General features: G+C 70.0%; 61 protein-coding genes and 1 riboswitch (2 of these 62 only partly in view). Of the genes, 39 read left to right on the top strand and 22 right to left on the bottom strand.

The genetic code is table 11. The features are described from left to right. Positions 1–64: the end of a peroxiredoxin-like family protein gene (locus ACX80L_RS03285; protein WP_208740246.1), read on the top strand. Its footprint begins 608 nt before the window's first position; only the last 64 of its 672 coding nucleotides appear in the window; its start codon lies beyond the left edge, outside the window; the stop codon is at positions 62–64. Between the two features lie 111 nt (positions 65–175). Beyond that, on the top strand, positions 176–634 hold the full coding sequence (locus ACX80L_RS03280; protein ID WP_208740245.1) for a GNAT family N-acetyltransferase: 459 nt from the start codon (positions 176–178) through the stop codon (positions 632–634). 12 nt (positions 635–646) lie between these two features. Here the strand turns inward: ACX80L_RS03280 and ACX80L_RS03275 are convergent, their stop codons facing one another. Together ACX80L_RS03275 and ACX80L_RS03270 are read right to left on the bottom strand one after the other, a co-directional pair. Next, positions 647–1135, bottom strand: coding sequence for an aminoacyl-tRNA deacylase (locus ACX80L_RS03275; protein ID WP_459287631.1), 489 nt, complete (start codon positions 1133–1135; stop codon positions 647–649). Between the two features lie 23 nt (positions 1136–1158). Further along, positions 1159–2193, bottom strand: coding sequence for a LacI family DNA-binding transcriptional regulator (locus ACX80L_RS03270; RefSeq protein WP_459287629.1), 1035 nt, complete (start codon positions 2191–2193; stop codon positions 1159–1161). A 111-nt stretch (positions 2194–2304) separates the two neighbouring features. On the opposite strand from ACX80L_RS03270, the gene ACX80L_RS03265 reads away from it, so the two are divergent. The 3 genes from ACX80L_RS03265 (at position 2305) to ACX80L_RS03255 (ending at position 4882) form a co-directional block, all read left to right on the top strand. Continuing rightward, on the top strand, positions 2305–3039 hold the full coding sequence (locus ACX80L_RS03265) for a sugar phosphate isomerase/epimerase family protein (protein ID WP_459287627.1): 735 nt from the start codon (positions 2305–2307) through the stop codon (positions 3037–3039). Then, positions 3036–4142 (top strand): Gfo/Idh/MocA family protein, encoded by a 1107-nt coding sequence (locus tag ACX80L_RS03260; protein WP_459287625.1) that lies wholly within the window; start codon positions 3036–3038, stop codon positions 4140–4142. The genes ACX80L_RS03265 and ACX80L_RS03260 overlap by 4 nt, the downstream gene beginning before the upstream one ends. A gap of 107 nt (positions 4143–4249) precedes the next feature. Then, positions 4250–4882, top strand: coding sequence for a uracil-DNA glycosylase family protein (locus ACX80L_RS03255; RefSeq protein WP_133081378.1), 633 nt, complete (start codon positions 4250–4252; stop codon positions 4880–4882). A gap of 58 nt (positions 4883–4940) precedes the next feature. On the opposite strand, the gene ACX80L_RS03250 is transcribed toward ACX80L_RS03255, so the two are convergent. From ACX80L_RS03250 to ACX80L_RS03235, 4 genes are all read right to left on the bottom strand, one after another. Further along, positions 4941–5297 (bottom strand): hypothetical protein, encoded by a 357-nt coding sequence (locus ACX80L_RS03250; protein ID WP_459287623.1) that lies wholly within the window; start codon positions 5295–5297, stop codon positions 4941–4943. A 212-nt stretch (positions 5298–5509) separates the two neighbouring features. Beyond that, positions 5510–5722: a hypothetical protein gene (locus ACX80L_RS03245; protein WP_133081376.1), complete on the bottom strand. Its 213-nt coding sequence runs from the start codon at positions 5720–5722 to the stop codon at positions 5510–5512. A 43-nt stretch (positions 5723–5765) separates the two neighbouring features. Then, positions 5766–6236, bottom strand: coding sequence for a MarR family winged helix-turn-helix transcriptional regulator (locus ACX80L_RS03240; protein ID WP_459287621.1), 471 nt, complete (start codon positions 6234–6236; stop codon positions 5766–5768). A gap of 52 nt (positions 6237–6288) precedes the next feature. After that, positions 6289–6849 carry a DUF1801 domain-containing protein gene (locus ACX80L_RS03235; protein ID WP_459287619.1) on the bottom strand — a complete coding sequence of 187 codons (561 nt, stop codon included), beginning with the start codon at positions 6847–6849 and terminating at the stop codon, positions 6289–6291. A 129-nt stretch (positions 6850–6978) separates the two neighbouring features. Between ACX80L_RS03235 and ACX80L_RS03230 the strand changes: the two genes are divergently transcribed. The 3 genes from ACX80L_RS03230 to ACX80L_RS03220 all read left to right on the top strand — a co-directional run bounded on the left by ACX80L_RS03230 (position 6979) and on the right by ACX80L_RS03220 (position 9998). Continuing rightward, positions 6979–8043: a spore photoproduct lyase family protein gene (locus ACX80L_RS03230; RefSeq protein WP_133081598.1), complete on the top strand. Its 1065-nt coding sequence runs from the start codon at positions 6979–6981 to the stop codon at positions 8041–8043. Between the two features lie 75 nt (positions 8044–8118). Then, entirely contained in the window at positions 8119–9261 is a 1143-nt protein-coding gene (locus ACX80L_RS03225) for a glycoside hydrolase family 26 protein (protein WP_459287617.1), read from the top strand. A 59-nt stretch (positions 9262–9320) separates the two neighbouring features. Beyond that, entirely contained in the window at positions 9321–9998 is a 678-nt protein-coding gene (locus tag ACX80L_RS03220) for a YqjF family protein (RefSeq protein ID WP_459288080.1), read from the top strand. A gap of 52 nt (positions 9999–10050) precedes the next feature. Here the strand turns inward: ACX80L_RS03220 and ACX80L_RS03215 are convergent, their stop codons facing one another. Then, positions 10051–10749, bottom strand: coding sequence for an SDR family oxidoreductase (locus ACX80L_RS03215; protein WP_208740057.1), 699 nt, complete (start codon positions 10747–10749; stop codon positions 10051–10053). 159 nt (positions 10750–10908) lie between these two features. Here ACX80L_RS03215 and ACX80L_RS03210 point away from each other — a divergent pair, with 159 nt between their 5' ends. Genes ACX80L_RS03210 through ACX80L_RS03200 form a run of 3 tightly spaced genes read left to right on the top strand, consistent with a single transcriptional unit; the run spans position 10909 to position 13394 of the window. Then, positions 10909–11319: a YybH family protein gene (locus ACX80L_RS03210; protein WP_459287615.1), complete on the top strand. Its 411-nt coding sequence runs from the start codon at positions 10909–10911 to the stop codon at positions 11317–11319. 7 nt (positions 11320–11326) lie between these two features. Continuing rightward, complete coding sequence (locus tag ACX80L_RS03205; protein WP_459287613.1) at positions 11327–12745, top strand: purine-cytosine permease family protein; 1419 nt, start codon at positions 11327–11329, stop codon at positions 12743–12745. Beyond that, entirely contained in the window at positions 12732–13394 is a 663-nt protein-coding gene (locus ACX80L_RS03200) for a cyclase family protein (protein ID WP_459287611.1), read from the top strand. Before ACX80L_RS03205 ends, ACX80L_RS03200 begins: the two co-directional genes overlap by 14 nt. A gap of 136 nt (positions 13395–13530) precedes the next feature. Here ACX80L_RS03200 and ACX80L_RS03195 read toward each other — a convergent pair whose 3' ends face one another. Further along, positions 13531–14394 (bottom strand): aldo/keto reductase, encoded by an 864-nt coding sequence (locus tag ACX80L_RS03195; RefSeq protein ID WP_459287609.1) that lies wholly within the window; start codon positions 14392–14394, stop codon positions 13531–13533. 74 nt (positions 14395–14468) lie between these two features. After that, entirely contained in the window at positions 14469–15590 is a 1122-nt protein-coding gene (locus ACX80L_RS03190) for an alcohol dehydrogenase catalytic domain-containing protein (protein ID WP_133081596.1), read from the bottom strand. A gap of 136 nt (positions 15591–15726) precedes the next feature. On the opposite strand from ACX80L_RS03190, the gene ACX80L_RS03185 reads away from it, so the two are divergent. After that, entirely contained in the window at positions 15727–16920 is a 1194-nt protein-coding gene (locus ACX80L_RS03185) for a TerC/Alx family metal homeostasis membrane protein (RefSeq protein WP_133081368.1), read from the top strand. A gap of 2 nt (positions 16921–16922) precedes the next feature. Here ACX80L_RS03185 and ACX80L_RS03180 read toward each other — a convergent pair whose 3' ends face one another. The 4 genes from ACX80L_RS03180 to ACX80L_RS03165 form a co-directional block, all read right to left on the bottom strand. Beyond that, positions 16923–17420 carry a hypothetical protein gene (locus ACX80L_RS03180; protein ID WP_459287607.1) on the bottom strand — a complete coding sequence of 166 codons (498 nt, stop codon included), beginning with the start codon at positions 17418–17420 and terminating at the stop codon, positions 16923–16925. Positions 17421–17623: 203 nt separating this feature from the next. Continuing rightward, entirely contained in the window at positions 17624–17938 is a 315-nt protein-coding gene (locus ACX80L_RS03175; RefSeq protein ID WP_133081366.1) for an SMR family transporter, read from the bottom strand. Between the two features lie 9 nt (positions 17939–17947). Continuing rightward, positions 17948–18015: riboswitch (guanidine-III (ykkC-III) riboswitch) on the bottom strand. A 128-nt stretch (positions 18016–18143) separates the two neighbouring features. Further along, entirely contained in the window at positions 18144–19781 is a 1638-nt protein-coding gene (locus tag ACX80L_RS03170) for an ABC-F family ATP-binding cassette domain-containing protein (protein WP_459287605.1), read from the bottom strand. 34 nt (positions 19782–19815) lie between these two features. Further along, positions 19816–20037: a hypothetical protein gene (locus ACX80L_RS03165; RefSeq protein WP_133081364.1), complete on the bottom strand. Its 222-nt coding sequence runs from the start codon at positions 20035–20037 to the stop codon at positions 19816–19818. A gap of 183 nt (positions 20038–20220) precedes the next feature. On the opposite strand from ACX80L_RS03165, the gene ACX80L_RS03160 reads away from it, so the two are divergent. From ACX80L_RS03160 to ACX80L_RS03145, 4 genes are all read left to right on the top strand, one after another. Beyond that, positions 20221–21540: a M20 family metallopeptidase gene (locus ACX80L_RS03160; RefSeq protein ID WP_459287603.1), complete on the top strand. Its 1320-nt coding sequence runs from the start codon at positions 20221–20223 to the stop codon at positions 21538–21540. Between the two features lie 109 nt (positions 21541–21649). Next, positions 21650–23221 carry an AbgT family transporter gene (locus ACX80L_RS03155; protein WP_459267981.1) on the top strand — a complete coding sequence of 524 codons (1572 nt, stop codon included), beginning with the start codon at positions 21650–21652 and terminating at the stop codon, positions 23219–23221. A gap of 117 nt (positions 23222–23338) precedes the next feature. Further along, the gene (locus ACX80L_RS03150; protein WP_133081361.1) at positions 23339–24286 is read left to right on the top strand and encodes an ATP-grasp domain-containing protein; all 948 of its coding nucleotides are present in this window, start codon (positions 23339–23341) and stop codon (positions 24284–24286) included. 114 nt (positions 24287–24400) lie between these two features. Further along, positions 24401–25249 carry a phosphatidylinositol-specific phospholipase C/glycerophosphodiester phosphodiesterase family protein gene (locus ACX80L_RS03145; protein WP_459287601.1) on the top strand — a complete coding sequence of 283 codons (849 nt, stop codon included), beginning with the start codon at positions 24401–24403 and terminating at the stop codon, positions 25247–25249. 112 nt (positions 25250–25361) lie between these two features. Here the strand turns inward: ACX80L_RS03145 and ACX80L_RS03140 are convergent, their stop codons facing one another. Further along, positions 25362–26555 (bottom strand): M14 family zinc carboxypeptidase, encoded by a 1194-nt coding sequence (locus ACX80L_RS03140; protein ID WP_459267983.1) that lies wholly within the window; start codon positions 26553–26555, stop codon positions 25362–25364. 228 nt (positions 26556–26783) lie between these two features. Between ACX80L_RS03140 and ACX80L_RS03135 the strand changes: the two genes are divergently transcribed. The 3 genes from ACX80L_RS03135 to ACX80L_RS03125 all read left to right on the top strand — a co-directional run bounded on the left by ACX80L_RS03135 (position 26784) and on the right by ACX80L_RS03125 (position 28767). Further along, positions 26784–27206: a ChaB family protein gene (locus tag ACX80L_RS03135; protein ID WP_133081359.1), complete on the top strand. Its 423-nt coding sequence runs from the start codon at positions 26784–26786 to the stop codon at positions 27204–27206. Positions 27207–27310: 104 nt separating this feature from the next. After that, positions 27311–28366 (top strand): ABC transporter substrate-binding protein, encoded by a 1056-nt coding sequence (locus tag ACX80L_RS03130; protein WP_459287599.1) that lies wholly within the window; start codon positions 27311–27313, stop codon positions 28364–28366. A gap of 74 nt (positions 28367–28440) precedes the next feature. Next, positions 28441–28767 (top strand): PRC-barrel domain-containing protein, encoded by a 327-nt coding sequence (locus ACX80L_RS03125; RefSeq protein WP_133081357.1) that lies wholly within the window; start codon positions 28441–28443, stop codon positions 28765–28767. Between the two features lie 63 nt (positions 28768–28830). Here ACX80L_RS03125 and ACX80L_RS03120 read toward each other — a convergent pair whose 3' ends face one another. Then, positions 28831–29097: a DUF6480 family protein gene (locus ACX80L_RS03120; protein ID WP_459287597.1), complete on the bottom strand. Its 267-nt coding sequence runs from the start codon at positions 29095–29097 to the stop codon at positions 28831–28833. A gap of 98 nt (positions 29098–29195) precedes the next feature. After that, on the bottom strand, positions 29196–29558 hold the full coding sequence (locus ACX80L_RS03115) for a hypothetical protein (protein ID WP_459287595.1): 363 nt from the start codon (positions 29556–29558) through the stop codon (positions 29196–29198). A 102-nt stretch (positions 29559–29660) separates the two neighbouring features. Here ACX80L_RS03115 and ACX80L_RS03110 point away from each other — a divergent pair, with 102 nt between their 5' ends. Then, the gene (locus tag ACX80L_RS03110) at positions 29661–30644 is read left to right on the top strand and encodes a bile acid:sodium symporter family protein (protein ID WP_459287593.1); all 984 of its coding nucleotides are present in this window, start codon (positions 29661–29663) and stop codon (positions 30642–30644) included. Between the two features lie 21 nt (positions 30645–30665). Here the strand turns inward: ACX80L_RS03110 and ACX80L_RS03105 are convergent, their stop codons facing one another. Beyond that, positions 30666–30998 carry a hypothetical protein gene (locus ACX80L_RS03105; RefSeq protein ID WP_208740565.1) on the bottom strand — a complete coding sequence of 111 codons (333 nt, stop codon included), beginning with the start codon at positions 30996–30998 and terminating at the stop codon, positions 30666–30668. 181 nt (positions 30999–31179) lie between these two features. Here ACX80L_RS03105 and ACX80L_RS03100 point away from each other — a divergent pair, with 181 nt between their 5' ends. After that, positions 31180–31827, top strand: coding sequence for a GNAT family N-acetyltransferase (locus tag ACX80L_RS03100; RefSeq protein WP_459287591.1), 648 nt, complete (start codon positions 31180–31182; stop codon positions 31825–31827). Positions 31828–31929: 102 nt separating this feature from the next. Continuing rightward, positions 31930–32526, top strand: a complete 597-nt coding sequence (locus ACX80L_RS03095) for a nitroreductase family protein (RefSeq protein ID WP_133081352.1) — start codon at positions 31930–31932, stop codon at positions 32524–32526. 36 nt (positions 32527–32562) lie between these two features. Here ACX80L_RS03095 and ACX80L_RS03090 read toward each other — a convergent pair whose 3' ends face one another. Then, positions 32563–33933 (bottom strand): dihydrolipoyl dehydrogenase family protein, encoded by a 1371-nt coding sequence (locus ACX80L_RS03090; RefSeq protein WP_459287589.1) that lies wholly within the window; start codon positions 33931–33933, stop codon positions 32563–32565. A 151-nt stretch (positions 33934–34084) separates the two neighbouring features. On the opposite strand from ACX80L_RS03090, the gene ACX80L_RS03085 reads away from it, so the two are divergent. Then, on the top strand, positions 34085–34468 hold the full coding sequence (locus ACX80L_RS03085) for a hypothetical protein (RefSeq protein WP_133081350.1): 384 nt from the start codon (positions 34085–34087) through the stop codon (positions 34466–34468). Between the two features lie 243 nt (positions 34469–34711). Continuing rightward, entirely contained in the window at positions 34712–36778 is a 2067-nt protein-coding gene (locus ACX80L_RS03080; RefSeq protein WP_459287587.1) for a sensor histidine kinase, read from the top strand. A 16-nt stretch (positions 36779–36794) separates the two neighbouring features. Here the strand turns inward: ACX80L_RS03080 and ACX80L_RS03075 are convergent, their stop codons facing one another. Beyond that, positions 36795–37874, bottom strand: coding sequence for an NAD-dependent epimerase/dehydratase family protein (locus ACX80L_RS03075; protein ID WP_459287585.1), 1080 nt, complete (start codon positions 37872–37874; stop codon positions 36795–36797). A 148-nt stretch (positions 37875–38022) separates the two neighbouring features. Here ACX80L_RS03075 and ACX80L_RS03070 point away from each other — a divergent pair, with 148 nt between their 5' ends. The 7 genes from ACX80L_RS03070 (at position 38023) to ACX80L_RS03040 (ending at position 45911) form a co-directional block, all read left to right on the top strand. Further along, positions 38023–39114 (top strand): YhjD/YihY/BrkB family envelope integrity protein, encoded by a 1092-nt coding sequence (locus ACX80L_RS03070; protein ID WP_133081347.1) that lies wholly within the window; start codon positions 38023–38025, stop codon positions 39112–39114. A gap of 80 nt (positions 39115–39194) precedes the next feature. Continuing rightward, positions 39195–40205: a glutathione S-transferase C-terminal domain-containing protein gene (locus ACX80L_RS03065; RefSeq protein WP_133081346.1), complete on the top strand. Its 1011-nt coding sequence runs from the start codon at positions 39195–39197 to the stop codon at positions 40203–40205. Positions 40206–40339: 134 nt separating this feature from the next. After that, complete coding sequence (locus tag ACX80L_RS03060; protein ID WP_459287583.1) at positions 40340–41404, top strand: FecCD family ABC transporter permease; 1065 nt, start codon at positions 40340–40342, stop codon at positions 41402–41404. A gap of 62 nt (positions 41405–41466) precedes the next feature. After that, positions 41467–42477, top strand: coding sequence for a FecCD family ABC transporter permease (locus ACX80L_RS03055; protein ID WP_459288078.1), 1011 nt, complete (start codon positions 41467–41469; stop codon positions 42475–42477). Positions 42478–42479: 2 nt separating this feature from the next. Next, positions 42480–43403 (top strand): ABC transporter ATP-binding protein, encoded by a 924-nt coding sequence (locus ACX80L_RS03050; RefSeq protein ID WP_459287581.1) that lies wholly within the window; start codon positions 42480–42482, stop codon positions 43401–43403. Next, a complete protein-coding gene (locus ACX80L_RS03045) occupies positions 43400–44452 on the top strand; it encodes a siderophore-interacting protein (protein WP_459287579.1) in 1053 nt (350 codons plus the stop codon). The genes ACX80L_RS03050 and ACX80L_RS03045 overlap by 4 nt, the downstream gene beginning before the upstream one ends. Before the next feature lie 391 nt (positions 44453–44843). Beyond that, a complete protein-coding gene (locus ACX80L_RS03040) occupies positions 44844–45911 on the top strand; it encodes a M23 family metallopeptidase (RefSeq protein WP_459287577.1) in 1068 nt (355 codons plus the stop codon). 90 nt (positions 45912–46001) lie between these two features. Here the strand turns inward: ACX80L_RS03040 and ACX80L_RS03035 are convergent, their stop codons facing one another. Further along, on the bottom strand, positions 46002–47006 hold the full coding sequence (locus ACX80L_RS03035; RefSeq protein WP_208739392.1) for a diacylglycerol/lipid kinase family protein: 1005 nt from the start codon (positions 47004–47006) through the stop codon (positions 46002–46004). Between the two features lie 81 nt (positions 47007–47087). Between ACX80L_RS03035 and ACX80L_RS03030 the strand changes: the two genes are divergently transcribed. Further along, positions 47088–47870, top strand: a complete 783-nt coding sequence (locus tag ACX80L_RS03030) for an SGNH/GDSL hydrolase family protein (protein WP_133081343.1) — start codon at positions 47088–47090, stop codon at positions 47868–47870. A gap of 101 nt (positions 47871–47971) precedes the next feature. Here ACX80L_RS03030 and ACX80L_RS03025 read toward each other — a convergent pair whose 3' ends face one another. Beyond that, positions 47972–48610: a DUF3060 domain-containing protein gene (locus tag ACX80L_RS03025; RefSeq protein ID WP_459267993.1), complete on the bottom strand. Its 639-nt coding sequence runs from the start codon at positions 48608–48610 to the stop codon at positions 47972–47974. Between the two features lie 228 nt (positions 48611–48838). Between ACX80L_RS03025 and ACX80L_RS03020 the strand changes: the two genes are divergently transcribed. Both ACX80L_RS03020 and ACX80L_RS03015 read left to right on the top strand, forming a co-directional pair. Further along, positions 48839–49405 (top strand): MarR family winged helix-turn-helix transcriptional regulator, encoded by a 567-nt coding sequence (locus ACX80L_RS03020; RefSeq protein ID WP_133081341.1) that lies wholly within the window; start codon positions 48839–48841, stop codon positions 49403–49405. Positions 49406–49427: 22 nt separating this feature from the next. Beyond that, entirely contained in the window at positions 49428–50570 is a 1143-nt protein-coding gene (locus ACX80L_RS03015) for a glucose-1-phosphate adenylyltransferase family protein (RefSeq protein WP_459287575.1), read from the top strand. Between the two features lie 106 nt (positions 50571–50676). Here the strand turns inward: ACX80L_RS03015 and ACX80L_RS03010 are convergent, their stop codons facing one another. Beyond that, on the bottom strand, positions 50677–50850 hold the full coding sequence (locus ACX80L_RS03010; protein WP_208739395.1) for a hypothetical protein: 174 nt from the start codon (positions 50848–50850) through the stop codon (positions 50677–50679). A gap of 24 nt (positions 50851–50874) precedes the next feature. On the opposite strand from ACX80L_RS03010, the gene rpmB reads away from it, so the two are divergent. From rpmB to ACX80L_RS02985, 5 genes are all read left to right on the top strand, one after another. Continuing rightward, complete coding sequence (gene rpmB / locus ACX80L_RS03005) at positions 50875–51111, top strand: 50S ribosomal protein L28 (RefSeq protein ID WP_043441573.1); 237 nt, start codon at positions 50875–50877, stop codon at positions 51109–51111. Continuing rightward, positions 51111–51278: a 50S ribosomal protein L33 gene (gene rpmG / locus ACX80L_RS03000; RefSeq protein ID WP_019481734.1), complete on the top strand. Its 168-nt coding sequence runs from the start codon at positions 51111–51113 to the stop codon at positions 51276–51278. The genes rpmB and rpmG overlap by 1 nt, the downstream gene beginning before the upstream one ends. Before the next feature lie 3 nt (positions 51279–51281). Then, entirely contained in the window at positions 51282–51587 is a 306-nt protein-coding gene (gene rpsN / locus ACX80L_RS02995; protein WP_133081339.1) for a 30S ribosomal protein S14, read from the top strand. A gap of 266 nt (positions 51588–51853) precedes the next feature. Then, positions 51854–52132 (top strand): HU family DNA-binding protein, encoded by a 279-nt coding sequence (locus tag ACX80L_RS02990; RefSeq protein ID WP_087074140.1) that lies wholly within the window; start codon positions 51854–51856, stop codon positions 52130–52132. A 105-nt stretch (positions 52133–52237) separates the two neighbouring features. Further along, positions 52238–53329, top strand: partial view of a cytochrome c oxidase assembly protein gene (locus ACX80L_RS02985; protein ID WP_459287573.1) — the 5' portion only. It continues 1041 nt past the right edge of the window; only the first 1092 of its 2133 coding nucleotides appear in the window; the start codon lies at positions 52238–52240; the stop codon falls past the right edge of the window.

Below are 53329 nucleotides of genomic sequence, written 5' to 3'. Positions count from 1 at the left end.
CCGGGTGGACTACACGACGCGCACGGAGACGTACGACATCATTGAAGCCCTGATCGCCCTGTAGCCCGCACCCCCCGAGGCAGGCGCCGGTAGGATCACGGCGTGCCGTGCCGGAACACACCCGTCCCGGTCGACGGTGCCGCCGCGCCCACAACACCGAGAGGACAGGCCCCGCATGGAGCTGACGATCGAACGCGTGCCCTTCGACGCCCCCGACGCCGAGGCGCTGCGCAACGCCCAGCAGGCCGAACTGCACGTGCGCTACGGCAGCGAGGACCACGAGCCCGGAGAGCCCCCTACCGCGGACAACGTGCCCTTCTTCGTCGTCGCCCGGGCAGCGGATGGAACGGCCGTCGGCTGCGGGGGTCTGCGCCCGCTCGGCGACGGAGGTCTCGAGGTGAAGCGGATGTATGTGCTTCCCGAGCGCAGGGGCCAGGGCGTCGCGACGGCGATCCTCCGACGGATCGAGGAGCAGGCGCTCGCCATGGGCAGCAGGACCCTGCTGCTCGAGACGGGCACGGAGCAGCCCGACGCCATGCGGTTCTACGAGCGTGAGGGGTACCACCGTATTCCCGCCTTCGGCCTGTACGCGGGCGAGGCACACTCGGTCTGCTACGCCAGGCTCCTCGACTGAGAAGGCCCGCGGTCAGGTTCCCGGGATCTTTGTGGTGATGTCACCGAGGGTTGCCGAGAGGGATGCCAGGAGTGCATCCGCGTCCGTGAACAGCAGGAAGTCCCGGGATCCCGATCCCATGCCGATCCGCCGTCCCCGGATCCGCTCGTCGGCATAGACGGGAAGGACGCTCCCGCTGCCCAGTGGCGTGATGGTCCCGGACTCGTAGCCGGTGAGTTCGAGGGCGGTCGCGGGCGGCACGAGCGAGGCCTTGTTCACGGCCGGCAGCGCGCGGAGCCTGGACCAGTCGAGGCGTCTCGTCCCCGGGATCAGGACGAAGGCGGTCGTCCCGCCGCTGACCTTGACCACCAGGGTCTTCACTCCGTCCTCCCTCGTGAGGCCCTGGACCGCCGCCGCGTCGTCGAAGGTGCCGTCCTCGTCCCGGGGCACCAGGGATACCCCGAGTCCTCGGGCTGCTGCATCGAGCTCGGCGGGAAGGGGGCGGGCATCGGCGGTGTCCATCGCCCCATCGTAGGTGCCGCCCGTCAGGCCCGGCCGGCTGGGAGCACGGCCGTGCTGGCCCGCACCACGAGGTCGCTCCCCGGCATCGAGCGGGTCCGGGCCTCCCCGGAGTCGAGCAACGCGAGCAGCAGTTCGGCGGCGATCCGGCCCTGCTGCCCCGGGTTGCGCGCCAGGGCCGTGACCGCGGGCGAGGCCAGCCGGCAGTGCAGGGAGTCGTCCCAGCTCACGATCGCGACGTCCCCCGGGCAGCGCAGCCCGAGCTCGCCGAGTGCCAGCAGGCCGCCCATCGACATGAGGTCGTTGCCGAACACGACCGCGGTCGGCCGGTCCCCGGGCGCGTGCAGGAGCGACGCGACGGCGTCGCGCCCGGCGTCGAGCGCGTAGGTGGCCTCGTGCAGCACCACCTGCATCCCGTACCCGGCCGCACGTTCCCGCACCCCCCGGATCCGCTCCTCCTCGTGCAGGAAGGTGTGCGGCCCGGTGACATGGGCGATCCTCCGATGGCCGCCCTCGTGGAGGTGGTCGACGATGGTCGCGGCGTCGACGGAGTGGTCCGTCGTCGTGCCTGCGAACCTGTGCGGTGCGCCGGTCCCGGGCGCGCCGTGCAGCACGAAGGGCAGCCCGAGCCGGGTCAGCAGGGCGGGGCGCGGGTCGTCGTGCAGGTGGTCGAAGACCACGACGCCATCGACCTTCCGCTCACCGGCCCACCGCTCGTAGATGAGCTGCTCCTGTGCCGGGTCCTTGCCCACCATCCGCAGCATCAGGGCCATGTCCGCCTGCGCGAGTGCCGCTTCGATCCCGGTGAGCAGGCCCATGTAGTAGGGCTCGGTCCCGATGAGCAGGGGATCCGCCGAGAGCACCATCCCGACCGCGCCGGCCCGCGAGCGTGACAGGGCGCGGGCGGAGGAACTCGGGTACCACTCGAGCTCCTCCGCGAGGTCCAGGACGCGGCGCCGGGTCAGCTCGCTGACACCCGGCTGGCCGTTGAGGGCGTAGGAGACGGATGCCTTCGAAATGCCCAGCCTCTTCGCCAGGCCGGCGATGGTTTCCTTGGCCATGGCCTACACGATAGCGCCACCCATCCCTTGACCCGCTCCGGGTGATCACCTAGGTTCGACCTAGGATCTGAACCGGTTCAGTACACCCTGTTCTCAGCGAGGAGAATCTCCGTGACGTATTCACTCCAGCTCTACACCCTGCGGGCGGCGATGGGGGAGGACCTGCCGGGCACCATCCGGCGCGTCGCCGAGCTGGGCTACACCGCCGTCGAGCCGTACAACTTCGTCGCCACGGCGGACGAGCTGTCCGAAGCGTTGTCGGCCAACGGACTCACCGCGCCGTCCGGCCATGCGCCCCTGCTCCGTGCCGACCAGGACGAGATCTTCGACGCCGCATGCACGCTCGGCATCGGAACGGTGATCGACCCGCACGTCGAGCGTTCCCACTGGACCACGGCCGCCGACATCGAGGCCACCGCCCAGGCGCTGAACGCCGCGGCGAAGAAGGGCGCGGAGTACGGCATCACCGTGGGCTACCACAACCACGAGTTCGAGCTCGAGGAGCGTATCGACGGCGTCTCCGGGCTCGAGGTCCTCGCCGGCCACCTCGATCCCGAGGTGGTCCTCGAGGTGGACACCTACTGGGCCGCGGTCGGGGGCGAGGATCCCGTCGAGCTGCTCCGGCGCCTCGGCAGCCGCGTGCGCTTCGTCCACATCAAGGACGGCCCGCTGACCAAGGACGACAAGGAGCAGGTCGCCGTCGGCTCGGGCAGCATGCGCGTCTGGGACGTACTCGACGCCGTCCCCGGCCTCGAGGCGGCCGTCGTGGAACTCGACGACTTCGACGGCGACATCTTCACCGCCGTCGCCGACAGCCTGGCCTACCTGAGCGAGGGGAAGAAATGAGTACCGGCCCGGTCGGCGTCGCCGTCATCGGCGCAGGCGTCATCAGCAAGGAGTACCTGACCAACCTCACGGGCTTCCCCGACGTGACGGTGCACATCGTCGCCGACATGGTCGAGGAGGTCGCGGCCGCCCGGGCCGCGGAGTTCGGGGTCCCGTCATCCGGTGGCGTGCAGGACGCGCTGAGCCATCCCGACGTCGAGATCGTCGTCAACCTGACGATCCCCGCGGCCCATGTCGAGGTGGCCACGGCGGCAGTGCAGGCCGGCAAGCACGTGTGGAGCGAGAAACCCTTCTCACTGGACCGCGAGAGCGGTCTCGGCCTGCTGAAGACGGCGGACGCCGCCGGCCTCCGTCTCGGCTGTGCTCCCGACACATTCCTCGGTGCAGGACTCCAGACCGCGCTGCGCATGGTGGCGCGCGGCGACATCGGCGTCCCCCTGACGGCGCTGACCCTCATGCAGTCGCCCGGTCCCGAGTCCTGGCACCCGAACCCGGCATTCCTCTTCCAGGAGGGCGCCGGGCCGCTGTTCGACATGGGGCCCTACTACCTGACCACACTCGTCCAGACGTTCGGTGCCATCACCAGGGTGGCGGGCCTCGGCTCGAGATCCCGGGACACCCGGACCATCGGATCGGGGCCGAAGGCCGGCGAGGTCTTCGACGTCACGGTCCCGTCGCACGTCAGCGCGATCGCGCAGTTCGCGAACGGGGAGTCCTCGCAGAGCATCTTCAGCTTCGACTCACCCCTCAAGCGCGCGGGCTTCGTGGAGGTCACGGGGACCGAGGGCACGCTCGCGTTCCCCGACCCGAACTTCTTCACCGGCGACCTGATGCTGACCCGACCCGGAGCCGAGGAGCCGGAGACCATCGCGGCGGTCGGTGCGTCCTCGACCCGCGGCAGCGGCGTGCTGGAGATGGCTCGTGCCCTCCGCGAGGGCCGTCCGCACCGCGCCCAGGGCGAGACGGCGTACCACGTGCTCGACGCCATGGTCTCGATCTCGGAGAGCATCGCGACCGGCGAGTTCGTCCCGCTCTCGAGCACGGCGACCGCGGCCGAGCCGCTGCCCGAGGACTGGGATCCGTACGCCTCCACCCTGTCCTGATCCCGGGGGCCGGGGTGTCGGCGGAGCACTGGCGTAGGCTGGAATCCTGCGGACACGTTAGCGCCACCTCTGGCGCCGTTCGCGAGGAGGCGGAATTGGTACAGCGCATGGCAGACCCCACGTATCGGGCCCAGCAATGGGAACAACGCTACGATCCCCAGATCGAGGACGTGAACCGCCTGTGCGACACGCTGGCCGAGTCGAAACCGGGGTCGGCCGTGCCGTACATCGACCCCGTCCACGATGTCGACGGATGCAAGATCGTCAGTCTCTTCTCGAGCCCGGGCTCCTCGTTGCCGTCGGGATTCGTCTCCTTCGAGAACGACGACCCGAGTTCCATCCGCATGGCCGGGATCTACGAGGCCGTCGGGCTGCCGCCCGAGGCGGTCATGCCCTGGAACGCCTACCCCTGGTACCTGCCCGAGGGCAAGGAGCGTGCGCTCACCATGGACCAGATCTCCGACGGGGTCAAGCCGCTCCTGACATTCCTCCAGCAGGTTCCGCGGGCCTCGGCGCTCGTCGCCCACGGGGCGGACGCGCACAAAGCTGCACGGCGCCTGATGAAGCTCGAGAACCGCGCCATCATGAAGCGCGGCTTCAAGATCTACGAGGTACGCTCGCCGGGCGAGCGGGCGTTCAAGGGCACCCCCGCGAACCAGGAGCTGTGGCTGAAGGACATCCAGTCGGCCTACGCCGACGCGATGGGCCGGGCCGGGCTGCGTTCCCGCCAGTCCATCTAGGATCTTCCGAGTCGACGCAGAAAGGCGGGGCCCATCGGGCCCCGCCTTTTTATGTGCCTCAGGCCGATCCGCACATCGCGTGCAGCCCGGCCTCGACGGGAGCGCCGTCCTCCGTGTGTCCGAGGGTCAGGCCGCGGAGGGTCGCCGAGATGTCCTCGAGGGACTGCAGGACCCATGCGAAAGCTTCCTCGTCCATGACCTGCCCCTCCTTGCCGGGCGTCGACGAGCGGTGCGCCAGGGCGAGGCGGGCCACGGTCCCCTCGAGGGTCTCCAGCTCTGCATGCGTCTGTGCGGCGAGGTGGTCGGCCGTGGCGGCGGTGGCGGGCCCGCGGCCGCCGGACACCATGCGGAGGGCGGTTCTGGGCAGCCCGGAGGCGTGGGAAGGCGTGCTGGCAGACGGGCGCTGTGCGCTCATGGATCGAGACCTCTTCTAAGTCAAGACGGCGCCCTTGAATCCCCCGGGCAGAAAAAGATTGACTACGACAGTCTGCCACCCGCCGAACCGGTTCCCTATGGATTCGGGCTCAGGAATTCCACAAAATTACCGGTCGGTAGCATCAAGGCCCGCACGACGGCGGCGACAGGAGCTGCGCCGCTGCTGCCGCCACCGCGCAGGAGAGGCCCTGCCTACTCCTCCCGGCGCGTGGTGAGGTAGGTGGAGCCGTCCGGATTGCGCACCACGGTCCACTGCTGCAGTTCCTCCTGACGCAGCCGCTGCGCCTCGTCGTCGCGGTAGACGATCGGTCCCTCGGTGGTGCCGCGCTGGGCGGGACCGAAGAACATCCGCAGCTTGCCCGTGGCGGTCATGAAGCGGGCGGACAACGGTTGCTTCTCGGTCATCGGAGATCCTTTCGAGGGTGTCGGTCCACGGGGGCGGGGGAGGTCACGGAGTGCTCCGCCCGCTGGCCGAGGCCGGCAGGTGGGTGCCGGTGGCCCGGATGATCCCGTGCATGGCGTCGTTGAGGGTGTCCACCTGCTCGCGCGTCAGGCCGAGCCGCTCCATCATGGTCGCCGGCACGTCGAGGGCATCGGCGCGGAGGTCCCGGCCCGCAGTGGTGAGCTCCACCGCCAGCGCCCGCTCGTTGCCCGGGACGCGTGTCCGGGTGAGCAGGCCGAGGGCCTCCAGCCGCTTGAGCATCGGCGAGAGCGTGGCGGACTCCATGGCGAGGGCCTGTCCGATGCTGCGGACGGTGCGGGGGCTCTCCTCCCACAGCGCGAGCATCACGAGGTACTGCGGATGCGTGAGGTTGAGCTTCTCGAGGACCGGCCGATAGGCGCCCACCACGCTCCGGGACGCGACGGACAGCGCGAAGCACAGTTGGCGCTCGAGCAGGAGGTCGTCGTCGGTGGTCAAGAATCCTCCGGATTGGACGGTGACGAACAGGTGCGTACTGATAATTAGTGTACTACTGTTCCTCGACGGCGGGGACCGCGTGGCGCCGGGATCCCCGCGGTCCCGTGATCAGGGGTGTGCGGATCCTGGGCGTCGTCGCGGGGCCGACCGTGCCGGCGGTTGAGCCCATCGATGCCGCCGGGGACGGGTCCGACGAGGCGGAGTCCCCGGTCACCAGGAATTCGTGCCCACGCAGCACGAGCTCCTCGAGAACGTCCAGGTCGATCCCGGCGAGGGACGTCACGTACAGGCAGCCCGCACCACGCCGGTGTCTGCCGAGGCGCGGCAGCAGCGCCTCCGCTCCGGGAGCGGCGAGCAGCCCGTACAGGGATTGCGCCGACGCCCGCGGGGAGAATCCCACGGCCAGGGCATCCCCCTCGTGGCCGGAGGCGTACCTGTAGTGGTAGCTCCCGAAACCGATCATGGTCGGTCCCCACATCACGGCGGGTTCCCGGGTCGCACGGCCCATCAGGTCGAGGAGCACGACGGCGTCGGCCCGCCGGACCGGGTGCGCGATCGCGTCGACGAAGGCCCGGGGATCCTCCTCCGTCGGTTGCGTGAGGAGCTGCGCCATGACCATTCCCTTCCCTCGGGTGCGCCGGCGGCGCCGATCCTGCCACTCTAGGGGCGCGCGGCTCCCGCCCGGAAGTGTCGGTGGCGGCCGATACTCTGGCCGCACACCACCGACACGAAGGGTTGCATGCTGCAGGCCAACAAGCTGCTCCAGATCAGCAGGATCTATGTCGAGCCGGCCGCTGCCGCGCTGCCCCGGGGCCAGGAGATTCTCGCGCGCTGGCCGGAGGCGGACGTCGTCGAGGTGGCGAGCCACTGGCGCATCCCCGAACTCAGCGGGGACGAGGCGAACGTGCGTCGCTGGGTCCGCATCAAGACCGAGGCGCTCATCATCGGCGTCAAGAAGACCCTCACCGCCAAGCCCAACGGCAGATCCGCCGACTTCATCGCCCCCTCCACCGCGAACGGCTGCGCCATGGCCTGCGCGTACTGCTACGTGCCGCGCCACAAGGGGTACAGCAACCCGATCACCGTCTTCGCCAACATCGACCAGATCGGCGGCTACCTCGAACGACACGTCGCGCGGCAGGGCCTCAAGCTGGAGCCGAACCAGTGCGACGACCACGCCTGGGTCTACGACATCGGCGAGAACAGCGACTGCTCCGTCGATGCGCTCGTCAGCGACAACGTGCGCGACCTCGTGCACCTCTACCGCGAGCTGCCCACGGCCAAGCTCTCCTTCGCCACCAAGTACGTGAACCGGGACCTGCTGACCTGGGACCCGCAGGGGCGCACCCGGATCCGCTTCTCGCTCATGCCCGAGAAACTCGCGCGCACGGTGGACGTCCGCACGACGCCGGTGGCGGAGCGGATCGCCGCCATCAACGACTTCGTGGACGCCGGCTACGAGGTGCACGTGAACTTCTCGCCGGTCATCATCACGCCGGGCTGGCAGGAGGACTGGCGGGAGCTCTTCCGCCAACTCGACGCGTCGCTCTCGCCCGCGGCGAAGCAGCAGCTCGCCGCGGAGGTCATCTTCCTCACCCACAACCAGCAGCTGCACGAGGTCAACCTCGGCTGGCACCCGCAGGCCGAGGAGATCCTCTGGCGCCCGGACCTGCAGGAGACCAAGCGATCCCAGAACGGTTTCACCAACGTGCGGTACATCGCCTACGAGAAGCGGGGCTATCTCGACGAGCTCCTCCGCCTGGCCTCGGCCGAGCTGCCCTACTGCCGGATCCGCTACGCGTTCTAGCAGCGGCGGCGGGGGTGGTACGCCGGGCCGCCGATCCGGTTGTAGATTGGCTCCGTGGTCTCACACCTTGCGCGGATGCTTACCGTGCTTCTCCTCCTTGCCCTGTGCGCATGCAACATCAATCCCTCGGCGGTCCCCTGCGAGGTCGTCGACGGGCGGAAACTCGCTCCGACGGAGGGCACGCTCATGGGCGTGAATCTCGAATGGGGCAGGGAGACGCTCGCCGAGTACTCGGACAAGCTCGGCGAGCGTCCCGCGGTCGCCGTGACGTTCGCGGATTTCCCGTTCAGGGAGGAGGATCCGGGTCTGATCGCGTCGGCCGCGGAACAGTTGCGGCAGAACGGCGGCACGCTGCTGCTGACTCTCGAACCGATGGAGGGCCTGGAGGCGGTGACCGGCCAGCATGCCGATGATCTCGCAGCGATGCTTGCGGACTTCAACACCAATGGTGTCCCGGTGATCGTGCGCTTCGCGCACGAGATGAACGGCTCGTGGTACCCGTGGGGACAGCAGCCCGGCGAGTACATCGCCGCCTTCCGGCGGGTCGCCGACGCCGTCCACCGTGACGCGCCCGGCTCCGCCATGATGTGGGCGCCGAACTACGCCGGCGGCTACCCCTTCGCGGGCGGCACCTACGAAGCACTCCCCGGCGCGACGGGGTTCGCGGAGCTCGACACCACCGCGGACGGGTTCCTGACGGCCTTCGACGACCCCTACGCGCCGTACTACCCGGGCGACGACGCCGTGGACTGGGTGGGGATGTCCCTGTATCACTGGGGGAGCACCTATCCGTGGGGGGAGAGCGAGATGCCGGAGGATGGCAAGTTCACCGATCAGCTGACCGGGACCTACCACGGCAGCAACGGCGATGAATCGATGCTGCCGGACTTCTACGCGGACTACGGCGTGGACCACGGCAAGCCCGTCGCCATCCCGGAGACCGCGGCGCTCGTGACGGATGACATCGGCGGGCTCCGCACACTGAACATCAAGCGTGCCTGGTGGGAGCAGGTCTTCGACCCGGCCGTGCACGAGCACTTCCCGCAGCTGCGGATGGTGAACTGGTTCGAGTGGAACAAGGTGGAACCCGAGGTGGGCGCGGCCGTGGACTGGACCGTGGCCGAGGACCCGGACATCCGGTCGGCCTTCACGGCCGCGCTGCCCGAGTGGTACCGCTTCGCGGCGGAACGCGACGAGTGCGGGGAGCCCCTGTCGTGACCACGGACGGCCGGGACCCCGGCTGGCAGCTCGCCCCCGACCTGCCGTCGCCCGTCATCATGGACCAGTTCTGGGCGGATGCCGTGTTCCTGCACTGGCGGATCGCCGCTGACGCCGTGCAGCGCTTCATGCCGCCCGGCGTCACCCCGGACGTGGTGGACGGTTCGTCCTGGGTCGGGCTGATCGGCTTCCGGATGGTCGGAGCCGGGCTCGGGCGGGGCCTGCCCGTGCCCCATCTCGGGTCCTTCACCGAGATCAATGTGCGGCTCTACTCGCGGGGCCCGGACGGTACGCGCGGCGTGGTCTTCGTGACCCTCGACGCGTCCCGCCTCGCCGTGGTGCTCGCGGCGCGGGCGGGCGGCATCCCCTACGTGTGGTCGAGATGCGCACCGCTCCAGCGGGGCGGGGGTGCGCAGCGGGAGTACGGGTACGACGTCGTCCGGTACCGCCGGCAGGCGACGTCCCGCTTCGTCGCCCGCCCCGAGCTGGAGCGCACCGCGGATGACGTCCTGTCCCTCGAACTCACCGCCCGCTTCGGCCTGCACAGCACCCTGGCCGGCCGGACGCTCTACATCCCCAACACCCATTCCCCCTGGCCGCTCCACCCGGCCACGCTGACCGAGTTCGACGACGGACTGCTCGGTGCGGCGGGGCTCCGGGTCGAGGGTCCGCCGGAGTCGGTGCTGTTCTCCCCGGGAGTGCAGACGCAGTTCGGCAGGCCCCGAGTGGTCGGCTAGCGGCCCTGGACGCAGGACCTGTGCCGGTCGGCTGCCGCCGCTGGAGTGTGGGTCAGCCGAGCGTGATGCCGGAGGGCCGGATGCTGAGGGTCTCGATCGCCGACTCCTGTGTCGCATCGACGGCGAGCCGGACGGCCTTCGCCACCTGGTCCGGGCGAATCCATGCCTCAGGCCGGTAGTCCCTGCCCTCCCATGCATGCAGTTCCTCCTGCATGTCGGTGGCGACCCTGCCCGGGTGGATGGAGCTGACCCGCACACCGTGTGGCCGCTCCTCCTCCCGCAGCGCGTCCGTGAGGGCCCGCAGCGCGAACTTGGTCCCGCTGTAGACGGCCGACCCGGCGCCGGAGGTGTACCCGGACCCGCTGTTGATGGCGATGATCTGGCCCGAAGCGGCGCGCAGTGCCGGCAGCAGCGCCCGCGTGAGGGACGCGACCGCGAACACGTTGACCTCGAAGCTCTCGCGCCAGGCATCGTCGGACAGTTCCGCGACCGGCCCCATCCGGAGCACGCCCGCCGAGTGGACGAGGACGTCCAGGCGCGGGATCCCTGCCACGGCGGCGGCCACCTGCCCGGCGTCGCGCAGTTCCGCCGCGAAGGGTTCCGCGGACGGGAACGACGACGACAGGTCCGCCAGGGCGGTGAGGTCGCGGCCGCCGAGCAGCAGGTGGTGCGTGGAGCCGAGCTCGTCGGCGATGGCGCGGCCGATACCGCGGGAGGCGCCGGTGATGAGGGCGACGGGGTTCGGTGACATGCCCTCACCCTAGCAATGCGGGGGAGGCCGTCCGGCGTTCCCCGGCCGACGGCGAGGCCGTGCTCCGTTGACAACGTCGCCCACGTCACACACACTCACTGGACAACAAATGTTCACCTGTGGGCAACCCGAGGGTGACGGTGGAAGGGACAACGCTCGATGACCGATGCACATCTCACGGAGGAGGACGTGCTCCACGCGGCCAACGCTCTCGTGGAGGCCTTCCGTGCGACCGACACGCAGGCATACTTCGCCTGCTTCGCCGAGGACGCGACCTTCGTCTTCCACACCGAGGACCGCAGGCTCGGGTCGAGGGCCGCCTACGAGCAGCTGTGGTCGACGTGGCTCGATGTGGGGTGGCGCGTGACGGACTGCTCCAGCAGCGACCGGCGCGTGCAGCTGCTCGGGGACGTGGCGGTCTTCACGCATGACGTCCGCACCACCACGGAGACCGCCGGAGAGTCGGAGACCACCCGGGAGCGCGAGACGATCGTCTTCCGCCGCTCGGACGGCACCATCACGGCGCTCCACGAACACCTCAGCCCCACCCCCCACGACGACCGGAAGTAAGACCACCATGACGGCAGGAACCCCTCCCACCTCGGCCTACCGACGCCTGTCGGACCACCTCGACCGGAACTCCGACGGCTACGGCCCACTGCGCGGCACGCTCGGTACGGCCCGGATGGGCATGATCTGGCTCGCCGCGAACCTCGTGGTCACCACCCTCCTCACCGGCACCCTGTTCGTCCCCGGCATCAGCTGGCCGCTCGCCGTCGCCATGATCGTGCTGGGCACGCTCATCGGCGGCTCGGTGCTGGTCCTGGTGGGCAACATGGGCACGCGCACCGGCCTGGCGACGATGTCCCTGACGAAGGGGTCCTTCGGGCTGCGGGGGTCCTTCCTGCCGGTGGCCGCGAACGTCATCACGCTCATGGGCTGGAGCTGGGTGCAGGCGATGCTCGCCGGCGTGACCGTGAACTTCCTCGTCGAGCAGGCCACCGGGTTCTCGAGCCCCGTCCTCTTCTCGGTGCTGTGCCAGTTGCTGGTGGTGTGCCTGGCGATCTTCGGCCACACCGGGATCGCCCGCGTGGAGCCGTGGCTCGCCCTCGTGATCCTCGCCTTCATGGCCTACATCTTCACCACCGCGTTCCTCGCCTACAGCCCCGCGGACATCACCGCCATCCCGCAGGACACGGCAGCGGGCTGGACGGGTGTCGCCGCCCTGGACGTCGTGATCGCGACGGCGATCTCCTGGACGGTGCTGTCCGCGGAGTTCAACCGCCTCGCGCGCACGCAGTCGGCGGGGATGATCGGTTCGGGGATCGGGTACATGCTCTCCACCGTGCTCGCCATGACGCTCGGCGCGACGGCCATCGGCTACGTGGTGCTCGACGGCGGGGAGGCCGTGCCGTTCGATCCCACCGTGATCGTCGCCTCCTTCGGTGCTCCGCTCGCCGTCGTGATCTTCCTGTCCGTCATGGCCACCAACACCATGGTGGTCTACGGCATGGTGGCCTCCGTCGTGAACATGGTGCCCTCCCGGCGCGTCACGTTCCTGCCGACCGCGATCGTGCTCGGCGTCATCTCGATCCTCGGCTCCACCTGGCTCGCGCTCCTGAACCAGTTCACGGCCTTCCTGACGGTGATCGGCGCCCTGTTCATCCCCGTCTTCGCCATCATGATCGTCGACTACTACGTGGTGCGCTCCCGCCACTACGGCCGGGACATCCTCCGTGCCAGCGGCGGTGAGTACTGGTACACCGGGGGGGTGAACGTGGCCGCGGTCCTGGTCTGGCTCCTCGGAGCCGGCGCATCGCTGCTCCTCACCTATGTCGTCCCCAGTCCGATCGGAGCGACCATCCCGACCTTCGTGCTGTCCGCCCTGCTCTACTTCGCCTGGGCGGCGGCGTCACGACGTATCAGCCGCGACGGGCACCCGCGTGTCCATCTCCTGGATCTCCCGGAGGAGCAGGGCGTCCGTGCGGATCGTTGACCTCTCGCAGCCCGTCCATACCGGGATGCAGGTCTACCCGGGTGATCCGGAGGTCGTCCTGACCACCGTCGCGACGGTCGCCGAGGACGGGTACCAGGTGGCCTCGCTCCACGCCGGGTCCCACACGGGCACCCATCTCGACGCGCCCCTCCACTCGATCGCGGGCGGGCAGGCCGTGGACGACATCGACCTCGGCCGGCTGGTGGGGCCGGCACGCATCGTGCGGTGCACCGGCCTGGCTCCGCACGAGATCATCACCTGGGCCTCCGTGGAGGGCCAGCTGCAGGACCTGACGGGCCAGGCGATGGTGCTGTTCCATACCGGCTGGTCCGCCTGGTTCGGCAGCGGACACTATCTGGAGCACCCCGTCCTGGCGCCCGAGGTGGCCGAACGGCTGCTCGCGGCGGGTATCACGGTGGTCGGCGTGGACACCCTCAATCCCGACTCGACCCTGCGCAACGGCGGACGGCTGCCGTTCCACACGGCACTGCTCGGGGCCGGCGGCGTGATCATCGAGAACCTCGCAGGTCTCGCCGCCGTGACCTGGGACCAGCCCGTCGTCTCCGTGCTGCCGCTCGCCCTCGCCGGGGCGGACGGGGCTCCCGTCCGCGCCGTCGCCTTGCAGCCGGACGGGCAGGGCAGCTGCTAGCCCCCGTTCCGGTCGTCGGGGCGGTGCCGGCGGGCCCTCCCGGGGCGGTCCGGCCCCGACCGGGAACGGCGCCCCTACGACACGGAGATGCCCGCACCCCTGGCGGGTGCGGGCATCTCCGTGTGCGGGAACGGGCCTACTTCGTGCCGTACAACGTCCCGATCTCGTCGGCCGAGAGTTCGAGGTCCGAGGCGCGTGCCGAGTCCTGCACGCTCTCGGGCCGCGACGCGCCGGGGATCGGGAGAACCGTGGGTGACAGGGCCAGTTCCCAGGCCAGGCATACCTGCTGGGGGCTGACGCCGTGCCTGTCGGCGATCTCCTGGAACGGCGTGAAGTGCTCGCCGAGTCCGCCTGCCTTCTTGATGCCGCCGAGGGGGCTCCACGGCAGGAAGGCGATGCCGTTCTCGCCGCAGTACCTCAGCTCGTCCTCGCTGGACCGGAAGGCCGGCGAGAACTGGTTCTGCACGGATACCAGCCGGCCGCCGAGGATCTCGTTCGCCTGCCGGATCTGGTCCACGGTGGCGTTCGAGATGCCGGCCATGCGGATGACGCCCTCGTCCAGCAGGTCCCTGAGGGCACCGATGGAATCCTCGTAGGCGACCTCCGGATCCGGACGGTGGTACTGGTACAGGTCGATGGCGTCACCGCCGAGGCGCTTGAGGGACGCCTTCGCGGCCTCCTTGAGGTAGTCCGGGCGACCGTTCAGCGTCCATGAGCCGTCGCCGGGCCGCAGGTGGCCACCCTTGGTCGCAACCAGCACGGACGAGCTGTCGGCGCCGTAGGTGGCCAGTGCCTTCGCGATGAGCACCTCGTTGTGGCCCACCTCGTCCGCGTCGCGGTGGTACGCGTCCGCGGTGTCGATCAGGGTGATCCCGGCGTCGATCGCTGCATGGATGGTGCGGATGGAACGGTCCTCGTCGGGGCGTCCCTCGATGGACATGGGCATTCCGCCCAGTCCGAGGGCGCTGACGGTGATACCGCCGAGTGTGCGTTGCTGCATTGTCGTTCTCCTCTGGATAGACGTGCAGCTGTCATCGTACGCACGGACCGGGTTTTGGTCCCCACGGCAACAAATCACTTGCCGAGCGTGAAGATCCGTCGTACCACGCGGCCCTCGGAGAGCGCGTCGAGACTTTCGTTGAGATCCTCGAGGGGGTGCGTATCCGTGTGGAGCAGTTCGACGGGCAGCAGGCCGCGCCGCCACAGGTCCAGGTAGGCGGGGATGTCCCGCTCGGGTACGGCGTCACCCATGTAGGAGCCGAGCAGGCGCCGCCCCATGCCGGCGAACTGGAGGGCCTGTGCGGTGATCTGCTGGTCCGGATGCGGGAGGCCGACGGACACCACCGCACCTCCGCGTGCGAGCAGCTGCAGTCCGGCCTCCAGCACGCGGGCACTGCCCACCGCCTCGATGACGACGTCGGCACCACCGTCCGTCGCCTCCCGCACGAGGCCGGCGGCGTCGTCCGGTGTTCCCGCGAGGGACGCGCCGCAGCGCAGGCCGAGGTCCTGCTTGGCGGCGAGGGGATCGATGGCGATCACCGTGGTCCCGGGGACCTGGGCTGCCGCCATGACCGACATCAGTCCCACCGCGCCCAGGCCGAAGACGACCACGGACTGCCCTTCCTGCAGCGCGGCGGTGTTGAGGACGGCGCCGATGCCGGTCAGGGCGGCGCAGCCGAACATGGCGGCGACGTCGAAGGGCACGTCGCGGTCGATCACCACCACGGATTCGCGGGCCACGACGGCGTACTCCGCGAAGGCGGACACACCGAGGTGGTGGTTGATGCGCTCGCCGTCGGTGGTGCGCAGGACGGCCGGTCCGTGCAGGAGGTCCCCGCTCCCGTTGGATTCCGCCCCCCGGTAGCAGAGCGCCGGCCGCCCCGCCGAGCACGCGCGGCACGCTCCGCACGCGGGGACGAACACGAGGACCACGTGGTCGCCGTCGCGGACGTCGGTGACGCCGTCGCCCACGCGTTCGACGACGCCTGTCGCCTCGTGGCCGAGGGCCATGGGGAGCGGGCGGACACGCGAACCGTTGATCACCGACAGATCCGAGTGGCAGAGGCTCGCCCGGGTTATCCGCACCAGGACCTCGCCGGGCCGCGGCTCGGGCACCGGAACCGTCTCCAGGGCGAGCGGGTTGCTCCCGGCGTAGGGAGCAGGCAGTTCGGCGGAGCGAAGCACCGCAGCGCGCATCATCGGGCTCATGGCATTCCTCGTCATCGGGGTACGGACTGCGCCAGTCTAGGCGCGGCGGCTACCCTTACGTGCACCACCGGATCCGCGGGTCATCGGCACCGCGCCGGCACCACGCTTCGAGGAGGCCTGCAGCATGGAAGTACCGCTCTTCGTCTGGACCGCCACGGTCATCGGTATCGTGGGGCTGCTCGTGTTCGACTTCTTCTTCCACGTCCGGAAGGCCCACACCCCGACCCTGCGCGAGTCGGCGATCTGGTCCTCCGTCTACGTGGGGATCGCCCTGCTGTTCGGTGTCGGCGTCCTCGTCCTCGGCGGGCCCACCATGGGCACCGAGTACTTCGCCGGCTACGTCACCGAGAAGGCGCTCTCGGTCGACAACCTCTTCGTGTTCCTCATCATCATGTCGAGCTTCCGGGTGCCGCGCGCGGACCAGCAGAAGGTGCTGCTGTTCGGCATCGTCTTCTCGCTCATCGCCCGGACCGGCTTCATCTTCCTCGGCGCGGCCCTCATCAACAGCTTCGCCTGGGTGTTCTACATCTTCGGCCTGATCCTGCTCCTGACCGCGGGGAACCTCCTCAAGCCGGGTGGGCACGACGACGACGAGAGCGTGATCATCCGGCTCGCCAAGCGCTTCCTGCCGGCGTCGGAGCACTACGACGGCGACAAGCTGTTCACGGTCGAGGACGGCAAGCGCGTCCTGACCCCGATGCTGCTCGTCATGGTGGCCATCGGTGCCACCGACATCCTGTTCGCCCTGGATTCCATCCCGGCGATCTTCGGCCTCACCCAGAACACCTTCATCGTCTTCACCGCCACGGCGTTCTCGCTCATGGGGCTGCGCCAGCTGTTCTTCCTCATCGACGGGCTGCTGGACCGGCTCATCTACCTCTCCTACGGCCTCGCGGTGATCCTCGGCTTCATCGGCGTGAAGCTGATCCTCCACGCGCTGCACGAGAACAACCTGCCCTTCATCAACAACGGCGAGCACGTCGACGTCGTCGAGATCAGCACGGGCCTGTCGCTGGGCGTCATCCTCGGCGTGCTGGTCGTGACCGTCCTGGCCTCCGTGCTGAGCCCCAAGGGCAAGGCGAAGAACGCCATCTCAGGTGCCAAGCGCCACGCCGTCGAATACCTGGACCTCACCTACGAGACGGACATCGACGAGCGGGAGAAGATCTTCGCGAGGCTGTGCGCCGAGGAGGCGGACCTCCGGAAGCTACCCGAGAAGTACAAGCGCCTGATCCGCAACGAGACGGAGTTCATGGAGATGATCCGCCGGGCGCACGCCGAGCACGACGAGGCGCTCGAGCGGGAACCGGGCCGGTAGCGCTAGTTCCGCCGGCCGGAGAAGATACGGCCGATGACGCCGCTGTCGAGGATCTCGCCGAGCAGTTCCAGCGGAGCGCCGGGAGGCAGCGGGATGCCGGGACGGCCGGCCAGCGCGCTGACGTCGAGTCCGGTCAGGAAGCGCGAGCCGAAGGTGGTGGGCGAGTGCGGGCCGACGAGGTCGTCCACCGGTACCTGGATCGGGCCGTCGACGTCCTCGGACTCAGCCGCCTCCCCGGGCAGGTGGCGCAGCGCGGGCGTCCAGGAGTAGGGGGCGCGGCAGAGCAGGGCGTCCTCGCCGGGGGTGACGTCGTCGATGAGCTCGTTGACCGCCTGGGAGACGAGGTCGGCATCCCCCGCGTCGAGGGCGTAGACGCCGTGCAGGTAGGCATCGAACTCGAAGTAGTCCGTGAAGCCTCCCATGTTGCAGTAGTGCATCCAGGACTCGTAGGAGGAGAGTCCGGCGAACTCCATCGCCGTCAGGGTCTCGTCGCTCTGCATAGTGCTCAACTCCTTGTCACGGCCCCCAGCTGAGCCTTCCTCAATCCTCCCGAACGCACCTCAACTGAACCGGTCTGTCGCGCTCAGTTTTGGCGCAAGCGGACGGTCCCACCTCAAGGCATTGCGGAAAAAGCAGAGGAAAACCGGCGTCCCGCAGCATCCGCTCCTGCGGGGCCGTCCGGGTGCCGCCGATCGGGCCGGGGCTAGTGACTCAGCTTCAGCCCGATGACGCCCCCGACGATCATGAGCAGGAACACGATCTTCAGCAGCGAGGCGGGCTCGGTGCCGGTGGCCATCGCATAGATGACGGTGAGGGCCGCGCCGATCCCCACCCAGACGGCGTAGGCCGTCCCGACGGGCAGGGTCCGCATGGCGTAGGCCAGGCCGGCCATGCTCGCGACGATCGCGATGCCGAACACGAGCGTGGGCGCGAGTCTGCTGAAGCCCTCCGACTTGCCGAGGGCTGTGGCCCATACGGCTTCGAGGACTCCGGAGACGACGAGGACGATCCAGGCCATGATTCTCTCCCTGGGCCGTCTTGTCGCACACCGGGTACGGCACCCATCGTCCGGGAGGCGGTGGTTCCCGCCCCGGTCTCCATGCTGTCACGGAAACGGGATCAGTGGTGCGGCCCGGGAAGGCCGGGAGGGGGGACGGGGCGCGCGTCGGAGGATCGGACGCCGGTCCGCCTGGCCCGTCGTCCCGCCTCGCTCGCCGGTCCGCCTAGCCCGCCGTCACCCGGCCGTCCGCCACCTGCCAGCGCTCGTCCAGCCGGACGTTCTCCAGCAACCTGCGGTCGTGCGTCACGAGCAGGAGTGCGCCGGTGTAGGACTCGAGGGCGTCCTCGAGCTGCTCGATCGCGGGGAGGTCGAGGTGGTTGGTCGGCTCGTCGAGGACCAGGAGGTTCACGCCGCGTGCCTGCAGCAGGGCCAGCCCGGCCCTGGTGCGCTCGCCGGGGGAGAGGGACCCGACGACGGCGCGCACCTGATCGGCCTTGAGGCCGAATTTCGCGAGGAGGGTCCGCACCTCGGCCTGGGACAGCTCCGGCACCAGTGCCTCGAAGGCGGCGCCGAGGGGAAGGGCCTCGTCCAGCTGTCCGCGCGCCTGGTCGATCTCGCCGACGGCCACGCTCGATCCGAGGGTGGCCACCCCTCCGTCGGGCTGCTGGTGGCCCAGCAGGAGCCGCAGGAGCGTGGACTTCCCCGCGCCGTTGGGGCCCGTGATACCGATGCGCTCGCCGGCGTTGACCTGCAGCGAGACGGGACCGAGCGTGAATCCGCCCTGCGTGGCGGATGCGTTGTTCAGCGTCGCCACCACGGAGCTCGACCGCGGCGCGGCGCCGATGGTGAACTGCAGCTGCCACTCCTTGCGCGGCTCCTCGACCTCGTCCAGCCGAGCGATGCGCGACTCCATCTGGCGGACCTTCTGGGCCTGCTTCTCGGACGACTCCATGCTGGCCCTGCGGCGGATCTTGTCGTTGTCCGGGCTCTTCTTCATCGCGTTGCGGACGCCCTGGGAGCTCCATTCCCGCTGCGTCCGCGCCCGCCCCACGAGGTCCTGCTTCTTCTCCGCGTACTCCTCGTACGCTTCGCGCGCATGGCGCCGCGCGACGGCCCGCTCCTTGAGGAAGGCGTCGTAGCCGCCGTCGTACACCGCCACCCTGTTCTGCGCGAGGTCCAGCTCGACGACGGTGGTGACGCAGCGGGCGAGGAACTCGCGGTCGTGGGACACGAGGACGACGCCGCCGCGCAGGTTCTGGATGAAGGATTCGAGGCGCTCGAGGCCGGCGAGGTCGAGGTCGTTGGTGGGTTCGTCGAGCAGCACGACGTCGAAGCGGCTCAGCAGCAGCGCGGCCAGGGCGACGCGGGCGAGTTGCCCACCGGAGAGGGCGGTGGTCGCCGTGGCCGGGTCGATGCCGCCGGCGACGTCGGCGAGGACGGACGGCATACGGTCCTCGAGGTCCACGGCACCGGAGGCCATCCAGTGGTCCAGCGCGGCCGCGTAGGCGTCGTCGGCGCCCTTCAGCCCGCTGCCGAGCGCCGCAGCGGCGTCCTCCATGGCGAGGGTCGCCGCCGTCGTGCCGGTGCGGCGGCCGATGTACGCTGCGACCGTCTCACCGTCCAGGCGCTCGTGCTCCTGCGGCAGCCAGCCGACGAACGCGTCGGGTGGGGTGGTGCGCACGGTGCCCGCGAGGGGCGCGTCCGCGCCGGCGAGCAGGCGCAGGAGCGTGGTCTTGCCGGCACCGTTCGCCCCGACCACCCCGACGACGTCCCCGGGCGCGACGGTGAGGTCGAGCTTCGAGAAGAGGGTGCGGTGGGCGTGGCCCCCGGACAGGTCCTTCGCCACGAGGGTTGCAGTCATTCCTCCAGTCTAGGAGGGGCCGGAGCGCCGCGGGTCAGGCGGCCACGTGCCAGATGCTGTATTCGTCGAGGTGGAGGATGGCGCGATGCCCGGCCATGTCGTCGCGGATCCACACGACGCCCAGGCCCGGCGCGGTGTCCTCGACGCACCCGCGGTAGTGCACCTCGTTCTTCCGCCGGGCCTCGACGACCGTTCCGGTGCTGAGCGCGCCGAGGTCGAGGACGCGGGCGGTGCTGGGGGTGGCGATGGCGGTCATGGGTGCTCCTCGGTGGTTCAGGGTGCGGCCCGCTGAGACTGGCGGGCGACTTCCTCCATGATTCGGGAGCGGTGTTGCAGGGATATTTCCGGAAGATTATCTTTCGGCGAGCAGGGCCGCTGGGACACCGGACATCGGATTCCGGGAGTGCGCAGCCCGCTGATTGTTGCTTAGGCTACTCGGATGGCTCATCCCACACCGCCGGACGCGGCGTACCTGCAATCCATCGACGAGCGGACGCGGAGGCTCCTCGCCGATGCGGTGCCGGTCCCATCCGCGTTCCAGGGCGCGCCGTCCGCACTGGTCGACGACGTCGAGCGGGGCGCGGAGGCCGTCGCGGAGCGCCTCCGGCACGTGGTGCAGCAGTTGCATGCCCATCCGGAGACCGCGTTCCAGGAGCACCACAGTGCGATGCTGCTGCACCAGGAACTCACGCGGCACGGTATCGACGCCCGCCTCGGGGTGCACGGGGTGGAGACGTCGGTACGCGCGGAGGTGGGCGATGCGGACGCGGGCCCGACCATCGCGGTCCTCGCCGAATACGACGCCCTGCCCGGGATCGGCCATGCCTGCGGCCACAACGTCATCGCGGCCGCGGGCCTCGGCGCGTTCCTGGCCCTGGCCTCGGTGGCCGACCGGCTGCCCGGCCGCGTCGTGTTCCTCGGGACCCCCGCCGAGGAGGGGCATTCGGGCAAGGAGGTGCTGGCCCGCAACGGGGCGTTCGACGGCGTCGACGCCGCGATCATGGTGCACCCCTACGGCTACGACCTCGCCGACCAGGTGTGGCTCGGGCGGAGGCTGCTCACGATCACGTTCACGGGGGTCGAGGCGCACGCGTCCGCCCAGCCGTTCATGGGCCGGAACGCGCTCGACGCCGCCAGCCTCGCCTACCAGGGCATCGGCCTGCTCCGGCAGCAGCTGCCGCCGTCGGACCGCGTGCACACGAACATCACCGAGGGTGGGAAGAGCCCCAACATCATCCCGGGCCGTGCCGTGCTGAAGCTCTATGCCCGCTCGCAGCAGCCGGCGACCCTGAAGGACCTGAGCAGGCGGCTCGAGGACGTCGCCCGCGGCGCTGCCCTGATGACGGGGACGGGCGTGGACCTGCAGTGGGACGAGCATCCGCCGTCCCTGCCCATCCGCACCAACAACGCGCTCACGGGCCGCTGGGTGGCCGCGCAGCAGCGCCGGGGACGCTCCCCGCTTCCGCTCGGCGTCGTCTCCGAGGCGCTCGCTGCATCCACCGACTTCGGGAACGTGAGCTACCGCATCCCGGGGATCCATCCCCTCATCCGCATCGCCGAGCCGGCCACGGCGCTGCACACGCGGGGTTTCGCGGAGGCGGCCAGGAGCGCCGAGGCGGAGCAGGGGGCGCTCGACGGCGCCGTCGGGCTGGCGCTCACCGCGCTGGACTACCTCGTCGACACCTCCCTGCGCACCGCCGTGCACGAGGAGTTCGAGGACCAGGGCGGCGCGATCGACGTGCCCTCCTACTTCGACTGACCCGCCCTGCCCGCCGGGTGCCGGACCCGCCGGCCCCCGGACGATCCGCAGCACCCGCAGCACCCGTAGCACCCGCAGCACCCGCAGCACCGACCGCCAAGGAGAACGCATGTCGACCACTGCAGCACCCAGCCCGGGACTGACGGACCGGTTCCTCACGGGCGTGGAGAGGGTGGGCAACAAGCTGCCCGACCCGTTCATGCTCTTCCTGATCCTCTTCGGCATCACGGCCGTGGTCACCACCGGCATGGCGCTCGGCAACGTCACCGTGCAGGTGCCGGGCGCCGAGGAGGCGACGGTCATCAAGGGTCTCTTCACGGGCGAGGGCATGACCTGGCTCACGGAGAACCTCGGTGCCAACTACCTCGGCTTCCCGCCGCTGGCCACGGTGCTGCCGATCCTGCTCGCCGTCGGCGTGGCCGAGAAGTCCGGCCTGCTGGGTGCCCTGATCCGCAAGGTGTTCGGCTCGGCACCCCGTTGGGCCCTGCCGTACGCGGTGGGCTTCGTCGGCGTGGTCGGTTCCGTCATGTCCGACTCCGCCTTCGTCATCATCCCGCCGCTCGCGGCCCTCGTCTTCAAGGCCGCGGGGCGGCACCCGGTGGCCGGGCTGCTCGGCGGCTTCGCGGCGGCGGGCGCGGGATACTCCACGAACCTGCTCGTCACGAGCCTCGACGCCCTATTCGCCGGCATCACGACGGCGGTCACGGAGAGCCTGCCCAACGCCGGCGCTCCCGTCACGCCGCTCTCGAACTACTACTTCAACATCGCGTCCTCGCTCGTGCTGATCGTCATCGCCGGGTTCATCATCGACAAGGTGCTCGAACCCCGGCTCGCCCGGCAGGCGGTCCCCGTCGACGAGGTGGTGGAGGACGGCGAGCACGCCGCGGCACCCGTGGTCCTGAAGGCCGAACTGGAGCCGCAGGAGGCGCGCGGCCTGCGGTGGTCGATGATCGTGGGCGTCGTCGTGGCGCTGGCAATCGTGGTGGCCGTGCTCCTGCCGAACTCGCCCTGGCGGAACGAGACGGGCGGGTTCCTGCCGCGCTCGCCGCTGCTGAGCTCGATCGTCTTCATCGTCTTCCTGCTCTTCACCATTCCGGGACTCGTGTACGGGCGGGTCGTCGGCACCATCACCACGGGGCGCGACGTCCCCCGTGTCATGGGCGAGGCGATCAAGGACATGGCCGGCTTCCTGGTCCTCGCGTTCATCCTCGGCCAGTTCATCGCGCTGTTCAACTGGTCCGGTATCGGCTCCTGGATCGCTGTCGCGGGTGCCGGAGCGCTGGAGGGAATCGGGCTTACCGGGTACCCGGCGGTCCTCGCGTTCATCCTGCTCGCGTCCGTGCTGAACCTGTTCATCATCTCGGGGTCCTCGATGTGGACGCTCATGGCATCGGTCTTCGTCCCCCTGTTCGCGCTGCTCGGGTACGAGCCGGCCTTCATCCAGGGGGCGTTCCGGGTGGGGGACTCGGCCACGCAGGTCATCACCCCGCTGAACCCCTACATGATCGTGCTGCTGACCATGCTGAGGAAGTACGAACCGGAAGCGGGCCTGGGCACCCTGATGGCCCGGATGCTGCCCTTCGTGGTGCCGTTCTGGCTGGCGTGGGTGGCCATCCTGACGGTGTTCTTCTACCTCGACCTGCCGCTCGGGCCGGGCAACGACATCTTCATCGAGGACTGACGCCCGCTGGCCGGTCCCGCGGGAGGACGCCTGTGCGCGGAGCACGGAATAGGTGTCCGACGGGTCCGGTTATGACGATGAACGCCAGCCGTCCCACTCCCGATCGGAAGGACCTCCGTGACAACGGTCTACGCCCTGCACGAGAACCCTGAATGGTTCCCGCCCTTCGCCCGCGCCTTCGAGGCCGAGGGGGTCGAGGTGGTCGAATGGCTGCTCACCGACGGGGTGCTGGATCTCGACTCGGTCCCTCCTGAGGGGATCTTCTGGTCCCGCATCAGCGCGTCGGCGCACACCCGGGATCACGGCCTGTCCAAGGACTACGCGCGCTCCGTGCTGTCCTGGCTGGAGGCGCACGGCCGCCGGACGGTCAATGGGCGCCGGGTCCTCGAGCTCGAGATGAGCAAGGTGGACCAGCTGACCGCCCTGAGGGCCGCTGGGATCGATACGCCGCGCACCGTGGCCGCCGTCGGCCGCGAGCGCATCGTCGAGGCGGCACAGGGATTCGACGCACCGTTCATCGTGAAGCACAACCAGGGCGGGAAGGGCCTCGGGGTGCGCAAGTTCGAGTCCCATGACGAGCTCGCCGCCTACGTGGCGTCGGAGGAGTTCGAGGAGCCGGCGGACGGCATCACCCTGGTGCAGGAATTCATCCAGGCAGCGGAACCCTTCATCACGCGCGCCGAGATCGTCGGCGGGCGCTTCGTCTATGCGATCAAGGCCGACACCGCACGCGGCGGTTTCCAGCTCTGCCCTGCGGACGCCTGCGCGATCGACCCGGAGACCGGCAAGCCCATCATGCCGCCCGGCGCGACGATCGCCCCTGAGCCGGACCAGCAGCTCTTCAGCCTCCGCGAGGACTTCGACCACCCCGTCATCGCGCAGTTCGAGGAGTTCGCGCGGCGCAACCACCTCGAAGTCTGCGGCATCGAGTTCATCGAGACCGCCGACGGGCGGGTCCTGACGTACGACGTCAACACGAACACCAACTACAACGCGGCGGTCGAGGCGGTGGCGCCGACGTCGGCTCCCCGGGAACTCGTCCGGTATCTCGCGACCCTCGGCTGAGGGCCCGGCCGCTCCGCAGGTGTTCACCCCCGGGTCGGCCGGAGTCCGTCTCCTGATCATGTCCGCTTCCTAGCCTCGGAACCGTCCCCGAACCCTGCAGGAAGCTGACGACCCATGACCATCGGACGTACCATCGCCGTGCTGCTCGCCGCGCCCCTCGCCCTCACCGCCGCCGTACCGGCGTCGGCCGCCTCCACCCGCGACGACGTCGTGCTCGGGACGCCGCAGGCCGCCGCCCACGCGCACAACGACTACGAGCACGACCGCCCGCTCCACGACGCGCTCGAGCACGGCTTCACGAGCGTCGAGGCCGACGTCCACCTCGTGGACGGGGAACTCCTCGTGGCGCATGACGCCGAGGACGTGACGCCGGGCGTGACCCTCGAGAGCCTGTACCTCGATCCGCTCGACGAGCTCGTCCGCGGCAGGGCCGGCAGCGTCTACCCGGAATGGGACGGTGAGTTCCAGCTCCTCGTGGACATCAAGGGCGACGCCGAGGCGACGTGGGCCGCCATCGAGTCGGACCTCGAGGAACACCGCGGCATGCTGACGCGCTTCAGCAACGGCAAGGTCAAGCAGGGCGCGGTCAGCGTGGTCATCAGTGGGAATCGCCCAATGGCCACCATGGCGGCCGACCGGCAGCGACTGAGCTTCTACGACGGCCGTGCCACCGATCTCGGTTCCGCCCTGCCGTCGAGCCTCATGCCGCTGATCAGCAACAACTGGACGCAGCTCTTCGCTTGGCAGGGGGTCGGTGAGATGCCGGCGACCGAGCGGGCCGAGCTCCGGGCCTATGTCGCCACGGCGCACGCCCAGGGCGCGCGGGTCCGCTTCTGGGCCACGCCGGACCTCCCCGGCCCCGCCCGGGAGGCCGTCTGGGCAGAGTTCGCCGCGGCGGGAGTGGATCACATCAACACGGACGACCTGCCGGCACTTCAGGCCTTCCTCGCCGCGCGGGGCTGATGCCGCGGATCCGGGCGCGCAGGTCGGGCCCGGGCGCGGACCGGGACCGGCACGACGACGGCGCCCCCGCGAGGCTGCGGAGGCGCCGTCGTCGTGCATCTGCTCGTTCGAGCTAGGGCGTGACGGGGATGGTCCCGGCGTAGTCGGTGCTGTACCCCGTGACCGGAGCGTGCGGGATCTCCTCCCACACCTCCGGGTCGGTCTGCTGGACCTCGCCGCTGGCGAGGCCGGTGAGCAGGGTCCGCATGGCCAGGATGTTCTGCTGGATGCTCTTGCCGCGCGCCTTCTGGCCCAGCGAGCCGTCACTGGTGTTGCCCGACGTCTCGAAGAACACCACGGGGTTGGAGTGGCCCTCCGGATTGAGGCCCTGGTAGTTCAGCCCGAGCATCATCGCCGAGACGACGCCGCCCTTGATGTCGATCTCCAGGCTGTTGCCCACCTGGTAGCGGTCCATCGTGATGAAACCGGTGTCCTCGAGTTCCTCGTAGACGTAGCCGTGCATCTGCCGCGTCAGGATGTCGTAGGCGCCGCCCTCGATCGTCGGCAGGGTGGGACCGCCCGGGGCGAGCGAGATGCCGAGGGACAGCGTGACGTCGTCGCCCGTGCCGTACTGCTGCTTCAGCCCCTGGTGGTGGATGTCGATGCCGTAGTCCGGATCCACCAGGGTCCAGTACTCGTAGAAGGCGAGCGATTCGCGTGCCTGGAACTTGCCGGCCACCCAGTCGCGGTTCAGGTCCACGATGAGGTCCCGCCCGTTCGCGTCCGTGCGGGGTGCGTCCGCCGCGGTGTCCCACAGGACCGTCTGCCGGATGTTGAGCTCGCTGCCGTCGGGGTTGTACATGGGGATGAAGTGGATGGTGAAGGCGTCCCTGATCGCCTTGTACTCCGGCGACCCGTTGGTGCCCAGGTCCTTGAGGAGACTGAGGATCGCCTCGGCACCGTAGGGCTCGTTGCCGTGGATGCGGCCCTGTACCCAGACGTCCTTCGGACCCGTGCCCACGGTCGCCACGTACAGGTTCCGGCCCTGTTCGCTGGTGTCGACGGCGGTCCCGGCCTCGGCCAGGGTGAAGACGTCCACGCCGTAGCGCGACGTCGCCTCGATCTTCTCGAGCTCCTTCACGGTGTCGGCGTACGTGAGGATGCTGGCGGTGTTCGTCGTGCCCCCCGGGGAGGGGAAATTGCCGTCCGCCCGGGCTGGTCCCGCGGCGAGCAGCGGCAGGGCGATGAGCGCCGCCATGCCGAGTGCGAGGGCCCGGTTCTTCGCCCTGCCGGGCGTACCGGACGCGGTGGTGTTGCTCGGAATCACGAATGTCCTCCATTGGCGCGTAGGTGATGGTCCGGCCCTGGGGCCGGACACCGCGTCCTCCTGCGGTTGGCAGTCCCCAATGGCTGGTGCGCTTCACGCTACAGCGGATGGGCGCCGATGCACAGGGTGCTGTCCATGCTCGAATCCGCCCGTTCCCCTGCGGTAGGTTGCTCGTACCGGCCCGGCCGTCCCGCAGGGCCGCCGTCGATCTCCCGGAGGGCTGCTGGAATGTCACGTTTCACGAAGGACGGCAAGGTCAAGCCGGAGACGCTGCCGAGCACGCTGCAGCGCTCCGACGAGAAGGCCCAGGACACGTTCGCGGCCACGCTGGACGCGGCCGAGGAACAGTACGGCGACGGCGAGCGCGCGCGCCGTACCGCCTTCGCCTCCCTGAAGCACGGCTTCGAGAAGGTGGGGGACCACTGGGAGCCGAAGGAGGAGAAGGGCCCGTCGGACGACCAGGCGGCCGGAGGGCGGGCGGAAGCGCGGCCGACGGCCGGGGGCGTCGACGCCAACTCCTCCAAGCAGCACCTCTACGACCTCGCGAAGAAGCTCGACGTGCCCGGGCGTTCGACGATGTCCAAGGCGGATCTCGTCGAGGCGCTGCAGAAGGCGAACGACCGGGCGACGCGCAAGGCGCGCGAGCGGTAGCTATTACGCAACGAAAGCATTTCGTAATCCAGATCGGCTTAGGTTAGCCTTACTTCTACCCCGTTCCACGGCCTCCTCCGAGGCCACAGAAGTCAAGGACCCCCATGGCCCCCTCACGCTTGCGCGGCCTCGTCGCCGCCGTCGCCGTCGCCGCCCTCTCGCTCTCCGCCTGCTCCACCGGCCCTGCCGACAGTGGGGCCGCGGCCACCGGTGGCAGCGGTGCCTCCGCCGGCGCGGATGCCTTCCCCGTCACGATCGAGCACGCCTTCGGCGAGACCACCCTCACCGAGAAGCCCGCGCGCGTCGCGACCGTGTCGTGGGTGAACGCGGACGTGTCCCTCGCCCTCGGCGTCGTGCCCGTCGGCATGCCCGCCGACACCTACGGCGGCAACGAGAACCAGTCCACGCCGTGGAAGGACGCGAAGCTCGAGGAGCTCGGCGCCGCGATCGGAACGGAGAGCGCGCCCGCACAGTACACGGAGACGGACGGCATCGCGTTCGACGACATCGCCGCCACGGCCCCGGATGTCATCCTCGCCGCGTACTCCGGCCTGTCGCAGGAGGACTACGACACCCTGAGCAAGATCGCGCCGGTCGTCGCCTACCCCGAGGTCGCGTACGGCACCGCCTGGCAGGACTCGACGCGGATCATCGGCGAGGCGCTCGGCCTGTCCGACGACGCCGAGCAGCTCGTGGCGGAGACGGAGCAGGCCATCGCCGAGGCGGCCGCCGAGTACCCCCAGCTCGAGGGCAAGACGTTCATCTACGGCAACCTCGAGCCGGGCAGCGCGGAGGGCGTCAGCGTCTACACCGCCAACGACAACCGCCCACGCTTCCTGACCGAGCTCGGCATGGTGCAGGCCGACGTCGTCACGGAGAACACGAAGGGTTCGGAGGAGTTCTTCATCCCGTGGTCCGCCGAGCGTGCCAACGAGCTCGACTCCGACGTCTTCGTCACCTGGGTCCCCGACGAGGCCACCGAGGAGGCCATCGCGAGCGATCCCCTGCTCAGCCAGATCCCTGCCGTCGAGAGCGGTGCGCTCGTCGCCGACAGTGACAACACCCTGACGCTCTCCATCTCGGCGGCCAACCCCCTCAGCCTGGTCTGGGCGCTCGACCGCTTCGTGCCGATGCTCGGCGAGGCTGCCGACAAGGCCTGACGGGGACCGCCGATTGCCCTTCCGCGGCATCTCGGCTGGAATGGGAGTACTCGCGTCCGATGAAGGGAACCTCGATGGCTCAGGCGGAAATCAACAAGCTCCAGGCGGCAACGGCCTGGGACAGCAAGGGCAAGAAGCTCGGTGACGTCAACGACGTACACCTCGAGAAGGAGTCCGGCGTCCCGGCCTGGGTCACGGTCTCCTTCGGGTTGCTGAACGCACGCAAGCACTTCGTGCCCCTCGCGAACTCACGCTTCGAGGGTGACGCCCTCCACCTCGCCTGGACGAAGAGCGAGATCGCCGATGCGCCGGGGTCGGCGAACACCGCGGAGCTCTCGCCCGCGGAGGAGTCGGCGCTGATCGACTACTACCGGCTGCGCGACGGCGCCGAGGCACCCTAGGCCGCCGAGCAGGAAGCCCCCGTCCGCTCCGGCGGACGGGGGCTTCGTGCTTCACGCAGGACTCTAGAAGAGGTCGATGATCCCCACGATGTAGCCGACGAAGTACAGCAGTGCCAGGAGCACGACGATCCCGATAACGGTGACCCAGAGCGCCTGGCGGCCCTTCGAGGGCTTCTCCTCGTCCGCGTGGCCCTGCTGCTGCCAGGCCGTGCTGGATTCTGCCGGCGGCGTCTCACCCGGTGGCACACCGCCGCCGGGCTCCAAGCCGGTGATGTGGTTCTCGAGGGGGTCGGGATTGCCTGCGTTCGAGGGATCCGGGCGTTCACTCATGCTGTCCTCCACATGGTTGGCTGGGTGATTCCGTCTCACCCTACCCCGCATATCATCAGCAGGCTTAGCAACCGGAGGGGCTGGACACGGGTGCGGAGTTACTGGCCGACCCCTGCCGTACTGCCGCCGGTCGGGTCGAATCGCTGGCCCGAGGCGCTGTGCGGGGTCTCCGTGTCGTCGTCCGCATCGCCGTCGGCCGGCGGCAGGGCGATCGCGGCCGGCGCCACGGCGCCCTGTTCACGCGGAGTCCAGGACATCGTGATGGCCACACCGTCCGCCGTGTCCTCGACGAAGAGGTGGAGGTCCTCACCGATCAGCGCCTCGTGGTGGACCGGGTCGCCGGCCTCCCGTGCCATGTCCGTGAGCCGGCAGATGGCGACCGCCATGGCCCGCCCCCAGTCGTGCGGATGCTTGCTCGTCGACTCCTCCGTAGCGGTGAATTTCCTGTCGGTCGTCGCCATCGCCATACCTCCCGTTGGTGAGGAACCAAGTACCCTTGCCTTTCGGGTGACAGATACTTTAGCAGTGCGTCATATGGGGCGGCGCATGGTATTCGGTTAACAATGAGCAAAGATCCGTCCCGACCTCAGGCCGCCGAAGAACGCAGTGCGAGGATCGCGGTCACGCTGTTCCCGCTCCTCATCCTCGCCGGCGGACTCGTGGCCGTCCTGACGCCCGCGACCTTCACCGGCCTCGGTCCGCTGATCAATCCCCTGCTCGGCGTCATCATGTTCGGCATGGGCCTGACCCTCACGCCGGTCGACTTCGCGCTCGTCGGGAAGCGGCCCATCCCGGTGGTGATCGGCGTGGTCGCCCAGTACGTGATCATGCCGCTCCTCGGCTGGGGCGTCTCGATGGCGCTCGGCCTCCCGCCCGCCCTCGCGGCCGGCGTCATCCTCGTGGGCTGCTGTCCCGGCGGGACGGCGTCGAACGTGGTGTCCTACCTCGCGCGCGGCGACGTGGCCCTGTCCGTCGCGATGACCTCGGTGTCGACCATCCTGGCGCCCGTGCTGACTCCGCTGCTGACCCTGTGGCTCGCGGGCCGGTACATGCCGGTGGACGCGGCGGCCATCGGCCTGTCGATCCTCCAGATCGTGCTGATCCCGGTCGTCGCGGGCCTCGTCGTCCGCTACTTCCTGCCCCGTCTCGTCGAGCGGCTGCTCCCCGCCCTCCCGTGGATCTCCGTGGGGGCGATCACCGTCGTCGTGATCGCCGTCGTCTCCGGCAGCGCCGGGATCATCTTCTCCGCCGGGCTGCTGGTGTTCGCCGCCGTCATCCTGCACAACGGCCTCGGCTACGCCCTGGGCTACGGCGCGGCGCGCGCCTTCCGGCTGCCGACCCCCGCCAGACGCACCACGGCGATCGAGGTGGGAATGCAGAACTCGGGGCTCGCCGCCGGACTCGCCCGGACCTACCTGACCCCGGAGGCCGCGCTGCCCGGTGCGATCTTCTCGGTGTGGCACAACGTGTCCGGGGCGGCCATGGCGGCCTACTGGCGCCGCCGTGACGCGCGCGCGGACTCGCCGACAGGCGCTGCGCACCGCTGAGCAGGGACGGCCTCGGGCGGGTCAGCTGCCGACGCCGCCGACGCGCAGCAGCCGCCACTCACCGTGCCGGTCGTCGAGGCCGATCACGAAATCGAGGACGGGGGAGGCGGGACCCGTCTGGGCCTGGAACCGCCAGGACCGCGGGGCCGGCCCGTCGGCCCCGGATATTGGGAAGGCGGCCATGGAGCGCTCGGTGGACGACGCGCGCCACGGGGTGGACTCACCGACCACCTGCCAGATGCTGCCGCGCCACCTCAGTGCAAGGGGCGTGCCGGTGGGCGTGAAGCGCACCGATGCGGGCTCATCGAGCGGGCGGGGTGTTCCGTCGCCCGTTCCGACCGTCTGTGCCGTCATCCCTGATCCTCCGGTTCTCGTGCTGATTGGCTCAACAATAGGACATGTGTTCGATTTCCGGGAGTCCGCCGTCCCGAAGGGGCGGAGGACGCGACCCGGAAAAATTCTGGGGGTGGGAGGGGCTACAGTCGCACCACCACGGTCCAGCAGAGGGCCGCGACCCGACCATCATCGGATCCTCATGACCGACATCTCGATCCTGTCCGGTATCACCGGTGCTTCCGCCGGTGAGCCCCGCTCGGCAGATCCGGAACCGGCACCCCTTCTCGCACTCCTTCCTGAGCCCTCCGACGACGCGCCTCCCACGAAGCGGGAGCGCGAAGCACTGTCGATGGCATCCGTGCTGGACGGCGGCGACCTGGCGGTCGTCCCGCTCGCCGAACTGCGCGTCCTGGCGAACGCGATGTTCCGCTCGCTGGACACCGATGCCCCGCCACGGTGGGCATCGGAGCGCTACGGGGCGGTGGTGGACGAGATCGAGCGGCGCATGGGCAGGATCGCCGCTCAGCGCGGTGCCTCGGTCCGGAGGGTCTTCAGGGACTCGCCCGTAGGCTCCCGCTTCGAGCTCTACTTCGACGGCTACCTCGCCGCGTACCTGAGGTACTCGATCCGCGCGGGCCGGCTCACCCTGCGTGCCGTCGTCGAGAACGCGGGCTTCGAGGGACGGGGACTGGATCGAGTGCTGATGCGCGGAGCGATGCTCGACGCCCATCGACGGCGCATCGACGTGATCCCGGGTTGCGCTCCGGCGCGGGAGTTCCTGGAGCGGAATCCGCAGTACCTGGCGCTGGCGCGCGGCCCACGTCGGCGGGACGACCCCCGGCGCTGATTGCAGGGGCTGGCGGCAGGAATGGTGCGGCCGTCACCTGTGTTGTCCCCAGCGAGGCCCGATGGTGCGCCGCCCTTCCGATCGACGCACAGGAGCACCCGCATGCCGCTCAGCACTTCCATGACCACCACCCGCATCGCCGACACCAGCGTCCCGATCACCAGCGAGCTGGCCGGGCGCTGGAGCCCACGGTCCTTCGATCCGGAGGCGACGATCACGGAGCCCCAGCTGGACGCCCTGCTGGAGGCCGCGCGCTGGGCGCCGTCCGCGAGCAACAACCAGCCCCGCCGCTTCATCGTCGCCCGGCGCGGGACCCACGCGTTCGAGACGATCGTCTCGGCCCTCGTGGGATTCAACGCCGCCTGGGCCCACAACGCTTCGGTACTGGTCGTGGGCATCGCCGAGACATCGTCCGTGGAGGGCGATCTGCGTCCCTACGCCGAGTACGACCTCGGCCAGGCCATCGCGCACCTGAGCGTGCAGGCGCAGGCCGAGGGGCTGGCGACCCATCAGATGGCAGGGGTGGAGTGGGACAGGGTGGTGGCGGCCTTCGACCTGGCCGACAACCTGAAGCCCCTGACGATCACGGCCGTCGGCACGGTGGACGAGGCAGGCAAGCTTCCCGGCGCCCTGGCGGAGCGGGAGACCGCACCGCGGACGCGCCTTCCGCTGGACGAGCTGGTGCTGCTCCGCAGCTAGCGGGGTTCCGCGTCCCGTCGGCGCGGACCCCACCCGTCAGCCGCGCAGTGCGGCCCGTGCGGCATGCCCGATCACGGCACTGTACGTGGGGTAGGCGAACTTCACCCGGGCCAGCGTGGCGAGGTCGGTGCCCGCCGCCATCGCGGACGCCACCGCGGTGATGACCTCCACCGCGTTCTCACCGACGGCATGCGCACCGAGGATCAGCTCGCGGCGCCGGTCGATCACGAGTTTGAGGAATCCCTGCTCGCGGTCGTCGATGATGGGCCGCTCGACGACCGCGTACGGCACGGAGACCGCGTGGCACTCGGCGTCGCGCTCCCTCGCCTTCGTCTCGGTCAGCCCCACGCCTGCGTAGTCCGGATCCGTGAAGCCGCCCTCGGGCAGCAGGTGGTGCGGCGTGGTGCGCGTGGCGCCCAGCACCGCGTTCTCGGCCGCGGTCTCACCCTCGAAGACGGCCGCCTGCACCAGCATGCTCGTGCCGTTGGCGTCACCCGCCACGAAGATGTGCGGAACGCTGGAGCGCAGGTACTCGTCCACGGGGATGAAGGATCGTGCGGTCCGGACGCCCGCCGCCTCGAGGCCCAGCCCGGCGAGGTTGGCGGGCCAGCCGGCCGCCATGATGACGGCGTCCACCGTGCGGGCCAGCGGCTCGCCGTCGCGCGTCCAGGTGAGCGTGAGGCCGTCGGCCTCCTTCCGGATGCTGTCGATCCCCCCGATGCCCGTCTCCACCTGGACGCCCTTGCCCGTGAAGCTCCCGGTGACGGCCGCGGCGACGTCCTCGTCCTCCGTCATCAGGATGCGTGGCGCGAGGTCCAGCAGGAGGACCCGGGAGCCCATCGCGTCGAAGATGGTGGTCATCTGCGCCCCGGTGTGCCCGCCTCCGATGATGGCCACGCTTCCGGGCAGGCTCTCGAGGCCCAGCACCTCGTGCGGCAGGACGGCGTACTCGGCGCCCTCGACGGGCAGCCGACGCCCGCTGCCGCCGATGCAGAGGATGATCGACGCCGCGGTGACCCGGCGGTCACCCACGACCACGCCGTGGTCGCCGGTGAGCTCGGCGTCGCCCTCGATCAGTTCGATGCCGAGGCGCTCCATGGTGGCTCCGTAGCCCTTGGCGTCGAGGACCCGGGCCACCGTGGTGCGCACGCGGTCGACCGTCCTGGCCCAGTCGACGGACGGTTCGTCCACGACGATCCCGTAGTCGTACGCGGTGCGGACCTCCCGGAACAGCCGGGCGGTCTTCGCCAGGACGCGCGTCGGGACGCAGCCCGAGTTCACGCACGTGCCGCCGAGCGCGGAGCGTTCGACGACGGCGGTGCGCGCGCCGAGTTCGGCCGCGCGTGTGGCGGCCGCCATGCCGGCAGGTCCGCCGCCGATGACGAGGACATCGAACTCGTGGTCCATGGAAGGCTCCTTCGGTCGGTGGTGGCGCCTCCCATCCTCCACCGGATACGTACGGGCCCACAATGCGTGTGCGCGGTGGCGGTGCGGTGCTGTCCCGGGCACGCTCCTGCGCCTAGGATCAGGACCTCAGGGACGACACGAATGGATCGACATGGCTGGGGATGCTGGGGAGCTCCGCTACACGCTCACGGACGACGGCGCCTTCCTGCGCCTGCGGTGGGCCGCGGGTGTCACGATCGGAGGAGACGACGTCCGCTCGACGACGGCGGCCGTGACGGCCGCATCGCCCGCCGGGAGACGGCCGCTCCTGGTGAACATCGGACTCGTCGATGCGATCACCGCGGAAGCCCGGCACCTGCTCATCGAGGACGACTGCTCGTGCCGGACCGGCGTGGTCGGCGTGGATGACGTGGGCCGGGTGCTCACCGCCTTCAACTACCGCTCGGTGACCCCGAGCCGGTACTTCACGAACGAGGCGGAGGCGATCGCCTGGTTGACGGGTGGGGCCTCCGTCGGTGACTCTCCGACGGGGTGACGGGACCATGGTCGATGCGGGAGCCCCGGCGGACGCCCTGCCGCTGCACGTGTTCACGCTGTCCGACCAGCGCCGGTCGTTCGCGGCACGGACCGGTGACGGTTGCGGGGCGGCGGGTCGAAGCGCACGGCAAGTGGTGGACAGCAAGTAAGCTGAGTGCCGGAGTGGCTCGTCTCACAGCCACGTCCCGCCGGTTCTGGTCCGATCCGGCAGCACGGATCTCATTTCTGAACAGGTAGTGGCATGGGCGAGGAGCGGATGCAGGGGGTCTCAGGAAGGCTGGCAGCGTTGTCGCCGGCGTCCCTCCACGTCCTGTTCGCCCTGATGCTCGCGGCGGCGGCCCTGACCGGCCGCCACACCATGCTCGACGCGCCGGGCCTGGCCCTCGTCTGGCCTGCGGCGGGGGCGAGCTTCCTGTGGGCGCTCTGGGGTTCACGGACCCGGCGGGACCTCGCCGTCGCGCTCGTCGCCAGTGTTCCCATCCTGACCGTCGTCAACCTCGCCACGGGACTCAGCCCCACCCTCGCCCTGTCGGTAGCGCTCGGGAGCCTCGCCCAGACGGCCCTGGCCGTCCGCCTCTTCCGCGGACTGGTTCCCGGCCTCGACGTACGGACCGTCGGTGACTACCTGCGGCTCGGGGGCGTCGCGCTCGTCTCCTGTTCCCTCGGCGCGCTGTTCATCGTCGCCGGCGTCGCACTGGAGGGCGGGGCGGACCCGTTCTCGGCGTTCATCCCCTGGCTGGTCCGGCACGCGGTGTCCCTGACGGCCCTCGGAGCACTGGGCATCGCGGTCGCCTCGAGCGTCACGGCCCGCGCGCGCGGGGAGGTCACTCCGCCGCTGACAGCGGCGCGGCGCGCCGAGTACGCACTCCTCACGGTCGTCTCCTTGGTGCTCTACGTGCTCACGTTCGGAGCCGGCCCCGCGCTGCCGATCGCCTACACCACCATCCCGGCGCACATGTGGGCCGGCCTGCGGCTGCGCGCGGGATGGGCCATGCTGCACGGCCTCGCCAGCGGCGCGTTCCTCGTCCTCTTCACCCTCGCGGGCCGCGGCCCGTTCCAGGACCTGGGCCCCGGCGTCGCCGCCTATGTCGCCCAGTCGTTCATGTTCATCGCGTTCTCCCTGTCCGCCGTCCTGGCACTCAGCATGGACGAGCGGCGCCGTCTCATCGCCCGCCTGTACCGGGCCAACGAGGAGGCGAAGGCAGCGGCGGACCTCCGCGACCTCGTGATCGGCAGGATGAACGACGGTGTCCTCGTCGCGGGACCGGACCGCCGACTGATCTTCCAGAACGCGACGAGCGAGCGCTGGCTGGGGCACGGCACGGCACGGCCCGGCGAGGTGTGGAAGCGCGACTACGAGGTGACGACGCCGGAAGGGCAGCCGTTGGCCGAGGCCGACAATCCCCTGACCCTGGCGCTGGAGGGCACGGTCACCGAGCGGATGGACCTGAACCTCACCCACCGGTCCGGCGAGGTGATGCACCTCTCGGTCGACGCCATGCCGCTTCCCGGCGAACGGGGGGCCGTGGTGGTGACGCGCAACGTGACCGACGAGCGTGTCCACCAGCGGGACCTCGGGCGCTTCGCCTCGGTCGTGGCGCACGACCTCCTGACCCCGCTGACCGTCTTCGACGGCTGGCTCGAGCTGCTCGAGGATCCGGACCTGCCCGCCGCCGAGCGGCAGGCCAGCATCGGGCGCCTCCAGCACGCGAGCCTGCGGATGCGGACCCTGATCCGGAATCTCCTCGCCTACAGCCTGGCCAAGGAGGAGAGGCTCACGGCGACCCGCATCGACGTCCCCCGCGTGATGGAGGGCATCGTGGACCTGCGCACCGCCCTCCCGGGCACGCAGCTCCCCGCCATGCGGTTCGAGGTGCGTGCGCCGCATCCCGTCTACGCCGACGAGCGGCTCTTCCTGCAGCTGATGGAGAACCTCGTGGGCAACGCCGTGAAGTACGGGCGCACCGACGGAACCGGCGAGGTGGTGGTGGAGACGACCGTCGACACCGCGGGGAGGACCCTCGTGCACGTCCGGGACAACGGTATCGGCATCCCCGAAGGGGATCTCCAGCGCGTCTTCGAGGAGTTCCACCGCTCCGAGAACGGGCTGGGCCAGGCCACCGGGACCGGACTCGGGCTCGCCATCTGCCGCCGTATCGCCGAGAGCCACGGAGGCGGCATCAGCGTCCGCAACGTCGAGCACGGCGGCGCCGAGTTCACCGTCAGTCTGCCCGGCGCGCCCGATCAGCTCCCCCGGGGTATCCCACTGGTCGCCGCGGACGATGCTCCGAGGATCCCGGCGCAGTAGCCCTCGCGCTGCTGGCTCAGTTCTTCGACCTCGGGTACAGCTTGGGAGATCCTGCGTGCCCGTCGCCGTGGCGCATCCCCGCCAGCACCTCGGCCATCGCGTCGCGGGACGAGTGGCGCGGTTCCCAGCCCAATTCGCTCCTCGCCCGGGCCGTGTCCATGACCGGGCTCTGCGCCGCCAGATCGATCCACCCCGGATCGGTGCGCTGGATGCGGAGCCACCAGCTCGCGCCGACGATCCAGCGCAGCACGCGCACCGGGAATCCGATCACGCGACGCGCCTCGAGCAGGTCGGCGAGGCGCGCGGGGGTGAGTTCGGGCTCCGCGGCGATGTTGAACGCGCCGGAAGCGCGTCGCGCCAGCACCCGCCAGTACGCGTCGGCGACGTCCTCCGCGTGCACGGCCTGGAAGATGAAGGCTGCCGGGACGGGCAGCACGGGAAGCGGGACGCCCAGGAGGACCTTCGGGACGAGCGCGCCGAGGAAATAGCGGCCCACCTCGCTGCCCGCTCCGCTCTGGAAGATCAGGGCCGGCCGGAGGCGGGCCACCGCGATCTCCGGGTAGGCCTGCACGAACGCATCCAGCAGGCGTTCCTGCTCGGCCTTCTGGCGGCTGTACTGGGAGGACCGGACGCCGTCGGTCGGCCATGCCTCGCCCCTGCGGGTGTCCTTGCCGGCACGCGAGTAGGCCGCGACGGAGGACGCGCAGACGAACTGCCGCACACCGGCGGTGGCGGCTGCGTGGAGGGCGTTGGCCGTCCCGGTGACGTTGGTCCGTCGCATGGCGGGTTCGTCGTGATTCGGCTGGATGGCCCAAGCGAGGTGCACGACGGCGTCCACTCCCGCGAGCGCGAGCACCAGGGCCTCCCTGCCCTCGTCGGTCCCGATGTCGATCGCATGCCAGTCGACGCCGTCGTAGGGGGCCTGCGTCGTGTCCGGGATGGTGCGGGCGATCCCGGTGATGGTGATGCCGCCCGTGTCCCCCGAGGTGTCGTAGCCGGACCGCTCGATGGCCTCGCGGTCCCGCGCTGCCCGGTGGAGGCGGGAGAGGACCGCGGTGCCCACGTTCCCGGTGGCACCGATGACTGCTATGCGCATGGTTCTACTCCTTGGCCTGCTGGTTGTGGGGACGGGGGAGGGCGCTGATCCGAACTGGACTACTAAGCAAGCTTATGGTGCAGTTGAAGGAGACGTACAGCCGCAAGGGCGCACGACGCCCTTTCCAGGGCCATAGCGGGAGGTATCCGTGAGCAGTAACAGCAAGGTCGGCAGTGAGCCGAAGAGTGACGCCTCGCAGAAGGCGCAGACCGCGCCCGATCCGAACGATCCCCGGAAGCCGGATGATCCGAAGGATGTCGGGAAGCCCGCCTGGAAGTACGTGTTCAAGCGGTCGCTCAACGAGTTCGGCAAGGACCAGTGCACCGATCTGGCCGCGGCGCTGACCTACTACGCGGTCCTCGCGATCTTCCCCGGGATCCTCGCCCTGCTGTCCCTCCTCGGGCTGTTCGGACAGGCCCAGAACACCACCAACCAGGTCCTGGAGATCGTCGGCCAGTTCGCGCCGCCGGACACCCTGGAGACCATCAGGCCCACGATCGAGGACCTCGCCTCCAACCAGGCGGCCGGACTGACCTTCGTGATCGGCCTCCTCGGCGCCATCTGGTCGGCATCGGGCTATGTGAACGCCTTCTCCCGGGCGATGAACCGCGTCTACGAGGTCGAGGAGGGCCGGGGCTTCTTCAAGCTGCGCCCGCAGATGCTCCTCGTCACCGTCGTCGTCCTCGTCCTGATCGTCGTCATGGGCCTCATGCTCGTGCTCTCCGGGCCCGTCGCCGAGGCCGTCGGGAACACGATCGGACTCGGTGGCACCGCACTGACCATCTGGAACATCGCCAAGTGGCCCGTCGTCGTGTTCTTCGCGGTCCTCATGATCGCCGTCCTCTACTACGGCTCGCCGAACGTCAAGCAGCCCAAGTTCCGGTGGATGAGTCTCGGCGGGTTCATCGCCCTGATCGTCCTCGCCATCACCACCGCGGCGTTCTCCCTCTACGTGGCCAACTTCGGCAGCTACGACAAGACCTACGGCGCCATCGCCGGCGTGATCGTCCTGCTCCTCTGGATCTGGCTGGCGAACCTCTCGCTCCTGTTCGGTGTCGAGTTCGACGCCGAGATGGAACGCGGCAGGGAACTGCAGGGCGGCATCGAGGCGGAGGACGGCATCCAGCTGCCGCCCCGCGACACCAAGGCTGCCGACAAGAAGCGCGAGAAGTACCGCAAGCTCGTCAACGAGGGTCGCGAGCTCCGCGAGAAGTACGAGCGGGAGTCAGCCCGCCGGTAGGCCGACCGCACCCTGCACCAGGAGGCCCGGACGTGTCAACGGCCGGGCCTCCTGCATGTCCGCGGTCCTAGACTGGCTGCATGACCGATACCCAGCAGGCCGACACGTCAGGGCACAGCACCAAGGGGTCCTACGTGACCGACGGCCAGGAGTTCACGCGGGACACGCAGTACATCGAGACGCGGATCACACGGGACGGTGCGGACGGCTATCCCGTCGAGGCCGGGCGCTACCGCCTGATCGCGGCCCGCGCCTGTCCGTGGGCCAACCGCACCATCATCGTGCGCCGTCTCCTCGGGCTGGAGGACGCGATCTCCCTCGGCACCCCGGGCCCCACCCACGACAGCCGGTCCTGGACCTTCGACCTCGATCCCGGCGGCCGCGACCCGGTCCTCGGTATCGAGCGGCTGCAGGAAGCCTTCTTCAAGCGCGATCCGGACTACGCGCGCGGCATCACGGTTCCGGCGATCGTGGACACGACCACCGGCGCGGTCGTGACCAACAACTTCCCCCAGATCACCCTGGACTTCTCCGGCGAATGGACGGAATTCCACCGCGAGGGTGCTCCGGACCTGTATCCGGAGGCGCTCCGGGAGGAGATCGACACCGTCAACAAGCGGGTCTTCACGGAGGTCAACAACGGCGTCTACCGCTGCGGCTTCGCGGGATCGCAGGAGGCCTACGACGCCGCCTACGACCGGCTGTTCACGGCTCTGGACTGGCTCGAGGAACGGCTCACCACCCAGCGGTTCCTCGTGGGGGACACCATCACGGAGGCCGACGTCCGCCTGTTCACCACGCTCGTCCGGTTCGACCCGGTCTACCACGGCCACTTCAAGTGCAACCGGAACAAGCTGACGGAGATGCCCGCGCTGTGGGGCTACGCCCGCGATCTGTTCCAGACGCCGGGCTTCGGCGACACGATCGACTTCGAGCAGATCAAGCAGCACTACTACATCGTGCACGAGGACATCAACCCCACCGGGATCGTCCCCAAAGGTCCCGACCTCGCGGGATGGACCACGGACCACGGACGCGCATCCCTGGGTGGACGGCCCTTCGGCGACGGCACCCCGCCGACCCCCGAGTAGTGGGGGTGGACGCAGGCGGGGCCGCCTGCGTCCGCCGCAGCGGCCGTCCCAATTAGCGAACAAACTCGTTTCTTAATCGTCAGCAGCATAGGCTAGCCTTACTTCAGACTCATCGACCGTCTGAGGGGAGCACCATGGCAGTCCAGGCCGCCGCCTCGCGCCCCTCGACCGGCGCTCGGCCCCTGTCGGCCCGGCGGCGGTCCTCGGTTCCCCGCACCGCCGCGCAGCTGATCCTCACCGCGCTGGTCCTCCTCGCCTTCTGCGTCGCCTCCCTCACCATCGGGGCCCGCTCGATCGGTCCCGGCACCATGATCGACGCCGTCCTGGCCTTCGATCCCGCCGACGGCGACCACGCGGTCGTGCTCTCCCGTGTCCCGCGCACCGTCATCGGCCTGCTCGTCGGAGCGGCCCTGGCAACGGCCGGGGCAGCCCTGCAGGGGATCGCGCGGAATCCGCTGGCCGATCCGGGGATCCTCGGCATCAATGCCGGAGCGTCACTGGCCGTCGTCGTCGGGATCCATCTCTTCGACCTCACCACCGCCTCCGGGTACATCTGGTGCGCCTTCGCCGGTGCGGGCGCCGCAGCCCTCGCGGTCTACGCCGTCGCCAGCCTCGGACGGGAGGGCGCGACGCCGGTCAAGCTCGCGCTCGCCGGCGCGGCACTGGCCGCCGGCCTCGCCAGCCTCACGAATGCGGTCCTCGTCTCCAGCCAGGAGACCCTCGACGCCTTCCGCTTCTGGCAGGTCGGCACGCTGTCCGGCCGGGGCTGGGACGTGATCGGCACGGTCGCCCCGTTCCTGCTGGTGGGCCTCGTGATGACGCTGGCCACGGGCAAGGTCCTCAACGGCCTCGCGCTGGGCGACGACGTGGCGCGCGGACTCGGGCAGAACGTGAACCTCGCGCGGGGCATCACGGCGCTGGGCGTCGTGATCCTGTGCGGGGCCGCCACCGCCGCCGCCGGCCCCATCGCCTTCGTGGGCCTCGTGATCCCGCACGTCGTACGCCTCGTCGTCGGGGCCGACTACCGCTGGATCCTGTCGTTCTCCGCTCTCCTCGGCCCGGTCCTGCTGCTCGGCGCCGACCTCATCGGCCGGGTCATCCTGCCGCCCGGAGAAGTGCAGGTAGGTATCATGACCGCGGTCGTCGGCGCCCCCTTCTTCATCTGGCTCGTGCGCCGCCGCAGGATGGCCCACCTGTGAGCACGACGCTCGACTCCTCGCAGGTCCCCCCGCCGCCCGCCCCGGCACCCCCTGCCGCAGGGCTGGCCCTCGTCCGTGCCCGTCGCCGGCGCAGCAGCGGGCTCCGCCTGGCCGCGGTCGGGGCGGTCGTCCTCGTCCTGTTCGCCGTGAACGTCCTGCTCGGTTCCTACACGGTGACCATCCCCGACGTCTTCCGGATCCTCGGGGGTGCCGACATCCCGGGTGCCAGCTTCATCGTGATGGAGAACAAGCTTCCCCGCTCGGTGATCGGGGTCCTGGTCGGTGTGTGCTTCGGACTCGCCGGAGCCGTGTTCCAGACCATGCTCAGGAACCCCCTCGCGAGCCCCGACATCATCGGGATCAGTTACGGAGCGAGTGCCTCGGCGGTCACGGCGATCGTCCTCTTCGGCGCCGCCGGCGCCGCCGTGTCCCTCTCCGCGCTGGTCGGCGCGATGGTCGTCGCCGCGGCGATTTACCTGATCTCGCGCCGGGGGGGAGTAGCGGGATACCGCCTCATCCTCGTCGGCATCGGCTTCGCGGCCGTCCTGCACGCGCTGGTCAACTTCCTGATCACCCGCACCGACCTCCGGACGGCATCGGAAGCGCTGCTGTGGCTCAACGGCTCGCTCAACTCGAGCAACTGGGACCGTGCGGCCGTCCTGGTCGCCGCCCTCGTGGTCCTGCTGCCGGCCGCGGCGGTCCTCTCGCGCAGCCTGCAGGGCCTCGTCCTGGGCGACGACGCCGCAGCAGGCCTCGGGCTCCGGGTCGAGGCCTCACGGCTGGGACTCATGTCCACCGCCGTCGCCCTCGCGGCCGTGGCCACCGCGGCCGCAGGGCCCGTCGCGTCCGTGGCCTTCCTGTCCGGACCGATCGCGCGCAGGCTGCTCGGGAACCGGCCCTCGCTGGTCATGGCGGCCCTGGTGGGGGCAGGAATCGTCCTCGGGGCCGATTTCATCGCCGCGAACCTCATCCCCGGGGCGTCACTGCCCGTCGGCGTCGTGACCGGCGCGCTCGGTGCCCCGTTCCTGCTGTGGCTGCTGGCCACGGCGAACCGATCAGGCCAGGGAGGCTGAGCATGGCTGCACGTCAGGAACCCACGTCGGGGGACACCCTGTCCGCCGAAGGGCTGACCCTCGCCTACGACCAGCGCACCGTGGTCGACGGGCTCTCCCTCACGCTCCCGGCCGGGCGGGTGACGGTGATCGTCGGGGCCAACGCCTGCGGCAAGTCCACCCTGCTGCGCGGACTCGCCCGTCTCCTCAAGCCGGTCGGGGGCGCGGTCGTGCTCAACGGGTCTGACATCTCCGCCCAGTCCACGAAGGCCGTCGCCCGAGTCCTCGGACTACTGCCCCAGACCCCTGTGGCACCGGACGGTATCAGCGTCGCCGACCTCGTGGGGCGCGGCCGCTACCCGCACCAGGGCTGGTTCCGCCAGTGGACTCCCGAGGACGACGAGGCGGTGGCGGACGCGCTGGAGGCCACCGACACGCTGGCCCTCGCCGACCGCAACGTGGATGAGCTCAGCGGTGGGCAGCGACAGCGTGTGTGGATCGCGATGGCCCTCGCGCAACAGACGGGCATCCTGCTGCTCGACGAGCCCACCACCTTCCTCGACGTGACGCACCAGGTGGAGGTGCTGGACCTCATCACGGACCTGAACCGGCGGTCCGGCACCACCGTCGTCATGGTGCTGCACGACCTGAACCTCGCCGCACGCTACGCGGACCACCTCATCGCGATGCGGGACGGACGGATCGTGGCAGCCGGGCCTCCCGCTGCCGTCGTCACCCAGGAGACCGTCTCGGGCGTCTTCGACCTGGAGTGCCGGATCATCGAGGACCCGGTCTCCGGCACGCCGATGGTGATCCCGGTGGGCAGGCACCACAGCCCTCCGGCACCCGCCCGTCCCCAGACTCCCCCCGCCGGCCGGCAGCAGGCCACGGGGTACCGACCCAACCCGCAGGACGCCGTTCCCGCCCCCGTGGAGGCAGCATCATGACCCAAGTGACCCATCGGAACGCACTGCGGACCGTCGCCGACACCGAGCCCATGGTGCTCGCGTTCGACGTCGTCGTCACCGCCGTGCAGGACCTCGGTGCCACCTTCCGCCGCATCACGTTCGGTGGGGCATGCCTCGAGGCGTTCGGGGTGGCAGGGGACACCCTCGACCTCCGGATCAAGATCGTCATCCCCTCGAAGGGCCGTGACTGCCCGGACATCGCAGGCATGATGAAGCGCGGGGACTCGGCGAACTGGTACCAGCTGTGGCTGGGCCTGGAGGCGGAGGAGCGTGGTTCCATGCGCACCTACACGGTGCGGAACGTGCGCTGCGGCGGTCCGCACCCGGAGATCGACGTCGACTTCGTGATGCACCTCGACGACGACGGCCGGGGCGGCCCGGCCTCGGAGTGGGCCGCGGCGGCCCGGTCCGGTGACCGGGTCTGCATCATCGGGCCCAATTCCTCGGCGGCGCAGTGCGCGACGGCGGGTGCCTACGGCGGCATCGAGTGGAGCCCGGGCCTCGCCCAGCACGTCCTCCTCGCCGGTGACGAGACGGCGGTGCCCGCCATCAGCGCGATCCTCGAGGCCCTGCCTGAGGACATCAGCGGGTCCGCCTTCCTCGAAGTGCCGGACCTGCAGGACGTCCAGGCCATCTCCACGAAGTCCTCCGTGGCCATCACCTGGCTGGCGCGTGGGGACCGGCCGCATGGCGAGCAGCTGGAGGCCGCAGTCCGGGACGCCGTCCGGGTGCCGGGTTGGGTGTCGCTCGCCGGTCCCGCCGGTGCGCGGGGAGGAAGCGAGCCCGAGGAGGTCGACATCGACCGGACGATCCTGTGGGAGACGCCGCAGCGGATGGAGGCGGCCATCGTGCAGTCGACCGTCGGTTCCGGGCGCCCTGCCGGCACCCAGCCCTTCTACGCGTGGATCGCAGGGGAAGCCGCCGTCGTCCGTGGCCTGCGGCGGTACCTCGTGCGCGACGTCGGGGTGGACCGGAAGCAGGTCGCTTTCATGGGGTACTGGCGCAAGGGCCGCGCAGAGCTCGCCTGAGGCGCCGGCCAAGCCGGAAGGCGCAGGTTCTTCAGCGTCTTCGCGCAGGAACCCGGTGACGGAACGCAGTATGACACGGATGATCCACAGGCAGGATAACGGAATTGTAACTTCGGACCCCGTGGCCTAGGGTTTGAGCAGTCAAAGCTGGTTCCACGGAATCCAGGTCCGCACGCCCGACCCTGTCAGCGGACCGCCTGAACACTGTGTGACAGGGGTGGAGGATCCACGTCCGACGCGGCTCGAGCCGCCTGGGGGTGAAGCCCTTCCGCACTGCTCCTCTGTACGGTCCCGTCTGCGGCTCCTCCGCGATCCGGACCGCGTGGAGGTCGAGCCGACTCCTGCTCGATTCCGGCAGCCGACTTCGCGGGCGTCCGAGAGAGGTAAGCAGTTGACCCAGACGGTTACGTCCGGGCGCCGCCGCGCGTCCGACGATCGAGCGCAGCAGCACCCGGTTTCCCACCGCCCCGCTCATCCCGGCCCGCCCAGCCGCCGCTCGCTCCGGGTCCCGGTCGCCGGTGAGGCCCTTCCGCCCGTCCCGTCCGTCGCTGCACCCGCCCTTCCGACGACCGCACCCGCTGCCCCGGAGCCCACGACCCGACGCGGGCTCCGCGAGCAGCAGGCAGCGGCCCGGGACGCCGCAGCAGTCCTGCCGACACGGCGCAGTGCCCGCCGTTCCGTGCCCGTCGCGCATGCGGATCTGCATCCGGAGTTGAGGGAGGACCTGCATCCGGGCCTGCGCTCGGGCCCGCGGCGCTCGCTCCGCCCGCACGCACCTCGGCCGGCGTCGTTCTCCCGGCTGCGCGACAACGCCGCGACGGCAGGGATCGTGCTCGCCTCGGCAGGGCTGGTCATGGGGGCAGTGGCGCCGTCGGCCGCCACCGCCCCGACCGCCGCAACCCCCGGCACAGCCCTCGCCTCGGGTGTCGCACCGGCCGTCACGGCGCCCGCCGGGGCGTCGGTGACCTTCCGGCTCGAGAGCGCCGGACAGGCCGCGGAGGGCATCGCGCCGAGTATCGCCAGTGCACGGGCCCTCTCCGCGTCCCTGACTCCCGCAGCCCAGGAGCGCAAGGCGTTCGGCGTCCCCGTGGACAGCCCTGTCGTCGCTTCCCCCTTCGGATACCGCGTCAACCCCCTGGGCGGATACGGACCCGAACTGCACACCGGCCTCGACTACGCGAGCGGGTGCGGGACCCCGGTCATGGCCGCCGATGCCGGCACCGTCGTCGACTCCGGCGAGCATGCCTATGGCGGCGGCCTGCGCATCGTGATCGACCACGGTGACGGCCTGAAGACCACCTACAACCACCTGAGCGTGCTCGAGGTGCCCGCTGGCACGACCGTGGCGCGCGGCGACCTCCTCGGAGCCGTCGGCACCACGGGGAACTCCACCGGGTGCCACCTCCACTTCGAGGTCCTGGTCAATGACGAGAAGGTCGACCCGCAACCCTGGCTGTGACCGACGGCCGACCTCCAGCGTCTGCAGACGGACAGGCGGACGGGCCTCCGGACGGGTAGACAGGCCGATGGACCGGGCCTGCCCGCAACCCTAGGGCAGCGGATCGCTGACGATCGCGGGATCCTTGTAGCCCAGGGGCATCCGGAGGCGGAGCGAATTGGGCTTCATCTCGAAGGCCATGTGCGTCGCCTTCCCAAGGGGGTCGCCGTCGAGCTGCACCTCGAGGGGCTCGCGCAGCGTGACCTCGGCGGTCCGGCACTGGAAGTACTCGAGCGAGGGGTCCTTGCTCCTGCCCTTCCCACGCGCGAAGAGCTTGCCCGCGACCGCCAGCCAGCCCAGCTTGCCCTTCGGCGCCACGGTCATGAGGTCCATCAGCCCGTCGTCGATCTTGGCGCCGGGGAAGATCTCCAGGCCCCCCATGATCTTTCCGCAGTTGCCGCCCATCACGCTGCGCAGGCGGCGCTCGAAGGGCCTGCCACCGTCCACGGAGATGGTGGTCCGCGCCGGCCGGCCCGGGAGGTTCCTGATCCCGGCATCCACGTAGGCGAGCCAGCCCACCTTGTCCTTCAGGTCGTCCCTGGTGTCGGACATGATCGCGGCGTCGTAGCCGATGCCCGCCATGACCAGGAACACGTGGGCGTCCTGCGCACGATCCACGGTCACGTGCACGACGTCGATGGACCGCTCGGTCCCCCGGAACGCGGCCTCGACGGCGGCATCCGGATCGTCGACGGCGATGTCGAGGTTGCGGGCCAGGAGGTTGCCCGTGCCCAGCGGAACGAGGGCCATCATGGTCCCGCTGCCGGCGAGCTCCTCGGCGACGCACCGGACGGTACCGTCGCCACCGGCCGCGATCACGAGGTCCACCCCGGCCTCGAGGGCCTCGCGGGCCTGCCCGTGCCCGGGGTCGTCCGCCGTGGTCTCGATCACGAGGGGCGCGTCCCAGCCGTCCTCGGCGGAGATGCGCTCCACCGCCCCCTGCACGTCGGACGTGGTGGCCTTGATGGGATTGATGATGAGCGCGGCGCGACGGCGACCCGATCCGGCATCCGCAGCCACGTCGGTGGTCGCTTCGATTGTTGCGTCGGTGGGCATGATGTCCTTCGTGCGGGAGTCAACGGGCGGGTCCGTCGAGCTTATCCCGACGGACCCGGGTGCCGAGGGTAATCTTTGACGGTGAACTTCTCCCAGCGGTACGTGGCACTCGGCGACTCCTTCACCGAAGGGGTGGGTGACTGGGATCCGGCGTCACCCAACGGCGTCCGTGGCTGGGCGGACCGCGTCGCGGAGCAGCTCGTCCTCGCCGACAGGTCCTGGGGGTACGCGAACCTCGCCATCCGCGGCAAGAAGATGCGCCAGATCCTCGACGAGCAGATCGACGGCGCCCTGGCTCTCGAGCCGACGCTCGTCACCCTCTATGCGGGCGCCAATGACATCCTGCGGCCACGGGTCGACATCGACCGGCTCATGGGCCACTACGACGAAGGGATCGGCCGGCTTCGCGAGGCCGGTGCGGCCGTCGTGCTGTTCACCGGATTCGATGCCTCGGGGTCCGCTGTCTTCGGCACGACCCGGGGACGCACCGCCGTCTACAACGAGTGGGTGCGTGAGATCGCCGACACGCGGGGCGCGACGGTCGTCGACTACTGGCGCCTGCGCGAGTTCCAGGACTGGAGCTACTGGGACGTCGACCGCATGCACATGTCCACCGCAGGGCACACCCTCATGGCCGCCCGGGTGCTGGAGGCCATGGAGGCCTCGCACGCCATCGACCTGCCGGAACTGGAGGCACGTCCCGTCCTCCGGCGCGTGGAGCAGTTGAAGGCCGACGCGCAGTGGGCGCGGGAATACCTGACGCCCTGGGTGGGCAGGCGGTTGCGCGGAGTCTCCTCGGGCGACGATCTCGCACCGAAGTATCCGGTGCCGGTCCACCCGCACTGGGCGTCCGTTCCCGCCTGACGGTCCGCGCTCCGGCCGGGCCGTCGCAGGTGCGCGGCCGTCGGAGCGCGGCAGATGGATGATCCACACCGCCTGGCTGGTCCGTACCGCCGTCGCGGCGTCTAGCGGGCGGCGACGGAGTTGCTGCCCTCGGTGTCGACCGCGGGGTCGCCGGTGCTGTAGGTGACGGTGTTGTCCTCACCGTCGACGTCGATGTCCCGGGTGTCGTCGACCGTGACGACGTTCGTCCGACCGTCGACGTCGACGTCGGGCACGCTCGTCAGGGTGGCCGTGTTGCCGTCCCCCTCGACGTCGAGGGCCTCGGCGGATTCGCCGGTGATGGTGTTGTCGTCGCCGTCGATGTCGATGTCCTCGCATCCGCCGGTGATGTCGATCGTGGTGCCGTCGGTTTCGATGTCGATGTCGCCGCCGCCGCTGCAGCTGATGCTGACGGTGGTACCGGGTGTCCCGATCGTGCGCTCGTCACCCCGGCTGAGGCTGACCGGCGCGTCCGTCGCGGACGCCGTCGCCGTCGATGCCGACGGGGCGCCGGAGCTCGCGGGGCTGCCGGACCCGGTCGGGGCGGCAGTGGACGGGCTCCCCGTACCCTCGGGTGTCACCGGAGCCGGCTCGTCCGCACTGGCCGTTCCGGTGGGCGCGTTGGCCGGCGGCTGCGTGGTGCCGTCGGTGCACCCGGTGAGCAGGGCGAGGGCCAGTGCAGCGCCGAGGGCGATGGACACGGCACGAGAGTCTCGGGGCATCGGGTTCTCCTCCAGGGTGTGGCCGGTGGGCCGCCGACCGATACGGTAAGCCTACTGTCCATCTCCGTCCCGGACCAGAGCAGCGCAAGGTGCCCGGACCGGGGAGGGACCGGAGCCGCAGTGCAGGGAGGATCGTCGAGAATGGCACTCGGCGCCGTCCCCCGCAACCGTCGGGTGGCTCCCCGCCCCCGCCCGGTACCCGCCGGAGCGGTATGCCAGAATGAGCGGATGGCGGCGCACTGGCTCACACCCGACGAGCGGCGGGCATGGCTGGCCCTCTATGCGCTGACGTCGCTGCTCCCCGCGACGCTCGACGCCCACCTGTTCCGGGAGGCCCGGATCACCCTGTTCGACTACCACGTCCTCGCGATGCTCTCCGAGTCGGAGGGGCGGAGCCTGCCGATGAGTGAGCTCGCCGCCCGCTCGACGGCGTCGCTCTCGCGGCTCAGCCACGTGGTCAAGAAGCTCGAGGGACGCGGGTGGGTGGCCCGGCTGCCGTCCGACTCCGACGGCCGCGTCACCACCGCGTCCCTGACTCCCGCAGGACTCGAGATGCTGGCCGGTCTCGCGGTGGCCCATGTCGCACAGGTCCGCTCCACGGTCTTCGATGCGCTGGACGCCCGGGACGTCGCCGACCTCGAGCGGGTGGGCCGGAAGATCCTCCGGGGCATGGACGGCGCGCACTGGATCCTGTCCGACGGTGAGCCGGCTGTCGAGGCCGCGCTCGCCGGGGACCCGACCGCCGGCGCGGGAGCTGCGCCCGGGCACCACGAAGCACACAGCACCGGGCAGTGACCCGGCGCGGACAGGACGGCAGATGGACCAGCAGGCACAGTTCCGGCGTCAGCCCCGCATCCTCGCGATCGTGCTGGCAGGAGGGGCGGGTGGGCGCCTCGGTGCCCTCACCGACCACCGCGCGAAACCGGCCATGCCGCTCGGCGGCAGCTTCCGCCTGATCGACGTCTCCCTGTCGAACCTGCACCACAGCGGGATCTCCGACGTGTGGATCATGGAGCAGTACCAGCCCAAGACCATCAACGACCACCTCCGCAACGGACGGCCGTGGGATCTCGACCGCACGCGCGGCGGGCTGCTCGTGCTGCCCCCGTTCAGCGGCCACGAGGGTGAGGGGTTCGCCGAGGGCAACGCCGACGGCCTGCTCCGCCAGGCGTCCTTCATCCGGGACTTCGCGCCGGACCTGGTCCTCGTGCTCAGCTCCGACCACCTGTACCGGCTCGACTACCGCGACGTCGTCGACACGCACCTCCGGACGGGAGCCGCACTGACGATGGTCACCGTCGACTTCGACGGCGACGCCTCCCACCACGGGGTCGTGACCGTGGGCGACGGCGGCAGGGTGACCGGCTTCGCCTACAAACCCGAGGAGCCGCAGTCGGACATCGTCACCGCCGAGGTCTTCCTGTACACGGCCGGAACCCTGCTGGAGTCGCTGGAGCACCTGCAGGACAGCCACGACGGCCTCGGCGACTACGGCCACCATCTGGTGCCCCACCTCGTGGAGCAGGGGTCCGTCGTGGAGCACAGGCTCGACGGATACTGGCGCGACCTCGGGACGCCCGCCAACTACCTGCGCGCCCACCTCGATCTGGTGGACGGCAAGGGGCTGGAGCTCGCGGACCCGGAATGGCCCCTCCTCACGGAACCGCCGCAGCTGGTCCCGGCGTTCATCGGCGAGGGCGCCGTCGTCAGCAACTCGCTCGTGGCACCCGGCGCCACCGTGCACGGGACGGTCCGCCGGAGCGTGATCGGTTCGGGGGCGACGGTCGAAGCAGGCGCCGTGGTCGAGGACTCCGTCCTGCTGAACCGGGTCCGACTGCGCAGCGGCACCCACCTCCGGTACGCGATCGTCGATTCGGATGCGGACCTCTCCGGCGACTACGCCGGGACCGCTCCCGAGGATCCCGCCGTCGTCGACCGGACCGGGCAGCTCGGCGACTGACCCGTTTTGGCCAGGCCTGATCCTGCCGGTAGTATGGTAGGGCGTTTGGCTGTGGCTGACGCCGACCCGTCCACGGACGGGGCGGAGTCCGTCCGGCTACCCGCGACTACCTGGAATGTAGGGCTGCGCCGGCCGAGAGGCCGTGCCGCCCGATCTTCACCGTCTTCCCCGCGGCGAGGCGCTTCGGCAGGTTCTCACCCTGCCAGGCCAACCTCCGGAAAGCTGCAGTAATAACGGTGTCATTACTGGTGGCGGGACGCCCCACAAGTGATTCCGTCACGTTCATCTAATCTGGAGGAGAGTTATGGCAGCCCACTGCCAAGTGACCGGAGCCGAGCCCGGCTTTGGACACAGCATTTCGCACTCGCACCGCCGCAACAAGCGCCGGTTCGACCCCAACATTCAGAAGAAGCGCTACTACGTGCCTTCCCTGCGCCGCAACGTGACGCTGCAGGTCTCCGCCCGCGGCATCAAGACGATCGACGTCCGCGGCATCGACGCTGTCGTCGCGTCGATCCTCGCGAGGGGAGTGAAGCTCTAATGGCAAAGGACAAGGACGTACGTCCGATCATCAAGCTGAAGTCCACCGCAGGGACGGGCTACACCTACGTGACGCGCAAGAACCGTCGTAACGATCCGGACCGCATGGTCCTGATGAAGTACGACCCCAAGATCCGCAAGCACGTCGAATTCCGAGAGGAGCGCTAAACCATGGCCAAGAAGTCAAAGATTGCTCGCAACGAGCAGCGCAAGGTCATCGTCGAGCGCTACGCGGCCAAGCGCCTCGAGCTCAAGAAGACCCTCGTCGACGAGAACGCCACCGACGAAGCACGCGAAGCGGCACGCCTCGGCCTGCAGAAGCTTCCCCGCAACGCCTCGCCGGTGCGCCTGCGCAACCGCGACCAGATCGACGGGCGCCCCCGTGGCACCCTCCAGAAGTTCGGCATCTCACGTGTCCGCTTCCGCGACATGGCTCACAAGGGCGAACTGCCCGGCGTGACCAAGTCGAGCTGGTAGCAGCGCCCGGGGCGTCCTGCCCCGACAGCATCATCCACCGCCCCGCGCGGTGACCCGGGAAGCCGGCGACCTTCGGGTCGCCGGCTTTTCCTTTCTCCCGGAAGCGGTCCCGCCGGGCCCGAAAGAGGGCCGAAAAGGCTGTGTTTAAGCCGAAAAGCCGCGAAAACACGCGGGGCGGGGCGCCCGAGCTGATAGGTTTTCGGACAGAGGCTCTTCGAATACCGTGAAGAGCTCGTTCAGAAGAGTGACGTCCAGGAGGACCCAAAATGGCTAAAAACCGTAGTGAACTTGTTGCCGAGGTAGCAGCGAAGGCTGACACCAGCCAGGCGTCGGTGAACAGCGTTCTTGACGCGCTGTTCGATGTCTTCGCCGAGTCCATCGCCAAGGACGAGAAGATCACCATCCCCGGATGGCTCGCCGTCGAGCGCACCAGCCGTGCAGCACGCACCGGACGCAACCCCCAGACCGGTGAGACCATCCAGATCGCCGCGGGCCACAGCGTCAAGCTGACCGCAGGCTCGAAGCTCAAGGCTTCCGCCAAGTAGTCCACGTACTGGAGGGCCGCTGCCACGACGGCAGCGGCCCTCCGTCGTTAACGACACCGGACGGAGGATTGGCCCTATTTCTACTGCGGGTAGAGAATGGTGTATATGACGACGACCGGTAGGCAACCGCGCGAGAAGTCCGCCAGCGCCCCCGTGGAGCGTGCGCTCGGAGCCGGTTGGCTGACCCTCGCGGGTGTCGTCGTCCTCGCGGCACTCGTCATCGCCCTGTTCTACTCGGGAGCGGCCGCTGCCCGGCAGCTCGGCGACCCCGGCGCCCTGACGCGCTGGGGACTGCCCGTCGCCAAGGTGCTGAACAACACCGCAGCCGCGGGCACCATCGGCGCCCTCGTCTTCGCGGTCATCATGCTGCCGCGCACGGTCGGCGCCAACGGCCGCAGACCGAAGGCCGACGCGGCCGAGCATCCTGCCTTCGCCCGCGTTCTGCTCCTGGCCTCCGTCTCCGCCGTCGCCTGGACGCTCGGCGCGCTGGGCGTCATGGTCTTCACCTACTCCGATGCCGCAGGCCTGCCGCTCAGCACCGACCCCGCGTACACGCAGGGGCTCGCGGCGTTCCTCACCGACTTCTCCACCGGCCGCGCCTGGCTGGTCACCTCCATCGTCTCGGCCGTGCTGGCCACGATCCTGTTCGGGGTCCGCTCGCAGACCGGACTGGCACTCACCCTGGTGTTCGCACTCCTGAACCTGCTGCCCATGGCGCTGATCGGCCACTCGGCCAGCGGCGACGACCACAACGCGGCGGTGAACTCGATCGCCCTGCACCTCGTCGGTGTCTGCCTGTGGGTGGGTGGCATCATCTCCCTCGCCGTCGTCAGCGGGAAGCTGGGGGACCAGGCGCTCCCGGTCCTCAAACGCTTCTCCGCCTTGGCCGGCTTCGCGTTCGTCCTCGTGGTGGGCTCGGGCGTCGTGAACGCCGGCCTCCGCATCACCGACCTCGCCCAGCTCAGTTCCCAGTGGGGGCTGCTGGTCACGTTCAAGACGATCGCCACGCTGCTCCTCGGCGGCATCGGCTGGATGCACCGGCAATGGATCATCCCGCAGCTCGGGGATCCTGCGGCCACCACCGGGTCGAAGCTCTCCGCGCGCCGCGTGCTGTGGCAGCTGATCGCCGTCGAGCTCGTCCTCATGGGAGCGGTCTCCGGTGTGGCCGGGGCACTCGGACGCACGGCCCCGCCCCGT

The organism is Arthrobacter sp. MDT1-48-3 (genome assembly GCF_054511015.1).
Note: the sequence above shows the minus strand (reverse complement) of the source record. Positions and strands in the feature narration are given on the sequence as shown.

Excerpts from the sequence above, each read along its gene's own strand:
- ACX80L_RS03280 (WP_208740245.1), top strand. The coding sequence starts at position 176 with ATGGAGCTGACGATCGAACGCGTGCCCTTCGACGCCCCCGACGCCGAG.
- ACX80L_RS03275 (WP_459287631.1), bottom strand. The coding sequence starts at position 1,135 with ATGGACACCGCCGATGCCCGCCCCCTTCCCGCCGAGCTCGATGCAGCA.
- ACX80L_RS03270 (WP_459287629.1), bottom strand. The coding sequence starts at position 2,193 with ATGGCCAAGGAAACCATCGCCGGCCTGGCGAAGAGGCTGGGCATTTCG.
- ACX80L_RS03260 (WP_459287625.1), top strand. The coding sequence starts at position 3,036 with ATGAGTACCGGCCCGGTCGGCGTCGCCGTCATCGGCGCAGGCGTCATC.
- ACX80L_RS03255 (WP_133081378.1), top strand. The coding sequence starts at position 4,250 with ATGGCAGACCCCACGTATCGGGCCCAGCAATGGGAACAACGCTACGAT.
- ACX80L_RS03250 (WP_459287623.1), bottom strand. The coding sequence starts at position 5,297 with ATGAGCGCACAGCGCCCGTCTGCCAGCACGCCTTCCCACGCCTCCGGG.
- ACX80L_RS03245 (WP_133081376.1), bottom strand. The coding sequence starts at position 5,722 with ATGACCGAGAAGCAACCGTTGTCCGCCCGCTTCATGACCGCCACGGGC.
- ACX80L_RS03235 (WP_459287619.1), bottom strand. The coding sequence starts at position 6,849 with ATGGCGCAGCTCCTCACGCAACCGACGGAGGAGGATCCCCGGGCCTTC.
- ACX80L_RS03225 (WP_459287617.1), top strand. The coding sequence starts at position 8,119 with ATGCTTACCGTGCTTCTCCTCCTTGCCCTGTGCGCATGCAACATCAAT.
- ACX80L_RS03220 (WP_459288080.1), top strand. The coding sequence starts at position 9,321 with ATGGACCAGTTCTGGGCGGATGCCGTGTTCCTGCACTGGCGGATCGCC.
- ACX80L_RS03215 (WP_208740057.1), bottom strand. The coding sequence starts at position 10,749 with ATGTCACCGAACCCCGTCGCCCTCATCACCGGCGCCTCCCGCGGTATC.
- ACX80L_RS03210 (WP_459287615.1), top strand. The coding sequence starts at position 10,909 with ATGACCGATGCACATCTCACGGAGGAGGACGTGCTCCACGCGGCCAAC.
- ACX80L_RS03205 (WP_459287613.1), top strand. The coding sequence starts at position 11,327 with ATGACGGCAGGAACCCCTCCCACCTCGGCCTACCGACGCCTGTCGGAC.
- ACX80L_RS03195 (WP_459287609.1), bottom strand. The coding sequence starts at position 14,394 with ATGCAGCAACGCACACTCGGCGGTATCACCGTCAGCGCCCTCGGACTG.
- ACX80L_RS03190 (WP_133081596.1), bottom strand. The coding sequence starts at position 15,590 with ATGCGCGCTGCGGTGCTTCGCTCCGCCGAACTGCCTGCTCCCTACGCC.
- ACX80L_RS03185 (WP_133081368.1), top strand. The coding sequence starts at position 15,727 with ATGGAAGTACCGCTCTTCGTCTGGACCGCCACGGTCATCGGTATCGTG.
- ACX80L_RS03180 (WP_459287607.1), bottom strand. The coding sequence starts at position 17,420 with ATGCAGAGCGACGAGACCCTGACGGCGATGGAGTTCGCCGGACTCTCC.
- ACX80L_RS03175 (WP_133081366.1), bottom strand. The coding sequence starts at position 17,938 with ATGGCCTGGATCGTCCTCGTCGTCTCCGGAGTCCTCGAAGCCGTATGG.
- ACX80L_RS03170 (WP_459287605.1), bottom strand. The coding sequence starts at position 19,781 with ATGACTGCAACCCTCGTGGCGAAGGACCTGTCCGGGGGCCACGCCCAC.
- ACX80L_RS03165 (WP_133081364.1), bottom strand. The coding sequence starts at position 20,037 with ATGACCGCCATCGCCACCCCCAGCACCGCCCGCGTCCTCGACCTCGGC.
- ACX80L_RS03160 (WP_459287603.1), top strand. The coding sequence starts at position 20,221 with ATGGCTCATCCCACACCGCCGGACGCGGCGTACCTGCAATCCATCGAC.
- ACX80L_RS03155 (WP_459267981.1), top strand. The coding sequence starts at position 21,650 with ATGTCGACCACTGCAGCACCCAGCCCGGGACTGACGGACCGGTTCCTC.
- ACX80L_RS03145 (WP_459287601.1), top strand. The coding sequence starts at position 24,401 with ATGACCATCGGACGTACCATCGCCGTGCTGCTCGCCGCGCCCCTCGCC.
- ACX80L_RS03135 (WP_133081359.1), top strand. The coding sequence starts at position 26,784 with ATGTCACGTTTCACGAAGGACGGCAAGGTCAAGCCGGAGACGCTGCCG.
- ACX80L_RS03130 (WP_459287599.1), top strand. The coding sequence starts at position 27,311 with ATGGCCCCCTCACGCTTGCGCGGCCTCGTCGCCGCCGTCGCCGTCGCC.
- ACX80L_RS03125 (WP_133081357.1), top strand. The coding sequence starts at position 28,441 with ATGGCTCAGGCGGAAATCAACAAGCTCCAGGCGGCAACGGCCTGGGAC.
- ACX80L_RS03120 (WP_459287597.1), bottom strand. The coding sequence starts at position 29,097 with ATGAGTGAACGCCCGGATCCCTCGAACGCAGGCAATCCCGACCCCCTC.
- ACX80L_RS03115 (WP_459287595.1), bottom strand. The coding sequence starts at position 29,558 with ATGGCGACGACCGACAGGAAATTCACCGCTACGGAGGAGTCGACGAGC.
- ACX80L_RS03110 (WP_459287593.1), top strand. The coding sequence starts at position 29,661 with ATGAGCAAAGATCCGTCCCGACCTCAGGCCGCCGAAGAACGCAGTGCG.
- ACX80L_RS03105 (WP_208740565.1), bottom strand. The coding sequence starts at position 30,998 with ATGACGGCACAGACGGTCGGAACGGGCGACGGAACACCCCGCCCGCTC.
- ACX80L_RS03100 (WP_459287591.1), top strand. The coding sequence starts at position 31,180 with ATGACCGACATCTCGATCCTGTCCGGTATCACCGGTGCTTCCGCCGGT.
- ACX80L_RS03095 (WP_133081352.1), top strand. The coding sequence starts at position 31,930 with ATGCCGCTCAGCACTTCCATGACCACCACCCGCATCGCCGACACCAGC.
- ACX80L_RS03090 (WP_459287589.1), bottom strand. The coding sequence starts at position 33,933 with ATGGACCACGAGTTCGATGTCCTCGTCATCGGCGGCGGACCTGCCGGC.
- ACX80L_RS03085 (WP_133081350.1), top strand. The coding sequence starts at position 34,085 with ATGGCTGGGGATGCTGGGGAGCTCCGCTACACGCTCACGGACGACGGC.
- ACX80L_RS03080 (WP_459287587.1), top strand. The coding sequence starts at position 34,712 with ATGGGCGAGGAGCGGATGCAGGGGGTCTCAGGAAGGCTGGCAGCGTTG.
- ACX80L_RS03075 (WP_459287585.1), bottom strand. The coding sequence starts at position 37,874 with ATGCGCATAGCAGTCATCGGTGCCACCGGGAACGTGGGCACCGCGGTC.
- ACX80L_RS03065 (WP_133081346.1), top strand. The coding sequence starts at position 39,195 with ATGACCGATACCCAGCAGGCCGACACGTCAGGGCACAGCACCAAGGGG.
- ACX80L_RS03060 (WP_459287583.1), top strand. The coding sequence starts at position 40,340 with ATGGCAGTCCAGGCCGCCGCCTCGCGCCCCTCGACCGGCGCTCGGCCC.
- ACX80L_RS03050 (WP_459287581.1), top strand. The coding sequence starts at position 42,480 with ATGGCTGCACGTCAGGAACCCACGTCGGGGGACACCCTGTCCGCCGAA.
- ACX80L_RS03045 (WP_459287579.1), top strand. The coding sequence starts at position 43,400 with ATGACCCAAGTGACCCATCGGAACGCACTGCGGACCGTCGCCGACACC.
- ACX80L_RS03035 (WP_208739392.1), bottom strand. The coding sequence starts at position 47,006 with ATGCCCACCGACGCAACAATCGAAGCGACCACCGACGTGGCTGCGGAT.
- ACX80L_RS03025 (WP_459267993.1), bottom strand. The coding sequence starts at position 48,610 with ATGCCCCGAGACTCTCGTGCCGTGTCCATCGCCCTCGGCGCTGCACTG.
- ACX80L_RS03020 (WP_133081341.1), top strand. The coding sequence starts at position 48,839 with ATGGCGGCGCACTGGCTCACACCCGACGAGCGGCGGGCATGGCTGGCC.
- ACX80L_RS03015 (WP_459287575.1), top strand. The coding sequence starts at position 49,428 with ATGGACCAGCAGGCACAGTTCCGGCGTCAGCCCCGCATCCTCGCGATC.
- rpmB (WP_043441573.1), top strand. The coding sequence starts at position 50,875 with ATGGCAGCCCACTGCCAAGTGACCGGAGCCGAGCCCGGCTTTGGACAC.
- rpmG (WP_019481734.1), top strand. The coding sequence starts at position 51,111 with ATGGCAAAGGACAAGGACGTACGTCCGATCATCAAGCTGAAGTCCACC.
- rpsN (WP_133081339.1), top strand. The coding sequence starts at position 51,282 with ATGGCCAAGAAGTCAAAGATTGCTCGCAACGAGCAGCGCAAGGTCATC.
- ACX80L_RS02990 (WP_087074140.1), top strand. The coding sequence starts at position 51,854 with ATGGCTAAAAACCGTAGTGAACTTGTTGCCGAGGTAGCAGCGAAGGCT.